This is a genomic window from Enterococcus sp. DIV1937, from assembly GCF_050535975.1.
Taxonomy (GTDB): domain Bacteria; phylum Bacillota; class Bacilli; order Lactobacillales; family Enterococcaceae; genus Enterococcus; species Enterococcus faecalis.
The window spans coordinates 708873-766543 of record NZ_CP172909.1 but is presented as its reverse complement, the minus strand read 5'-3'; the positions used below and the strand labels follow the sequence as shown (position 1 = coordinate 766543).

Genomic DNA, 57671 nt, shown 5'->3' with positions numbered 1-57671 from the left:
TTACTATGTTTTTTATAAAATAACCCCACAAATAACAAAAAAACCCCACGGAGTGGGGAGTTGTGGGGGACATTTTCCCACAGCGTATTTCCCCTATTGTCTCCACGCTTTATTACAGTAGATAATGACTGATATTTAGCAAGATAAGCAACACATACAACACAAACGTTAGTAAAAACGTCAACCGCCAAAACATCTTGAAATATCGTCTATATAAAATCTCTCCATAATAATAAGCTTGAAACAGGGCAACAGCGACTCCTAATAACAAAATAGAAATCACAAAATACGGCATAATCGATTCATCGTAACTATCTTTGGATAACTCATGGATCCCTATGAATAAAAACGGAATGGCCAAATCCGGTGCTTTTATTTTCCAACGTTCCGTTAGGGAAAAAGTGGACACGAGAAAATTGCACGCAAAGAGCACAATTACCGGAAAAATATACCAAAATAACATTATTGCCGAAAACGACACCATTCTCTCAACAAATCCTTTCATTCCACCTGCTATAACTATACTTCATCAACGTTACACAGATGTTTCATTTCGTTTAAATATATGTGCTAAAAGCCCTTTTTGCTTGCTTTTTCATATAAAAAACGGATTACTTATCAAACCATTTTCAAAACGAGGCCTCACCTATCGCGGCCACTTATTTTTGAATGTTTTTTATAAGCTTTTCTTCTCGTATTGTGTCATACTTCTATTATAATGGATTTAGAACAAAAAATGTTGATTCGGGGTGAATCTTTTGATTAATTATTTATTATTGAAAAATGACTATTTTGAACCTTGTTCACCAGACGATGAAGCCCTAAGTTGGATTTCGGTAGAATCTCCTACAGAAGAAGAAATCGAGCGTCTCGTCAATCAATACCACTTACCAACAGATTATCTTACCGGCGTTTTAGATGATGAAGAAAATGCTCGAGTGGAAGGCTTCCGCCACGAAAAATTACAAACGCCTACGTTACTTTTATTTCGTTATCCCAAAGCTAGTATCAGTCCTAGTGGCTATCTGCAAGTAGAAACGGTGCCGATTGCTTTAATCGCAACCGTCGATAACAAACTAATTACTGTTAGCAATGGGCCTAACGACATCGTTCATGGGATCCAAAAAGAGGCGTTCACCCATCAAGATCTTTCTATTGAGAAGGCCTTAATTTTAGCCCTTTCATGGAAGATGGCCCTTTCCTTCAATAAAAACTTACAAGCACTTATCCAACAAACCAACAAACTTGAAGGAGAGCTCCAAGTAGCCACAGAAAATAGTCAATTGTATCAGATTATGGACATTCAAAAAAGTCTAGTTTATTTCGAAGCAGCTTTAACGGATAATTTAAAAGTATTAAAACGTTTATATAGCGCTGAAATTTTTAATCATCCAGAAAAACATTTGCCATTTTTAAGGGATATTTTGATTGAACTAGAACAAGGACTGAATACGACTAAAATACAACTAAAATTAGTTGATAACATTAGTAATACTTTTTCAGCAATCGTCTCAAATAACTTAAATAATGTCATGAAAATTTTAACATCCTTAACAATTGTCCTAACCATCCCGACCATCATCGGGGGAATCTACGGCATGAATGTGAAACTCCCTTTTGCAGAGCATGAATATTCTTTTTGGATTATTTTTGCTATCACTACCTTAATCTGCGTAATTAGTATTCGAATTTTAAAGAAAAAGAATCTCTTATAACTTTAGGTTGCTGTTTTCAGGAAAAGGTTGTACACTATTAGCAGAAATTAAAAAGGACGTGTCATTTATGAACGACAAAGAACAAAGTCGCTTTTCAAAAATCACGAAAGTCGTGGTTTGGCTAATGCTGATCGCAATTGTAGGTTCAACTGTTTTAACAGCGATTCTTAGTCTTTAAACTGGAGAACTTTTTCACACATTAAAAGTAAAAAAACAGCCCCTTCTATCAATTGAAGGGGCTGTTTTTTTACTTGCTCAAATAGAGCGGCTATTTTTTCGCCATCGCCAACAGCTCTTGTGCATGTTCAATGGTTAATTTCGTAATTTCACTTCCTGCGAGCATACGCGCAATTTCGTTTACTCGCTCTTTTTCAGATAAAATTCGGACGCTTGTTTCTGTCCTCCCCGCCACAATTTCTTTTTCAATAAAATAATGTTCATCGGCAACGGCCGCCACTTGTGGCAAGTGCGTGATACACAACACCTGCGAATTTTCTGAAATTTGATAAATTTTATCGGCAATCGCCTGTGCTACACGGCCACTGACTCCTGTATCCACTTCATCAAAAACAATACTAGTGATCCCTTGCGTTTGAGAAAAGATTGTTTTCATAGCTAGCATCACTCGCGAAAGTTCTCCGCCAGAAGCCACCCGAACTAACGGTTTTAATGGTTCCCCCGGGTTAGTAGTAATATAAAATTCTACTCCGTCTAAGCCATTTTCTTGTAAATGCTCAAGTTCTGTAAAGCGGACTTCAAATTCCGTTCGCTCCAAATATAGTTCTTTTAATTCGGTTAAAATTTGTTGTTCAAGCTCTTTGGCTAGGCGCTTTCGTTCTTTTCGTAAAGTCAACGCTTGTTGATGAGCCGCCTGTTGTTTCTCTGCAAGCAACGCTTCTAAGTCACCTGTACCACCTTCCAAAAAATCAGCCTCTGCTAACTCTTTGGTGATTTCTTCATAGTAAGATAAAATCGTTTCGATCGAATCACCATATTTACGTTTCATTTGACGGATTAATTCCAAACGATTTTCTACTTCATTCAAGCGGCCTTCATCTAGTTCTAAGCCATCAATCAACCTGGAAAGATCTCCACTAGCTTCTTGTAGTAAGTAGTAGGCATTTTGAACAGTATCTGACAATGTTTTATATTCTGAATCAAGGGATTCAATCGAAGCGAGTTCATTCATACTTGTTCCGATTTTATCCAAACTACTATCGTCTTCACCATTTAGCGCGGCATAACTAATCGTCAGTGCATCAGCAATCTTTTGAAAATTGTTCAGTTTATTGCGTTCTTCTAACAATTGTTCTTCTTCGCCAGCGACTAACTGTGCACTAGCAATTTCATCACTTTGAAAATGAAGCATGTCCATTCTTTGGGCAAATTCTTTTTCATTTTTTTGTCGCTTTCTGACTTTGGCTTCGAGTGCGCGATACTCTTGATATGCCCGTGTATATTTTTCTTTGACTGCTAAAAGTTTTTTCCCACCAAATTCATCTAACATATCAATATGGCGTTCACTTTGCATCAATTCTTGATGTTCATTTTGGCCATGAATATCTACTAAATATTCCCCAATTCTTTTTAAATTAGTAATGTTGACAATTCGTCCGTTGACACGGCAAACATTTTTACCAGAAGCGGAAATATCTCGTTGAATCACTAAAGAATCTTCTTCTGTTTCAATACCTAATTCTTCTAATAATTGCTTTAATTCTTGACTTTTCGGCATTGAAAAAAGTCCTTCTAAGGTGCATTTATTTGCTCCTTGACGAATATAATCACTGGAGCCGCGTCCGCCTGTGAGTAATCCCATTGCATCAATAATGATGGATTTCCCCGCACCCGTTTCTCCCGTTAAAACGGTCATACCCATTTGAAACTCTAATTGTAACGAAGAGATAATCGCAAAATTTTTCACGGAAAGTTCTTGTAACATCTTGTTCACCTCATTCTTTATAGATAGCTTAACAGCTCTTTATGAAGTTTTTCTGCTGCTTCCTCAGTTCGCGCAATCATGAGAACACTATCATCATCGTTGATGACGGCAAAAAGTTTCTCTTGGTAATTCTTTTCGATTAAACTACCACACGCCGCCGCATTGCCAGGAATGGTTCGTAATACGACATATTTTTCCATTTGTTCTGCAGCTACAAAGGCATCTTTTAAAAGCTTTGCAAGTTTAGCACTCGTATTAGCTTGTGTTTCTAATGGAAGGCTATACCGATAACCCCCTTCTGCAGATGGAACTTTGATCAGTTTCATATCTTTAATGTCGCGAGAAATTGTTGCTTGTGTTACAGCTACGCCCTTTTCTTGTAAGTAGTTGACAAAATCTTCTTGCTTTTGAATATTTTTTTCAGTCAATAAACGTGTAATTAAACGGTGTCTATCTTGCTTTCTCATGGCGCCGCTCTCCTTTTCAGTTTACTCTTGCCCTCATCATAGCTTATTTTTATGCATTTTAAAAGATGAATTACTAGATTTATACAAAAAAGAAGCTTTCACCTATAGGCGTCCACTTCTTTCTTCTAACTTTTCTCATCATTCCGCTAATTTTTGATGCGCATGCGCGACAACTTCTTCAATGGATTCTGGCGCTTGATAGGATCCTTCCCCTTCAACAGAAACTAAATGTGCCAAAAATTCAATGTTTCCTTCGCCACCAGTGATTGGTGAAAAATCTAAGTTTTTCACATCATAACCGTTATTCATGGCAAAGCGTGTAATTTCCTCCACAACCATTTGATGGGTTTCTGGATCACGCACGATTCCTTTTTTCCCAACAAACTCTTTGCCAGCTTCGAATTGTGGCTTAATTAACGCCACCACACTACCGCCTTTTTTCAAAATATCATGAAGAGGTGGCAAAATTAAGCGTAATGAAATAAAGGAAACATCAATCGTTGCAATATCCGGCACCCCTTCAGTGAAATCTTCAGGTTTACTATAGCGAAAATTGGTACGTTCCATTACCACCACGCGTTCATCTTGCCGAATTTTCCATGCTAGTTGGTTATAGCCAACATCTAAAGCGTAACTCAAACGAGCCCCATTTTGTAAAGCAACATCGGTAAAACCACCTGTGGAGGAACCAATATCTAACATTGTTTTGCCTTGAACGTTGATTGCAAAAACATTTAGTGCCTTCTCTAGTTTTAAGCCCCCACGAGAAACATAAGGCATTACTTGGCCCTTAGTATGTAAGGGTGTCTCCACAGAAATTTTTTCCCCTGGTTTATCTAAACGTTCATTTTTATCATTGTAAACCAAACCAGCCATCACACTACGTTTGGCTTTTTCTCGTGTTTCAAATAGTCCTTGATTAAACGCCAAGACATCGACGCGTTCTTTTTTCATAAGTGCCTTCTTTCTATCTCAATTGTAACTGAGTTAACAAGTTTGCTAAATGTTCTTCTGAAAAGTTGGGAACATTTGCTTTGATTTTTTCTAAAACAGCGCTACCTTCTGCTAATTGATGTGTTAGCGCATCTTTCGCGCCAGCAATCCCTAGAAGAGCTGGATACGTACTTTTATTCAACGCTTCATCTCGGCCTACTTTTTTACCTAAATCTGCTTCTGTACTTGTGGCATCTAATAAGTCATCACGAATTTGAAAAGCCAAGCCATAGTGATGCGCAAACTGTGTCAGTAAACCAATGACTTCTTCTGTTTGATTGGCTAATACGCCCCCAGCAATTAAGGCGAATTCAATTAGCGCTCCGGTTTTCTTTTCATGAACAGCCGCTAACTCTTCTAAAGTCAAGCTGACTTTTTCTCCTTCAATATCACCCATTTGGCCGGCAACCATGCCTTGATTCCCCGCTGCCTTTGCCAGTTTTTGCATCAGTAAAACTTTTTCACTTAAGCCTAATTGGCTCAAAGAAAGTAACTGAAACGCGCCTGTTAATAAGCCGTCCCCTGCTAAAATGGCAGTCGCTTCACCAAACACTTTATGATTGGTTGGTTTGCCACGACGTAAATCATCATCGTCCATTGCTGGTAAATCATCATGAATTAATGAATACGTATGAATCATCTCTAAAGAGGCAGCCACTTGATAGTCTTGTGTTTCCATCTCTTTTTGAAAAGCGGCCACTGTTGTTAACACTAATAATGGGCGTAATCGTTTGCCACCTGCGTGTATTGAGTAGAGCATTGCTTCTTTCAAACGCTCATTTTCAGTATATTCTGCGATAAAATCGACCATGACTTTTTCAACCAACGGTAAATGCTGTTGACTAAAATTCGTCATTACGCTTCCTCGCTCTCTTCAAAAACAATTTCTTCATTGTTTTCTGTCATCATTTTCGTTAAAGTTTTTTCCGCTTTTTCCAATGTATCTTGACATTGTTTACTTAATGCCATGCCCTCTTGAAAGGCAGCTAAGGCTTCTTCCAAAGGAACATCTCCTCGTTCTAAGCGCTGAACGATTTCTTCTAAGGCATTTAATGATTCTTCAAACGTTTTTTCTTTTGCTGGCATGTTAAAACTCCTCTTTTTTCGCTGTTATTGTTTCGACGTTTGCTTGAACTGCACCGTCAGCATAATGAATCGTTAATTGATCTGCTGGCTGTAACTCGGTAACAGTTTTAACGACACGGTCCTCTTTTGTAGTATAACTATATCCTCGACCCATAATTTTGAGTGGGCTGAGTAAGTCTAGTTGTTGAACAGCAGACGTGAATTGCTTTTGTTTGTTTAGGAACAATTGTGTCATTTGTGTTTGCAAGTTTCGTTGTAAAAATGCCAATTGTTGCTGACTTTCTCTTAATTGTCCCTTTGGTGTCTGTTGTTGCAATTGAGCGGTAATTCCTTGGGCTTGACGTTGTTTTTGGTGATGAATTGTTGTCATTGCTTGGAAAAGACGTTGCGTCATTCGATCTAATTTAATCGTTTGACCTTCATAAAGCCGCTCAGGTTGCTTAAACACATAAGAGTTTTGTAGTCGTTGGAAACGTTCTGTTCGTTGTTGCAAGAGATATAAAAAGCTTTGTTCTAAACGACTACGCCGTTCACTAATTCTTAATAGTTCTTCATTTAAAACTGGTACCGCTAGTTCCGCTGCTGCCGTTGGGGTTGCTGCACGAACATCTGCTACCATATCGGCAATTGTCACATCTGTTTCGTGACCAACCGATGAAATAATCGGTGTGGTGGCAGCATGAATGGCCCGAGCCACTTTTTCTTCATTAAATGGCCATAAATCCTCGATTGAACCACCGCCACGGCCGATGATCATCGTATCAAAATCGCCTTGCGCATCGGCTCGCTGAATGTTCCGCACAATGTCATCCGCCGCCTGCTCGCCTTGAACCAAGGTTGGAAAAAGGACCAGTTGTGCAATCGGATACCGTCTTTTGACTGTCGTAATGATATCCCGAATAACAGCACCACTAGGACTTGTAACCACAGCGATTCGTTTGGGATAACGAGGCAACTGTTGTTTAGGCCCTTCAAAAAGTCCTTCTTTTCCTAGTTTTTCTCTTAATTCTGCCAATGCTTGATAAAGTGCACCTACACCATCTGGTTCCATATGTTCAATATAAATTTGATAGGAGCCGCTGTTTTCATAAAGCGAAATACGCCCCACCACCATGACTTTCATGCCTTCTTTTGGTTGAAACTTCAATTTTTGAAAGGCTGATTTAAACATAATTGCAGAAATCTTCGCATGATCATCTTTTAAACTGAAGTACTGATGCGCGTTCGCTCGGAAGCGAAAGTTCGAAATTTCACCTGTTAAATAGACACGTCCTAAGTAAGGGTCTGCATCAAATTTACGTTTTAAATACTTCGTTAAGGCTGTTACTGTTAAATACTGTTGCGTCATTTTTTCACCTTACTTTTGTTTTTTTGCTGCCTCGACTGTTTGATACATTAACATGGTAATCGTCATTGGGCCAACACCTTTGGGAACTGGTGTGATATAGCTTGCAATTTCAGAAACTTCATCGAATGCTACATCACCAATCAGTTTTCCTTCTTGATTGCGATTCATACCCACATCAATCACTACCGCACCTGGTTTCACGAACTCTTTGGTGACAAAATGCCCGCGTCCAATTGCTACAACTAAAATATCCGCTTCTTTTGCAACTTCTGCTAAATGTTCAGTTTTAGAATGGGCAATCGTCACGGTCGCATTTTTCATTAACAATAATTGTGCCATTGGCTTGCCAACAATATTACTTCGACCAATAACCACCGCACGTTTACCTGTTAAATCAATATCATAAGCTTCAAACATCTTCATAATTCCATACGGCGTGCAAGGAATCATTTCAGGTTTGCCTACAAACAAACGGCCTAAATTCATTGGATGGAACCCATCTACATCTTTTTTGGGATCAATCGCTAATAAAATCTTTTCTTCATCAATATGTTTTGGCAAAGGTAGTTGTACAAGAATGCCATGAAAGCGTGAATCTTGATTATATTTGTCAATCTCAGCCAATAATTCTTCTTCTGAAATAGTTTCTGGTAGTTTTTCGACCTTTGACAGAATGCCAATTTTGGCTGCTGCACGTTCTTTATTTCTCACATACGTTTGGCTGGCAGGATTTTCCCCAACTAATAAAACAACTAATCCTGGTTGGATGCCTTGTTGTGTCATCTTTTCTACATCTTTTTGAATCTCTGCTTGCATTTGATCTGCTAATTCACGACCGTTAATTACTGTACTCATTCCTTCGCTCCCTCTATTGTTTCTTTACTTCTTTAATAGTATTTATTTTAGCATATAACCCAGTATCTTAACACCAGTTAGATAGTAAAAAAAGATTCAGAGCTTACGCCTCTGAATCAATTTCTTTCATTACATTTGATAACACACCATTAACAAATTTACGTGAACGGTCGTCGCTGTATTTTTTACTTAACTCAACGGCTTCATTTAATGCCACAATGTTTGGCACATCTGAAACGTATAGCATTTCAAAAATAGCTAAACGTAAAATAACAATATCTATTTTTGCTAAGCGTTGCATAGACCAGTTATTACCTAAATGGTTCGTAATCACTTCGTCTAGTTCTGCTTTGCGGCTACACACACCGCCGACAAGTAAATCTAAATACGTAGGGACTAGGTCTTCGCCATCTTCACTGACGATTTCCCGATTATCATAAGCCAATGCATAATCAATGGCATCTTGTTTGGTTAAATCAGCATTAAAATCTAAAGGAAAAAGGGCTTGGAGCGCTTTTTCACGAATCTCGTGACGGGTTAATTCTGTTTTACTCATTCTCTTCTCCATCTTCATCTTCTGGGAATAATTCATTTAAGTCTGGTTGAGGGATTTTTTCAGGTACTACCGCTACAACATGAATATTCACTTCAACTAAATCAATATCTGTCATAAATAAGACTTGTTGTTTCACACGGTCTTGCATTTCTAATGCAACTTTTGGTACAGAAACACCGTAGTTCAAGTAACAATAGATATCGACTTTTAAGCCTTCTTCTTCTGTTCGTAAATATACACCTTTGCCGTGTGCTGCACGGCCTAATAATTCATTCACATTATTGGCAAACGTGCCGCGCATCCCATAAACGCCCTCTACTTTTGAAGCAGCGATTCCGATAATTACTTCAATGACTTCAGGAGCGATCACGATTTCTCCTAAAGAATCGTTTGCATTGATTACAAGATTTTTTTCTTCTGACATTTGGTTGTCCTCCTTATCTATTACGCACAAAATCGTTAAATAAACGATTTATTTGATGAATCACTAAGTCTCTTAAGGATTCTCTTTTAAGCAACGGATGATTCTTAAAAATTAAAACAACACTGGTTTCTTCAGTTAGTTGTGAAAGAACGTCCAAATTTTGCTTATCAATACTCGTTCTTAGTTTATCATTAATTAGCCTATTTCGCTACCAGAAAAGCTAAGTTCTAACTAAAAGAACAGATAATTTCTTGTCATAAATTTCTAATTCAAGCCTTTAGACGTAAAAATAAGAAAGACCAAGTAATTTTGGCTTTCTTATTTTTACGTCTTTATTCTTCAGGATAACGTTCCATTAGTTTCGTCCGATGCTTTTGCATAATCATTTCTAAAGAGATGTCATATTTATCGGCTAAAATAAATAAATTATCCAACACATCGCCTAACTCTTCCGTTAAGTTTTCCAGATTCTCTTCATCCGCCAAAACTGTTTCATCCGGTCGATCGCGGCCAATTTCAATTGTCCGAATGGCTCGACACACTTCGCCGACTTCTTCTGTTAAAAAGTTGGAACGAATAAACGGGTCATATTGATACCAGTTACGTTTTTTATAAAACGCGCTAATAAACCGCTGATACTCTTGGATATCCATGTTCTCCCAACCTTTATAAAATGATTAATTCTTTTGGCGCATGTGTTAATACACGATTACCTTCAGCAGTAATTAATAAATCGTCCTCAATACGCACGCCACCAATTCCTGGCAAATAAATTCCAGGTTCGTCCGTAATCACATTCCCTGGTACAAACTGTTTATCTGCTCGGAATGAAACATTTGGTCCTTCATGAATTTCTAACCCAATGCCATGACCAGTGCTGTGACCAAACGCATCGCCATAGCCATAGGAAGCAATATGATCCCGTGCAATCGCATCTAATTGAATGCCCGTCAACCCAGGTTTAGCTTCTGCTAACACTTTTAATTGTGCTTCTAAAACAATATCATAAATTTCTTTTAGTTTTGGCTGAATACTACCAATAGCGAATGTCCGTGTCATATCAGAAACATAGCCTTCATAATAACAGCCGAAATCCAAAGTGATTAAATCACCTTTTTCGATGACTTTATGGCTAGCAACGCCATGTGGCATCGCTGAACGTAGACCGCTGGCCACAATTGTCTCAAAAGAAACACCACTGGCTCCTTTTGACCGCATGAAGAAATCTAATTGATTAGCCACTTCAATCTCTGTCATTCCAGGTTTAATCATCTCTAAGACAAAGGCAAATCCTTGATCCGCGATGGCACACGCTTTTTCAATAATCGCTACTTCTTCTTCATCTTTCACTTCTCTTAATTCTTCAATCAAACCCATTACAGGAACTAATTCACATGGTAAAATTTCTTCCAATAAGCTATAATCAGCGAAACTAACTTGCGTTTCTTCAAAAGCTAAATTATCTAATTGCAAACGTTCAGCTAAATCTGCTACTTCGTCAAAAATATGTCCTGTGTTTTTAACGATAGTAAAACCAGTTGCTTGTTCCGCAGCTTGTTCCGTATAACGAAAATCCGTTACAAAAAAAGCTTTATCTAATGTAATCATTGCCAAGCCTGTTGTCCCAGTAAAATTGGTTAAATAACGTAAATTATACGGACTTGTCACTAAAAATCCTTGTAAATTATTTTCTTTCATTAACTCCCGTAGCTTTTCGACTCTTGCCATCATTGGTTCGACCTTCTTTCTTTTTTCTCATTTTTCATTATAGCAAATTTACTTCAGAAAAGCATGAATCACCAAAAAACTTCATCGAGAAAGTTTACTGAAAATTTTACCTTTCCTTATTTTTTGCTTAACACTTTTGTAGTAAACTACTTTAGCGACTTCAAGGAGGAAATTATGAACGTTTATTTATTTCTGGCACTATTTTTCATTACTATCGGCATTTTAAGCTATAGTTTTTTTATTGAACCTAAATGCTTAGTCATACACAAAAATCAAATTAAAGTAACAGAATCAGGGAAAACCTTACGGATTGTTCAACTCTCTGATATTCATTTAAAAAAGAATTATTCTGTGAAGGCCTTAAAACAGATTGTTGAAAAAACAAATACATTACAACCAGACATAGTCGTTTTTACAGGAGACTTATTTGATGATTATGCCCGTTTCGGTATCGAAATTCAGGATGAAGTGAGTCAACTTTTCCGTAAAATTAACGCCCCATATGGCAAATTCGCTATTTATGGCAACCACGAGTATAGCGGGTTAGATACCAATTTTTACGAAACAATCTTAGAAGCTGCCGACTTTACCGTACTAAAAAACACGGGCAAATTACTGCCTGTCTCACACCGCATCTCCTTGTACGTCGCTGGTTTAGAAGATTCGTTATATGGACAAACCGACTTAGCTGCAGCTTTAGTCAACCGCCCTACTGGAACGCCCACTCTGCTACTAACCCATGAGCCAGATGTCGCAGACTCAGCAGTCAACAAAAACATTGACCTCATTTTAGCAGGACATAGTCACGGCGGACAGATTCGCTTGCCTTTTTTCACTTACAAAAATCAGCTTGCTAAAAAATATACACATGGGCTTTATCATTTAGAAGATGAAACGCCGCTAATTGTTCACCCAGGAATCGGAACCACTAAAATCAGCGCACGCTTTGGTGTCTTACCAACAATTGAACTGATTGAGTTAACTATTTAACTATGCATTAAAAAGACCGCCCCACGTTAGAGAAAAATTCTCACGTTGGACGGTCTTTGATTATGTTCGATTAATGATGAAAATCTTGCTCGTGATCTTCTTCTACTTTCGCTTTTCCTAGCGTATAAAATTTGCTGCCATTTAACCCGAGAATAAATAGCACAACCACTAGTAAAAGAATTGATAAAGATAACAATAAAGTCTGCAAGCCATCGCCATGTGCAACCATTAATTGACGTAAAATTGCGGTTAAACAAATTAAAATCAAATAACGAATCGGAATATGGTGTCCTTCTTGAATATAGCGAAGAATCATCATAATAAACTCAAATAACATAAAGAATGAAATAATTTCTTGCATGATAACTGAAAAATTATCCGGCGTCATTGGCTTCATGAGATATGTAGCGAGGTCAACTAAATAACTAGCCATAAATACTAATAAGAAAACTCCTAAAATCCCTAATACAATATCCAAAATCAAATTCACGTACTTCTTTACTACACTAAAATTCTTCTGCATAATACCCTTCTTTCTTTTGACTCAATTATTTTATAACATGCTTGTTATTACATTAAATATATCATCAATTAACCTTGTCAGACAAGCAGTTAAACCCAATGTGAGATTTTTTTTATTTTGAGATGTTTCTTTATTTTCCGGCTAACCCTTTATGCAAGACAAAAAAAGCTGAATCCGCAGATTCAGCTTTTTAATCATATTAGTTAGCTACTGGATAAACTGATACTTGTTTTTTGTCGCGGCCTTTACGTTCGAAACGTACCACACCGTCAACTTTTGCAAATAACGTATCGTCGCCACCGATTCCAACGTTCACACCTGGATAAATTTTAGTTCCGCGTTGACGGTATAAAATTGAACCACCTGTAACTGTTTGGCCATCAGCACTTTTAGCGCCTAATCGTTTAGATTCAGAGTCACGGCCGTTTGATGTAGAACCGCCACCTTTTTTATGGGCAAATAATTGTAAATTCATAGTCAATAACATAGTCTGCACCTCCTATTTCTCAGTGATTGTTTTTATTTGAATAAATTCAGTATTTTCGTTCTCTATTGATTGTAAACCTAATAAAAGATTTTCTAATAGAATTTGGGCAATATTTTTTTGTTCCTGATTGACAGTTGTTAACATCTCGACATAAAGGTAGCCACCTTCTACATCGTCAACTTCGACAATCGGTTCAAAACCTGCTAAGGCATCAATCCCATTGACTGTGCTAATTGCTAAGGCAGAAACTGCCGCGCAAACCACATCGCTGCCATAAGGACCTGCTTCAGCATGCCCGGTTAATTCGAATGAAACGATTCGGCCGGAGCCTGTTCGTTTAAAAGAACCTTTAATCATTGATAGGCCTTCTTTCCTGTCAACAAGAGAGATTAAGCGTTGATTGCTTCGATCATAACTTTTGTATACGGTTGACGGTGACCTTGTTTACGGTGAGAGTGTTTTTTAGGTTTGTATTGGAAAGTCACGACTTTCTTTTGTTTGCCGTGTTTTTCAACAGTTCCTTCAACAGTTGCGCCTGCAACAGTTGGCGCACCAACTTTTGTAGATTCGCCACCTACTAAGATAACTTCGTCAAAAACAACTTTCTCGCCAGCCTCAACGTTTAATTTTTCAACGTAGATTGCTTGACCTACTTCAACTTTCACTTGTTTACCACCAGTTTTGATAATTGCGTACATGCTATACAGCACCTCCTTCTTCTAGACTTAGACTCGCCATCCCAAGTGATGATTGCTCATGCTTAAAAACTTGTTCTGTGCGGTTGTAGCTGTGGAGACCACAATTACAACACTAACTATAATAACAGAACCAGAAACCCTCGTCAATATAAACTCTCTATTTTCTTCACTTTCTCTCTCCAAAAAAACTTCTTCTGTTATTTAAATTTCCGATTGACTTTCTAACACTACTTCCATTATAATTAGCTTTGTTGTGTTACAACTATTGTCATAGTAGCTCAGCAGGATAGAGCATCCGCCTTCTAAGCGGACGGTCGGGGGTTCGAATCCCTCCTGTGACGTAACGATAACAAAAGCGCCTCTTAGAAACCTTGGTTTCTAAGAGGCGCTTTTGTTATCCCAAGTTCATCCTAACCTAGTTTAACTTTCTACCAACTTGAAGTACCTCCACCTCCGCCAAAACTCCCACCTCCGAAACTGTCACCGGAGCCATCATCAGAAGAACCCTCGTTGCTTGTAACCCACCAATCATGACGATTCGCATACATACTGGTCTTTTTTAGTTGCCTGTCAGAACGTGAACTTGCTAGAAATTTAGCAATAGACACATTTCCATAAGCAAAACGCATATCATAGTATTCAGGATACGTAGTCTTAATAAATCTTATCGGGTAGAAGGATTTTGAAGCTTTTTTGTTGGTAATCTTTTTTTCTCTAATTTTTTTCCGCAATAATTTTTTTTCAATTTTATATTGCTGGTTGTCTAAATCGTTTGCTAATTGTTTTAATGATTTTGATTTTTCTGAACTTACTTGCTGGATATCTTTTAAAAACCTACGGATCATAGAATCCAGGTGCAATCTATTTTGTAAGCCAACACCTATTGATTTTATATAACCAAATAAGAAAAAGACCGGAATCAAAAAATAGACCAGACTAACCATGGGTACTAAAGAGTCTTCGTCTTCTAAAAATGTCAGAATCTCTGTGATTAGTGTGAAAACTGTCGAAGGAAACGACTGCTCTGATAAACTAACTTGAACATAAATAATCAGAGTCACCGATACCAAAAAAGGATGTTTTAATAAAATCGAAAGAGGAAACAAAATAATTTTTAGATAAGCAGGTATTAAGTTATCATTAATTCCACTAATCCGACACGCAGGCAATTTCGTTTCTGGAACTTTTTCCCAATACACTTCACCTATCCAAAAACGCGGTAAATAGATCCATGGTTGATTCACCTTCCAAAAACAAGCACACATAGAAGAGCTTCTTAAATCTTTCCACTGTGCAACATAATTATAAATAAATTTCTTTGGTGTCACCTCGCCAAATGCAAAATCCATATCATAGTATGCGGGAATTATTATCTCTTTTTTCGAATTTTCAGGATATAAAATATTTTTCTCCAAACGCGCCTTGGCAGCTTTAAATTCAACTGATTGTTCTCCTAAAACAATTGCCTTAGAGGAAATACCGCCATTATAAAACATAGCTACATCTTCCTTATAGCGATTTGCCATGTCAACTAGAGCCAAGCGGGCACTAAGTTCTTTCCCCGCATTACGTAATTCCCATAAAAAATACAACATAACAATAATAAAAACTATAATTAGCCAAGGCTTTAACGACCTTCCTATTCCTAATAAATATAACCAAATTTTCTGCAAAAAACTAACCTTAGGTAGCGAGGTCGTTTTGGACATAGTATCAGTAGTAAGTAGTTCCTTAATCCGAGTGGTGACAATATGTATTCCTGCATTAAAATCCTTTAATTTATAAAAATCTTTCACGGTACTATCTGTTATTTCATCGGTTAAACTATCTGGGATTATCTCTTCAAGCCCATAGCCTACTTCAAGTCTTGCTTGCCTGTCTTTGACAGCTACTAAGTAAATCACTCCATTATTATAAAGTTTATTTCCGATACCTAATTTATTACCTATTTGATTGGTAAAGCTTTCAATCGTTTCGTTTTCAGGAACTTGCTCAACTGTGATAACCATTAGTTGTGGTTTCGTTTCCGTCTTACTAAGTTCTTGATTAATTTTTTGTACATTATTAATGACTTCTTCGTTCAAAATTTGTGCATTATCTGAAACAAAAAGATGATTTTGATTAATTTTTACTACGACATCGTCTGTTGGAGCTGAATAAGTCCTTTCAAATCGTTTTAAGAAACTCATTCCCAAATAGATCCCTATTAAAAGAACAGCTAGATAAACTAAATTCTTCATTACAATACTTTTTACTTTTATTTTTCGATACTCCCCCACGCTCATTTGTAATTCTATCCCTACTTTATTTTTCCCATACACTGATTTTTTCTCCCTTCCACTCCTACCGAATGTTCTAGCTCTGATTTTCCACAGAGCTAAATAAATTTTTTTGTATTAAAAATTTATTTTCTTAATAGTTAGTATACCGAATATAGACGTTCAAATCTCTATCTTTTTAACTAATTTCTGTTAACACGCATAAAAAGAACGTAACGCTTAGTTGATAAGCGTTACGTTCTTTTCAGATAACTAGTTAAACACACACAAGAATATTGATTTTTACAGCTCGTTTTCTAAAATCTCAATCCGCTCATCAAAACTCAACTCTTGATAGATTTGGTGGAGCATCCACATGTACCCATACGGATCAATAAACAATGAATTTTTGAGCGCTCCTTCCATCATTTCAGTAATAGGCTGTACTTCTTGACAACCGTTTTCCATTGCCAGTTGATGTGTCTCTTCAATATTTTCTACTGTTATATTAAACCAGATAGTATTGGGATGTTCTTGGGTTGGTGATTTTAAACCATATTCTTCATTGGCATCTAACATGTGAAACCTCGTGCCATAAAGTTGAAAAACCGCTTCATTCATTCCGATAGGGTATTCGGTTGCTTCCACTACCTCTATTTCAAACACCTTTTTATATAAGGCAAGCGCCTTAAGGCTATCACTAACAATAAAATCGATTTCTGTCCCTTTAATCATTTGTTTTTCCTCCTTCAAAGCTACTAACTGTTGATTAATTTTTTTAATCTTTTGCTCCTCCATTTGAATTAAATGTCGCGATTGATCTCGTTTTCTTAACAAAATAGTTTCCAAAAAAGAAGCATCCTTAAGTTTTCTCAAAGTTTCTGCCATCTCTTCAACTTTAAACCCTGAATCTCTTAACAGTAAAATTTGTTTCAATAAAGGAATTTGATGTGCGCTATAATAGCGATATCCTGTTTTTTTATCAATTTCATTTGGAACAAAAATTCCTGCTTTTTCATAATGACGCAGCATCCGTGGGGAAATATCCATTAACTTGGCAAATTGCCCAATTTGATACATAGAGTCTCCTTTTCATTCAATTGATATTCTTATCATAAACCTTGACACCATGTGAAAGTCAATGAAAAAGTTTCTATACCATATATTCTATATATTTACACTAGCTATAACCGTAAATTAAACAAACTTATCATTATGGAGCTAAGATATTTGAAGTCTTCTTTTAAGCATTAATTTCTACTTCACCACTTATTATATTTTAATATCATTTTATATTTATGTTTTTTATATGAATTAAAAAATATAAACTAAAAATATATAAATTAATAAATATGTTTTTTAGAAAAACGGTTTAATCTCTATTTTAAAAGCAAATTCACCTTTACATATCAAAAAAAATTTGCTAACATTTAAATACCGCTTATGTGTAATAATTATAAAGGAGATATTATTATGAAAGAATTGGAAATGAAAGAATTGGTTGAAAAATCTGAAAAATTAGCAAAAATCAATGACTTATGGTATTTTGTGAAATCCAAAGGTGGCGCTTGGATTGCTGGTTCAGGAAAATAAATCCAGTGAGTGCATTAACAAAATAAAACTGAACAGCTTTCTAAGTGAAAGCTGTTCAGTTTTATTAGATATTAATGAAAGAAGGTGTGAATCTTTTGTATGAAAGTGTTGTTGTGAATTTAGGTGCAAGATGTAATGCTTCTTGCGAGCATTGCTGTTTCTCTTGTTCACCTACAAAAAAAGAAGCATTAGATAAAAACGAAGTGATCAACTTAGTAGAGAATTTTTCAAACAATCCAAAAATAAAAACTATCTCTTTTACTGGTGGAGAAATATTTTTAAATTATCCCTTTTTATATAGCCTATTAAAAATAGTTAATTCCTCTGGAAAAATCAGTACTTTAATTTCTAACGGTTTTTGGGGAAGAGAAATTGAAACAGTAAAAAAATATTTTTTAGATATGAATAGAATGGGAGTTACGAACCTTTCAATAAGCCATGATGATTTTCACTCAAAATTTATTAAAACTGACTACATAAGAAATATTTTAATAGAAAGTAGAAAATATCCCGATATTCAAATCACTGTAAATATAGCTGTTAGTAAAAATAGTACAGGAGATAAAATAATCCACGATTTAGGAGAAGCTATTTTAGGAATACCTGTGACTAAATTCCCTTTAATTCCTGTAGGAGAAGCCAAAAATATAAATGATGATGAATTTCAAAATATTTATTCACTAAGTCATCCTAATCAACTAAAATGTCCAGGTTTTGAACCAGTCTATCATTTTAATGGTAATGTTTACCCTTGCTGTTCACCTGCTATTTTTGATACTGCACTAATTTTGAACGATGAATTATATCAGGATTTTGATAAAACAATAACAAAAATGAACTCAAATTTGTTATTATATATCATGAGAAGAGAAGGTTTCAGTTGGTTCATCAATATAGTTTCAAATAATAATGAATTTTCTCATATAAAAATTAATAAAGAATTTTCATCTATCTGTAGTATTTGTCGTCAATTGTTTAAAACAGAAAATAACATTAAATTACTTACGCCATATATGAGGAAATATTATGAGCAAATGTTATAAATATACAGATGAAAAATATGAGGTTTTTGTTGAAAATTCCGTATTTATTAAAGATAAAGAAAAGAATGTATATTTAAAAAGCGAATTGAAAAATTTACCAAAAAGTATACAAGAATCACTAAACGAATATACTCCTAAGGTGACTGTAATCAAGTTCGCATCAATCATCACGTTCTTTATTTTTCTTCTTTTTATAAATGTGATTCTTTTAAACCATTCTGATACAAAAATACAATCAATATCTGCTAATCTACACCTTGCCTATATCTTCCTATTTTTCTATCTTTCTTTGAATATTTTTATACATGAATTAGGGCATATAAAATCTTTAAACTACATTGGAAAAAAACATCAAAAAATTGGATTTAAGATGAATTATTATATTTTTCCAGCAATCTATGTTGAAATGAATGAAATTTATCTTATTTCAAAAAATGAAAAAATAATAGTTCATTTAGCTGGATTAATTACAAATTATCTAACCATTAACTTTATTCAGGTCATCAATCTCTTATTTTTGAAAAATAAAATACTCGACAGTTCATTCATTTTTTTTCATATGCGTTGTTATGGAATCTAGTTCCTGTGTTAAACTCTGATGGTTATAAAGTTTTAATCACGTTATTCAGTGTAGATGAATTAGAAAATAAAAGAAAAAATCACTTGATTGTAAAGCTAATACAAGCAATTAGTTTGTTATTGGTCATTGAAACAGTCATTAGTTGGTTTGTGTGAGGTGACTAAGTTGTTAGAACTAAATGATTACACATTGAAAATAAATAATAAATTACTTTTAGAACATACAAAAGTTTCATTTAGAAAAGGGGTGATTAATCATATCTTAGGGAAAAACGGTGTAGGGAAATCACAATTTGCTAAGGATTTATTGTTAAACCGGAGTGGTTTAATCCCTTCTGAAATAAGTAAAAATGTTACGATTATTTCAAGCTTTTCTAATGTCCCTAATGATTTAAAAGTCTGCGAATTATTTATTCTTCTAGAGAAAAGATTTGGTTTAGATTCAGTCGCACACTTGGCTCATTCTTTGCACGCTACAAATATTTCTAAAACTTCCTTAATTGGACAATTAAGTGATGGACAAAAACAAAAACTAAAATTACTTTCTTTTTTTCTGGAAGATAAATCAATTATTGTATTAGATGAAATTACCAACGCCTTAGATAAACAGACAATTAATGAAATCTATCTATTTCTACTTGCATATATAAAAAATCATCCTAAAAAAATTATTCTAAACATCACACACAATTTATCAGATTTAAAAAATTTAAAAGGCAACTATTACTTAATTGAAGATTTCAAAATGATTCGTTTTACTAATCAAACTGAAGTTATTCAGAAGTATATTGAGGGGTGAAATTTTGGAATTAAAAAAAACGATTTCCAACAAAATAATGATTATTTTAATTGCAATTATCGTTGCAATCTTTGCAATGGGATGGATTCTACCTATTGGCATCGATAAAGTAACTAGGTTAAGTTACCGAGAATACTTATTTAGTACATATACTGTATTTACACAATTTGGCTTTCTAATGTTTTCGTTTCTAGTATCTTTCTTTATTAATAAAGAGTACTCAGGAAAAACAATTTTATTTTATCGTATGATGAATACCAATAGCCTTACTTTTTATATAAAAAAAGTTTTGACACTTACGGTAGAGACCCTAGGCAGTATTCTAGTTCTGTTATTTATCGTTTCCTTTATTTTTATGGATTTTTCTGTAATTCTGCAAATGTTTTTTTTATTATCGATGATTTCAATTCAGTATATTTTAATTGTTGCGTTGATCAGTTTTTTATCTGCTAACGTTCTTTTATCTATCGGTTTTAGCATACTCTATTGGATTACAACAGTACTTTTTGTTGCAATTGGTGGATTTTTACGTTTTTTTGCAATATTTGATGCTTCAAACGAATTATATCTAAACGTCCAGAATTTTTTAGAAGGCTCAGAAAACTCAATTAGTTTTGACCACAATTTATTAATTATCTTGTATATTATAGTTCTAACAGTCATCGCGCTGGCTATTGCAAGGGTAAATAATAAACGTTGGCTAAGACTAGGAGTATAAACGACACCCACTTCGCAGATAGGATTCATCTACTTATTCGAGACAATAGATTAAATCAAATAAAATACAACTAGTTGAAACTAAAAAAGCATCAATTTTGATACGCCCCAAACTGATATTTTTCTAAACTTTGGGGCGTGTAATCAAAATACAAGCTTCTTAGTGTGGCACTGGATATTTCAACGCATTTTTCTTCAACTTTTCTTCGATAATTTCGTCCAAATCAAACCCTAAATTATCAGCCATCATGTAGGAGTAAATGAGAACATCAGCCAATTCTTCTTTGATTCGTTCTTCTTGTTTGATGCCTTCTTCTGCTGTTTTCCATTGAAAAAGTTCTAACAATTCTGCTGCTTCTAAACAAATTGAGAGCGCCAAATCTTTTTCATTATGGTGGGGGCGCCAATTTCTTTCATCACGAAATTGATTAATTTTTGCCATTGTATCCATCTGTTCCCCTGCTTTCTTATTCATTTGATGGCAACTGAAACCCATCGAACGTTTCACCATCATAGTATTTTAATAACTGTTCTGTAGACAATAATGAGGAGGTTATTTCTTCCTCTTCAACAACTGCTTGATTCTCTTCTCTATACAACAAATAAGCCTGTAAAAGCTGTTGGTAGAGTTTTTTTCGTGAAGAGGCTTCCGCTGAAAGAAACGTTAATTCTTTTAAGTGTCCGCGATAGACAGGCAAATCATCAACGAATTCGATTGGTAATTCTACTACAGTTAACTGAAATTCTTCAAAGACTTCTTCGTACATCTGCCATTCCCTCTTTCTGTCGATATTGTTTTGGGGTCATGCCCATTTCTTCTTTAAAACGTTTATAAAAAAAAGCTTTGTCTTGATAGCCGATTCGTTCAACAATTGTTTGAATCGATAAATCTGTTTGCTTCAAGTAGTTTTTCGCCAATTGGATTCGGTAGGCTAAGACAATTTCCGTAAACGTTTTGTTTGTTTTTTCTTTTAAAAAATTCGATAAGTAATTCGGATGAAAATGAAATTTAGCGGCGACTTCTGCTAAAGTGACATGCGCAATCTGTTGCTCAATATACGCTAAAATCACCTCAACACGTTGATGATTCGACAAATAATTATCTTGCATCTTTAAAGCTTCTCTAGGCAGTTGACCTAGTTCCACCACTAGCAAAACAAAGGCCGCTTTGGTCACTTTATTATTAAAATAGGCCATTTTCACAATTTGTTTCAGCAATAATAGCGAATAGACATGAACATCCGAATTTGGCTGGCTGGCAAAAACGAAATATCGAGGAATGTTTTCAAATTCACTGCTAGCAATTTCTGTAAAAAAACGATACATGACTGGTTCTTCCGCCAGCTGATTTAAGAGCGTATCAAGAAAATAGTGCTTTTTAAAATAAAATATAATCATAGACATTCCTTGCCCCTGATAGCTAACAGAGGTGGCCTCATTGACAATCATGACTTGGCCAGCCGAAACCGAACACCTTTGTTGATCCAAATAAGCATTGCCATCTTGCTCTAAACAATAGAGCATCCGAATAAATCCTTTCGGAACGTCAATTGTTTCCGAAGATGCCAGCATAAAGCCCGCAATTTCTCGATGCGGATTTTCCTTAAATTGCGCTACTTCATTCTCAAGAGCATTGGTAGTGGTTAAATAACAATCTAAGGTCTCTAAAAACTGATAAAATGCTGCATATTGCTCTTCTTTGCTTGCCAATTAATCACCTCATAATCCAACACTTTTTACTTTACTCCCTCTATTTTTTTCTTTGGCGTTTCCTTCTATACTAGATACATGGTAACACGAAAAAAGAGATTCAACAGTTTTTAGGAGGAATTTTTTATGAAAATTAGTTTTATCGGTGCTGGAAATATGGCATCCGCTATTGCCAAAGGTGCGCTAAAAAAGCAATTTATTGCCGCAGAAAACCTTTATTTTTATGATATTCAAGTCGAAAAAACCGCCGCTTTCGCACAAGAAATTGGTGCACACGCGGTTGCTTCACCACAAGAAGCCATTGCAGTAGCTGACTTAGTTATTTTAGCGGTGAAACCGCAATTCGTTCAAGCAGCTTTACTTGAAGCAAAAGAAGCAATTTTAGACAAGCAACCGTTAATTGTTTCCATTGCAGCAGGTACGACTATTGCAGAATTGTATCAACTGTTTGAGACTACCCAACCGCTCCGTCTCGTTCGTGTGATGCCCAATATGAATGCATTGATTGGCGCAGGTGCAGCAGCTGTTTGTGGCAACGCTTTTGCATCCCCTGAAGACATCCAGACTGTTTTATCGTTGTTTCGAGCAGTTGGCCAAGCCTGGGAATTAGAGGAACAGTATTTTTCGATTTTTACTGCTATTGCAGGTAGCACTCCTGCGTATGCTTTCTTATTTATTGATTCGATTGCCCGAGCAGCCGTTAAAAATGGTATGAACAAAGAGTTGGCCTTAGAAATTGCCACACAAGCTGTACTAGGCAGCGCTCAAACTTTGGCAAATAGCACAGAGAATCCTTGGACTTTAATCGACCAAGTCAGTTCTCCTGGTGGAACCACGGTTGCTGGGATTGTCGAATTAGAAAACAATGCGTTTATTTCAACAGTCATCAAAGGGATTGAGGCCACCATCCTTCGGGATCAAGAATTAGCCAAACAAGACTGATAAGAATAATTACATGAGCGAATAAATAAGAAAAAGCGCTGAAAATTCAGCGCTTTTTCTTATTTTAGTTGAATGAGTAAGCCAAAATGATCACTGACTATCGGTGTTTTCCTACCATCAAAAATTACTTCATATTTTCGTACGTGCCACTGTTTTGGAACAAATGCGTAGTCAATCCGCAAGGCTGCTTCATTTTCTTCCCAGCCATCTATTTTTTTCTCTACTGTCGCTTCACCGCTTGTCTCTTCCGCTACAACAAATGCATCTTGAATCGGCAAGTAACTATTTTCCACTAATTGATAGCCAGTTGTACCAGCTGGGTTGTTTAAATCGCCTAAAATGACTAACGGTTGTTGCCCCATCGCTAAGTATTTCTCTAATTGTAGCCATTCATAGGCAAAACCTGTACAGGGTGTTTCCCACCAAGAAAAGTGACCAGAGACAACAGTAAGCGTACCTTTTGAACTCTCTGTCTCCGCTACTAAGATTTTTCTTGTTCGATAATTCGTTGGTTCTTGGCTTTCTGAAATAAGGAGAGCTTCACTAGTCAACGGACATTTCGAAAGTAGTGCGTTCCCTTCTTCATAAATAGCATAACCAATGTGGCTCATTTCCCAACTCCAATAATAGTGTTGGCCTTTTTCAGCTAGATATTGAACGATTAGATATGCAAAATTATCTTCATGGATTGGCGTTTGGGTCGCTATGGGACAAAAAGTAGTTAACTGTTCTAACGGCACTTTCTTGGAAGCGACTTTCTGATTCACTTCTTGTAAGGCAATTATTTCACTTTCAGAAGATAAAATCACCTTGGCAATCTCCTCTAATTTTTTTAATGGTTCTTCTTCTAACCAGCTATGAGTATTGATTGTTAAAAGATTCATCTTTTCCCCTTCTCTTACATGTTATTAGGTCGGGCACAATTATTGATTGTGCCCGACCTAATCATTTAAATTTCAATCTGTCCGATCACAGTTCCCGCAGTGGTGGTTCCTAGTTGGTTAATAACTACTTGTTCCACTTTGTCGCTGTTTGTAAAGGCGACAATAATCGTTGTTTCTTTGCCAGCTTGTTCAATCACATCCAAGTTCATTTTAGCTAGTTTCGTCCCAGCTTTCAATGATTGTCCTTCTTTAACAAAAGATTCAAAAGCAGGAGTTGCCATTTCAACTGTATCAATCCCCATATGGACAAGTACTTCGATGCCTTCTTCTGTTTGTAGCCCAATCGCATGTTTGCTTGGGAAAACACTTAGGACTTTCCCCGAAATTGGTGCCACCACCTCTCCTTCTAGAGGCTTAACTGCAAATCCATCCCCCATCATTTTTTGTGAAAAGACAGGATCATTGACTTGCGCCATTGGAATAACTTCCCCTGTTGCTACAGCCACGAAATCTTTTTTCTTACCTAAGAAATTCGTCGTTGGCGTTCCTGCTGTACTTTCTGCTATAACCGGTTCTGGAATGTCAACGCCGGAAGCTAATAAATCTTCAATATCGGATTTTAAAACATCGGCTTTTGGTCCATAAACGGCTTGAACGCCATTATCTTTCACAATCAAGCCCATTGCACCTGCCCGTTTCCACGCCTCTTCCGAACCAACTTTTTCTCGATCCTTTACACTGACACGTAAGCGTGTCATACACGCATCAACTTCTTTGATATTTTGTTTACCACCAAGTAAGTAGACAATTTGCGCGATTTGCTGATCGACGACACCTGAATCAGCCGCGCCAGATGCGATTTCTTCGCCGTTATCATTGTCGTAGTTTCCATTTCTTCCAGGTGTTGCGTAATTAAATTTTTTAATTAAGAAATTCGCTAAGAAATAAGTGACAACACCAAAAATGATGACCATTAAAACAAAATTGATTAAATCGCCACCTAAACCAGCTTTTATTGCTAGCGGTGTTCTTGTTAACAATTCAATATTTCCAAACGAATGCACACGCAATGGTAAAATATCAGCCATTGCAAAAGCAGCACCTTGGATCACCGCATAAATTACATAAAGCGGCACTGCAGCAAACATAAACATGAATTCTAACGGCTCTGTCACACCAGTTAAGAAAACAGCTAAAGCAGCAGAAAAATACATTGATTTATATTTAGCTTTTTTATCTGCATCGACATTACGATACATCGCCAAAGCCATCCCCATTAAAATCCCTGAAGAACCAATCATTTGGCCTACTTTGAATCGAGCTGGTGTCCAATTTTCTAAGACAAACTGATACTTGCTCATATCACCAGCGCCTTTAAGATTCACTAAGTCTGTTGCCCAAGCCAACCATAAAGGATCTTGACCAAAGACTTGGGTTCCAGCTTGTGCGCCAGATAAAATTTCATACGTTCCACCTAATTGTGTATAGTTGATTGGAATCGTCAACATATGATGTAACCCAAAAGGTAATAATAAACGTTCCAACGTTCCATATAAGAATGGCGCTAAAATAGGTGCACTATCTTGAGATTGCGCAATCCATAACCCAAAATTATTAATTCCCGCTTGAATATTTGGCCAAATAAGTGCTAATGCAATTGAGACAATTGTTGACCATAAAATAACGACAAATGGGACAAACCGTTTACCATTAAAAAATGATAGCGCATCTGGTAATTTCCGATAATTGTAATACTTGTTGTAAGCCATCGCACCGACAAAACCAGCAATAATCCCTACAAAAACACCCATATTTAATGCCGGGGCTTCTAAGACACTTGTAAAGAATCCCTTCACCATAATCTTGGTGCCAAATAAGGTATGCGTGAAAGCTTGTTCATCTGCCAACATTTCATTTGTTACACCAAAAATGGCTCCAGTAATACGGTTGATTAAAACAAAAGAAATCCCCGCTGCAAATGCTCCACCTGCACGATCTTTGGCCCAACTGCCACCTATTGCTAACGCAAATAGTAAATGTAAGTTGCCAATAATTGCCCAACCGATACTCTCTAGAACTCCGCCTGTTGTTACTAACAAGCCTAAATTAGGATCGATTAAAGGAAGCGATTTCCCAATACTAATCATTAAACCCGCTGCGGGCATTACTGCCACAACGACCATTAAAGCTTTCCCGAATTTTTGCCAAAACTCAAAACTAAACATTTTTTTCATTCCTGCCACTCCTTACGCAATCGGTTTCGTTATGTTGCCATTATATACTCCTGTTTCCTTTTTGTAAATGCTTTAATTTCAAAAATATTGTGGAAAACAACTCCCTACTACTTAATCCTTTTTTATTTTGTCTTTTAATAAAGCAAATAAAGCTCCTTCTAACCTACCTTTGTTTCAGCTTTTATTCATAAGATTACACTTTTTAAGCATTGACTATTGACTAATGCAATCGGTTGCGTTTATGATAGACCTATCAATAAAATCACTGAGGGGGATTCTCATGAAACAAATCAAACGTTTATTCCAAATTGATCCTTGGAAAATCCGTACTACACACTTAGATAAAGAAAATTTACGTTTACAAGAATCATTAACGAGCATTGGCAATGGCTATATGGGGATGCGGGGAAATTTTGAAGAACACTATTCTGGCGACCACCATCAAGGAACCTATTTAGCAGGTGTTTGGTATCCAGACAAAACACGTGTTGGTTGGTGGAAAAATGGTTATCCTGAATATTTTGGTAAAGTGATTAACGCAATTAATTTCATCGCAATGGACTTACAAATTGATGGACAAACAATTGATTTAGCCACTACACCTTACGAAGATTTTTCTTTAGAATTAGACATGCAAAATGGGGTCCTTTCTCGGCAATTCACCATCCAAACACCGAAGAACAAAGTGCGCTTCTCTTTTGAACGTTTTTTAAGCTTAGAAAAAAAAGAAGCGGCTTACATCCACTTAACAATTGAAATGCTGGAAGGTACAGGCACAATCACTCTTCACTCAAAATTGGATGGCGATGTTCAAAATGAAGACAGCAATTATGAAGAACATTTTTGGGAAGAAAGAGCTATTGAAACACAAGAAACACTTGGCTTTGTTACAACTAAGACCATTCCTAACAACTTTGAAATAGAGCGTTTTACAGTGACTGCAGGCATGCGCCATTTCATCGATGGAGCCTCTGTTGTGCCTACATATACACAACAGCCCTTGGCTTTAACCGCAGAATTGACGGTGTCTTTAAACGAAGGCGAAACGACCGCTATCACAAAAGAAGTGCTTGTCGTTACCAGTCGTGATGTGCCAGAAACGCAACAAATCACACGAGTAAACAAATTATTTGCAGAAATGACTACCTTGTACCCTGAAGCAAAAGCTGGGCAAGCTGCCGCTTGGGCAAAACGTTGGCAATTAGCTGATGTTGTTATTGAAGGAGATGACGAAGCCCAACAAGGCATTCGTTTTAATCTGTTCCAACTTTTCTCAACCTACTATGGCGAAGACGATCGTTTAAATATCGGACCAAAAGGCTTTACTGGCGAAAAATATGGTGGTGCCACATATTGGGATACTGAAGCATATGCTGTCCCACTTTACTTGGCGTTGGCTAAGCCCGAAGTTACTAAAAATCTACTGAAATATCGCCACAATCAATTGCCTCAAGCCATTCATAATGCCCAACAACAAGGGTTAAAGGGTGCGCTTTACCCAATGGTTACTTTTACTGGTGTGGAATGTCACAACGAATGGGAAATCACTTTTGAAGAGATTCACAGAAATGGTGCGATTGCTTATGCGATTTATAATTATGTCAACTATACAGGAGACGAAGACTATCTAAAAGATGCTGGTCTAGAAGTACTTGTGGCAATCGCTCGTTTTTGGGCAGATCGGGTCCACTTCTCCCAACGTCATAAACAATATATGATTCATGGCGTAACGGGGCCAAATGAATATGAAAATAATATCAACAATAACTGGTATACCAATACCATCGCTGCGTGGGTTCTACGTTACACCCGTGAGTCTTATTTAAAATTCCAAGAAGAAACAATGCTCAAAATTGCAGACGACGAATTAGCTAAATGGGCAGACATTGTAGAAAATATGTACTTCCCAGTGGATAATGAATTAGGCATTTTTGTACAACATGACACTTTCTTAGATAAAGATTTAATGCCTGTTTCTGATTTACCACTTAGCGAGCTGCCTTTAAATCAACATTGGTCATGGGATAAAATTTTGCGGTCTTGTTTCATTAAACAAGCCGATGTTCTTCAAGGAATTTATTTCTTCAATGACGCCTTTTCTTTAGAAGAAAAACGCCGGAACTTTAACTTTTACGAACCAATGACTGTCCATGAATCTTCTCTTTCACCAAGCATTCATGCTGTGTTAGCTGCTGAATTAGGCATGGAAGAAAAAGCAGTGGAAATGTATCAACGAACAGCGCGCCTTGACTTAGATAATTACAATAATGATACAGAAGATGGCTTACACATTACCTCAATGACTGGTAGTTGGCTAGCGATTGTTCAAGGTTTTGCCCAAATGAAAACGGACCATCAACAACTAAAATTTGCACCCTTTTTACCAGCGACATGGACAGCCTACTCATTCCACATTAATTACCGGAATCGTTTACTATTTGTTGAAGTTGCAGCAGACCAAGTGGCCTTCACTTTACTCGACGGCCCTGCAATTCCATTAACTGTTTACGATCAAAAATACACATTAAAAGATCGATTAGTTTTACCGATCAGAAAGGAAGAAGTTCATGTTTAAAGGCGTTTTGTTTGATTTAGATGGCGTTATTACTGATACAGCAGAATTTCATTACCACGCTTGGAAAAAATTAGGGAACGAAATTGGAATTTCCATTGACCGTGTTTTCAACGAACAATTGAAAGGTGTAAGCCGTGAAGATTCTCTGCAGTTACTGTTAAAATACGGAAAAAAAGAAGGCACGTTTTCTTCTGAAGAATTTGCCCAGTTAGCGCAACGGAAAAACGATTATTACTTGGAAATGATCCAAGCGATTACGCCTGAAGATGTCTACCCAGGAATTCTTTCTTTATTAACGGAATTACGTGAAGCCAATATTAAAATCGCCTTGGCTTCTGCAAGTAAAAATGGGCCTTTCCTTTTAGAAAAAATGCAATTGACGCCCCTTTTTGATGCCATTGCTAATCCAGCAGACGTTCAGGCAGGCAAACCCGCTCCAGATATTTTCATTTTAGCTGCGAAAGAAATTGATTTGACACCAGCAGAATGTCTTGGCATTGAAGATGCCAAAGCTGGGATTCAAGCGATTCTTGCTAGTGGAGCGCAACCTGTTGGCGTTGGCCGCAAAGAAGAGTTAGGCGAAGGGTTGCCCATCGTGCCAGAGACGAGCGCTTTAACGTTTGATTACTTAAAAAAAGTGTGGCTTGATCATGAAGGATAATCGTATCACCGTAACCGATATTCCAAACACAAACTTAAAGAAAATTACTTTGAAGAACGACTTTTTAGAAGTCGTTCTTCTCAATTATGGCGCGCGCCTCCATCAACTTTTGATGCCAAACAAAAATAATCATTGGGAAAATATCCTTTTATCGTATGATTCGTATCAAGATGTATTAAAGGATCAAAGCTTTTTTGGCGCCACTGTTGGACCAGTTGCTGGACGTATTCGTAATGGCCATTGGCAAAATGGAATATTAGAACAAAATAGCGACGGTCATCATATCCATGGTGGCTCAAAGGGGTGGTCTTTTCAATATTGGACAGTCGAGCCCTTTGAAAAAAAGGATATCATTGGCGTTGCTTTTCATTTAACCGACACCATTTCTGGCTATCCTGGACCAATTGAGGCCACCATCACTTATCAGCTAGAGGATAATCATTTACGAATGATCAGTACTGGACGGAGTAAACAGGAAACACTTTTTAATCCTACGAACCACGCCTACTTTAATTTATCTGGCGATGGAAAGTTAGACATTCTGTCACATTTGCTATCTTTGAACTGTCAAGGTATGTTAGAATTAGACGATAATAAGCTGCCTACTGGACGGATTTTACCAGCTTCTGAACTATCCATACGTTTTAATGAACTGACACCTATCGAAACAATCCTCCAACGCTATCCAACCGGGTTAGATGATGTTTTCCCCTTAGTTGGCTCTGACTTAAGACAGCCACAATTATGCTTACAAGAACCTACTTCTGGAAGAAAAATGACGATAGCAACAACGAACCAAAGTATGGTATTATTTTCTACGACTGGTTTTGAGGCTCCATTTTCTATTAATGGACAAGCGATGCATTCAAACTATGGCTTAGCAATTGAACCACAAGAGTATCCAGACATTGTTCATCATCCTCAGTGGGGCTCTATTTTATTACCAGCTAATAAAAAGCAAACCTACCAAACGGTTTATCAATTTAACCTTCTATAATCACTAAGAAAGGCGTGGCAAAAATGGCAATTACAGTAAAAGATGTCGCTAAGAAAGCGGGGGTTGCAACCTCAACCGTTTCGCGTGTCATTAACGATCATCCAAGTATTTCTGAATCGACAAAAAAGAAAGTGCGAAAAGTCATGGATGACTTAGGCTATGTGCCAAATATGACGGCACGGAATTTGGGTAAACGAATTTCAAGTGCCATTGGCGTAATTTTACCTCCTTTAGATTCGAAAGAACGGTTAGGGAATCCATTTTATTTAGAAATTATGGAAGCCATCAACGAGGAAGCCCGTCTTTATGATATGACTACTGCTATTGCAACTGCCAAAAGTTTTGATGTACTATTGGAAAACGTTAAAAGAATGCATCTTCAAAAACAAGTGGACGGTTTTATTCTTGTGTATTCAGATAGTAAGGACCCCGTCATTGATTACTTATACGAAAACAACATTCCCTTTACTTTAATTGGTCAACCTTATCAACATGAAACGGAAATAGTTTACGTGGATAATGATAATCAATTATTAGGGAAACAAGCGACGGAATTTTTAATTGAAAACGGCCATAAAAATATTTTATTTGTGACCAATACAACGCATGAAAGTTTGTACTTTGAACGTTACTTTGGTTATCAAAAAGCAATGATGATGCAAGGATTAACTGTTTTACCAAGCGTTGCGTTAGAAAAACCTGAAGATTACATGGCTTTCGATGATATTCTTCATCAAAATAATGCCACGGCGTTGGTGGTGATTGATGATATCTTTGCTTTGCGGACGATGCAACTTGCGCAAATCTATGGTTATCAAGTTCCTGAAACGTTATCCATTATTAGTTTTAACAACTCAATCTTTTCAACATTGACACATCCTTATCTAACAAGTATTGACATCGACACGTCAGAATTAGGGCGAATGGCGATGAAAAAATTATATGAATTAATCCATGAAGAATTGACGAATGGTGTCCGTCTCGTTATTCCTCACAAATTAATTAAGCGTGAAACAGTTATTCCTATTCATTAAAAAAGAAGCGTAAGCAGTTTAACACTGCTTACGCTTCTTTCTATGTGTACGCTCTTATTCGTATGTATTACTTTTATAAAATAACTTTTTGCGAAATTTTTTTCCAAAACGTTTCTTCTTTTGCATCAAATTGAGCTGGTTCCCCGTCAGACAATTTTTCATTTAATAATGATAATTTTTCTTGATGTTTTGCATACTCATCTTTTTTTATTAGCTCTAAACGATACGCACGATCCAAGATCGACTCTCGATAGTTAACATTCATCTTCGTTGCCTTCGCCATTTCTTACATTCCTTCCCAAAATAAATTTTCATTTTTTCGTTAAATTCTTCTATAATTATAACAAAAATATCAGAAAAATAAATATGAAACAAACGATAATTGCGAAAATTTTGTTTTTTCATGCAATTATCGTTCGATTATTTAAGAAATTAAAATTATTAACCAATAATTAATCAATCAGCAAACGCATTAAATGAACATCTAAAAATTCACCTTGGTCTGTTTTGGCGCCCCGAGGCATAATTGCCTCTGTTTCAAAACCTAATTTTTTATAGACATGAATCGCTCGTTGATTACGATCCTGTACCGTTAATTCCAAGCGACGAATAACATGACTTTCATGCGCCCAGCGAATAAGTTCTTCCATCAAGATACTGCCCAGTCCATAGCCCCAGTACTGTTTTAAAATACTAATGCCAATTTCACCAATATGCTCCATCCGCTTTTTAGAAGAAGCAGACACAGATGCGGTCCCAATGATCGCTTCTCCCGCTAATGCCACCAATAAAACATTATTTGGCGATTCATAGAGTGTTGCTAGATTTTCAGCCAATTCTGCTGTCGACATAGCCATTCCTCGCTCATCCATTACCAAATAGGGCGTTTCACTCCCAATTTTTGACATCACAGATAGTAATTGATCCGCATCAGTAGGCACTGCTTCTCGAATAGAAAATGTTTGTTCAGTCATATTCGCGAGCCTCCCACGTTTTCAGAATCTCTGCTATTCTTTCTTCTGCCAATGGACCAGTTCCGCGGAATTCAAGAACTCTCTTGTCCACTTCTTGAGAATCTTTATTTAAAATAATTTCTAAATAATCTTCTGGCAATTCTTCTTCAATCAAGCTGCCCCATTCTACAACGGATAGCCCATCTCCTTCAAAATACTCATCTAACCCTAACTCATCCGCACCCTCTTCAACACGATAGACATCCATATGGTATAACGGAAGTCGTCCTTGTGGATATTCGCGGATAATCGTATAGGTGGGACTTTTAATCATTTGGGAAATGCCTAATCCTAAAGCAATCCCTTTCGTCATTGTCGTCTTACCGGCCCCTAAATCACCAGTCAGGACAATTACATCACCAGCTTGTGCCTTTTGTCCAATGATTTGAGCAATTGCTTCTGTTTCCAATGGATTGTTCAGGACAATGTTCATTTTTTTGCCTCCCATCTGCAAGAATCTATGTATGAAAGTATACCGAAAATTCAATAAGTTGACTAGTGGCAGCTTCAAAAAAATAAAGTTGAGGCCCAAGTGTCCTGGGAACCTCAACTTCTACTTTGCTTATTTATCATGCTTCAACATAGTTAATTAGTCGTTCATTAATGTTTGAGCAGCTGTAATGATTGATAATTTATAAACATCTTCTTCGTTTGCACCACGTGATAAATCAGAAACTGGTTTGTTCAATCCTTGTAAGATTGGGCCAATTGCTTCAAAGTTACCTAAACGTTGAGCAATTTTGTAGCCAATATTTCCTGATTGTAAATCTGGGAATACAAAGACTGTTGCTTCTCCAGCCACTTTTGAGTTGGGCGCTTTTAATTGTGCGACAGAAGATACGTAAGAAGCATCAAATTGTAATTCACCATCAATCGCATATTCAGGTGCTAATTCTTGCGCAATTTTTGTAGCTTCAGCAACTTTTGTTACTTCTGGTGCTTTTGCAGAACCTTTTGTTGAAAAACTTAACAATGAAACTTTTGGTTCAATGTCAAATAATTCAGCTGTTTTGGCACTATCAACAGCAATTTCAGCTAATTCTTGTGCAGTTGGGTTCACGTTAATCGCGCAGTCTGAGAATAAATATCTTTCTTGGTCACGACCACGAATCATTAAGAAGGCACCACTTGTACGGCTTACGCCTGGTTTTGTTTTAATGATTTGTAACGCAGGACGAACTGTATCACCTGTTGAGTGGATAGCACCACTAACCATACCATCAGCAATACCCATGTAAGTTAACATAGTACCGAAATAGTTGACATCTTTTAAGATTTTTTCAGCATCTTCTTTAGTAGCTTTTCCATTACGGCGTTCAACAAATGCTTCGACCATTTCATCCCATTTTTCATAATCATTTGGGTTGATAATAATAAAGTTTGATGTGTTGATTCCACGAGCCATAGCAGCATTTGCAATATCTGTTGGATCACCAATTAAGATTGGTTCTACTAATTCATCAGATTTTAAGCGGGCAGCAGCACCTAAGATTCTAGGATCTGTTGCTTCAGGGAAAACAATTTTGATATTACGGCGTACGACTTTAAATTTTAAGCTATCGAATAATTCCACGATAAACCCTCCAGTTTTATATTTACAAAATCCATCATACACTATTCTCAAAGAAAATAACAGTTTTTTCTAGCTGTATTAGTCAAAAAAACCAATAATCCGATAAACTTTTCACAAACTAACTCTTCTACACTATAACAGCTTGCGCTGTTACATTACACTGTTTCAGGAAGTTGCCAATCAATCGGCGTTTCCCCTAAACGTTCTAGAGCGGCATTCGCTTGAGAAAACGGACGTGAGCCAAAAAAACCACGATGCGCTGACAATGGACTTGGATGTGGCGATTTGATAATCACATGCCGAGTCGTATCAATCATTTTAATTTTTTCTTGAGCTGGACGTCCCCATAAAATGAAAACAACGGGTTTTTCACGCTCATTCAACTTTTCGATAATGACATCTGTCAGTTGCTCCCACCCTTTACCTCGATGGGAATAGGCTTGACCTGCCCGAACGGTCAACACAGTATTTAATAACAACACGCCTTGTTTGGCCCAGCTTTCTAAAAAGCCATGGTTGACGGGTTGGTACCCTAAATCAGCTTGTAATTCTTTGTAAATATTCACAAGAGATGGCGGCACTTTCACACCTGGCTGGACAGAGAAACTTAATCCGTGTGCTTGATTGGGTCCATGATATGGGTCTTGTCCCAAAATTACTACTTTTACTTCTTCAAAAGGGGTTAGTTCTAACGCTGAAAATAAATGATACATATCTGGATAAATCGTTTGTGTCTGATATTCTTTTTTCAAAAATTCCCGCAATTCTTGATAATATGGTTTTTCAAATTCAGCAGATAAAACGGTTTGCCAACTATTGTGAATAATTTCTTTCATAATGCTCACTCCTTCGCTCTCTAAGCATAACGAATTTCTCCAAACCTGACAAGAAATTTCTGGGTACTTTCTCTTGGAAAAACGTGGTAAACTATAGGTAAGCTTTAAATAGATAATGAGGTGTAGAGAATCGATGATTAAATTAATTGCTTCAGATATGGATGGAACACTTTTAGATGCAAAAATGAGCATCACAAATGATAACGCTTCAGCAATTCGCGAAGCGGAACGTTTAGGAATCGAATTTATGGTTGCTACTGGCCGCGCATATACCGAAGCGAAACCCGCGTTAGAAGAAGCTGGAATTGACTGTGCCATGATTACTTTAAACGGCGCCCAAGTGTTCGACAAAGATGGACACTCACTTTTCACGGCTGGGATCGAAAAAGAAACAGTAACAGAAGTACTAACTATTTTGAGTCAACACAATGTTTACTATGAAATCTCTACAAATAAAGGTATTTTTTCTGAACATCAAGAAAAAAGAATTGAAAACTTTGCCGCTCATATTGCAGAATCCATGCCCCATTTAACTTATAAAGTGGCGATCGCCATGGCTTCAGCACACCTATCTTTATTGCATATTACCTATGTTGATCGTTTAGACGACATTTTAAAAGATGATTCGATTGAAGTCCTTAAAATTATTGGCTTCAGTATGGATGGGCCGAAAGTATTAGGTCCTGCTGGGATGGAAGTAGAAGAACTAGATGATTTGGTTGTTACCTCTTCTGCGCTTAATAATATTGAAATTAACCACCGCCTAGCACAAAAAGGGATTGCGGTTGCGCGCGTCGCTAAAGAACGTGGGATTCCCGCTGAACAAGTCATGACTATTGGTGATAATTTAAATGACGTCAGCATGATTCAATGGGCTGGGGTAAGTTTTGCAATGGGCAATGCCGAACTGGAATTAAAAGAATACGCTAAATATGAAACAGCCACTAATTTAGAAAATGGTGTTGGCGAAGCCATCCTGCGTGCAATAAGAGAAGATTTGTAATAAGCACTACCAGTTACAGCACTCATTTATATATAGAAAGGAGATCGTGTCGTGTCTGAATTTTTTATTCAAGAACAACAGTTAGGAAAAGTTACGCGAACCATCGTGAAAGACCAAGCAGGCCGTTCACTTTTTCTATTGGTGGGGCGCTGGGGCACACGAGGAGATGCGCTTTCTTTATATGCAATGAACGGAGAAATTTTAGCCAGTATTAAACAAGTTTCTTGGACTTTTGGTACACGATTTGAGTTATATCAGCGTTTTGAAAAAGTGGGTACTCTACGAAAACTGTTCAATTTGAATGCTGATTTCTATTATGTTCAAGGCCTTCACTGGGCAGTTGTTGGGGATATCAAAGCGCACCAATATTCAATTTATCAAGTCCATAAAAAAATCATGTCAATGGATAAAACCATGCTTTGTACAGGCGACTATTTTGTTTTAACTGTTGCCAATGATGAGGACGCACCGTTGTGCATCTGTATAGCAGCTGTCCTTGACTACTGGTTATATAATAAGAAAAAACAAAAAACTTCCGATGATTTTGGATTAGATTTTGATCCTTTAACGGATTAATGAAAAAAGAGTGGCGCAAACAATCATATGGGCGGTTAGCCTTTATGGTTGTTTGCACCACTCTTTTCAAAATAATCGATTGTAACTCGATTCCCAAGGAAAACTTCGTCCCTTATTGTTTTAAGCAGAAGTGTTTAACTCCCAGAAATAAGAAGGAATTGCTTCTGTTCCCGTCATTTATCAATTTTTCCCAGGCTCAATAACTCCAAATAATTAACATTTTAAGAATTATGAATCTTTACACGCTTTTTTAAGACCTGGTTGTGTATAAAAAGTTTTTAATACATTTGAAAATTCTTTAATATCAATAGCTTAAGCAATACCCCAATAGACAACTTGTACCTCAAGACATACCAAAAAATACATGTGAATTAGATTGAGTCTATCATAATAATAAAGCTATTCTAACTCTCATTTTCGTTCAAATATACAACCTGTGTTTGAAAAACAAAACCTAATTTCTCATACATTATTTTAGCAGTTATGTTGCTATCTTCGACAGCTATTTGAAAACGTTTATTATTCTCTTTTATCATTTGATTAATGATTTCTTTAACAAGATAAGAACCGATTCCTTGTCTTTGATACTTCTTAAGAACTGCTAGCCCATACAGATAGTTATTTTCTGAACTATAGTCTACTATACAAATAGAGACTATTGTATTGCCTATTAATAGTGCATAAAGCGAGCTATTATCACTCGCAATAGCTTCATCAACATATTTTTTGCTCACCTCTAAAGATGTCGAAAATATTTCTGACACGAACTCTACAATCTGCAAACTACACTCTTTAGTAGCTTCTTTAACTAAGTATTTTTCTTGAATCAATTGAGTAAAAGGATATCTATCTCGAATAAACCAAGTCTCAGTTTCATCTTTAATATTGAGATTCCGTTTACTGATAAAATCCGGATTATTTTCTAAAAAAATAGCTTCCGTTTGAAACCTTGTTGTATTAAGTTTGTATTTTTCAGTTTCTTTTAAAAATCGTTGATATATATCAGTCGCATATCCTCGTCTTCTATATTCTGGGTGTATAAATATGCTGACCTCCACATCTTTTGTATCTGCGTATACATATAGTAATCCAATAATCTTTTCTTCTTCATATCCGAGAAAAAACGAAGGCATCCTTTTATCAAAGTTTAGTGTATTTAATAGGTATGGCTCTTTGTGTGTACCATCAAACATTTGACACTCTTTAATAAGCTGCTTTACTAAATGTATCTGAACCTCATTCAATGAAGATAGTTGGGTAATTTTCATTTTTTCTCCTTTATATCTAAAAAATATCCAATACTTAATTAGATATTTTTTTATTTATTGTTTTTAAAAATAGAATATAAAATATACTAGTAAACATTACCAAAACAATTCCTACAGAAGCAAAAACAACAGATATATTATATTTAGCAAATAATGCTGAAATAATAGAGGTTTCTACAAACATTATACCTGCAGTTAAAGTATTTATCCCCGAAATCAAAGTTGTCCTAATTTTATCACTAGATAATTCTTGAACCACTGTGTTTAAAGAAGTATCTATAAACTCAAAGCTAAAATTTATTAACAGAAAAGATATGATCACTAACAATGTTTCTGATGATGAAAAAAGAAAGAAAGCGGCCGCTAAAACGATCAAAAACACTCCTGTCGAGACATTTTGTCCTATTTTAATTGATATTTTCTCAATCGAAAGTGAGGAAACTGCAGAACAAACAAGCGCTAAAGAAATCAAAATTGATGTATTAAAAGTATTAATATTTTTATCTAATAATACTAGTTGACTAAAATTTAAAAGCACTGATATAGTACTTTGAAAAATCGAGATAGTTATTAATAAATATTTCATGTGCTTCTGACTTGTAATACTTTTTAAGCTAATAAGCAACCTTATGAATGATACTTTCTCTCTTTTTTTTAAATCAAATTTTCTATAACCTAACTTTATACCCATTAAAATAACGATTGATATTAATTGAGTAATGATTCCAATTAAAAATATACTTGTCCACGAAATTGTGCTCAAATATCCTCCAATAAAAGAACTTACTGTAAGTCCAACAATAGAAATAGCCATATATTTACCTATTTTCTTTTGATAGCTCTGTTCGGGTTTGTATTGATAAATCAGAGTTTGATCACTACCAGATATTAATGCTAGACCTATGCCATAGAACATAAAACCTAATGTAATAAAAGCTATATTTATATTCAACATCATAAAAAATAAATATAGGCAAATTAGAAAGTGCCCTACATACATAATTTTTTTTGCACCAAATTTATCCGTCAACAGCCCCGAGGGTAATTCTGATAAGAACATGGTTAAGGTCAATAATGTTTGTAAAAAACCTATTTCTACTATTGAATAATGATTATATTTTAAATAATTTATCCAAACAGAACGTTCAAAAAATAATGTTGCCCAAAATCCGTATATGTAAATATTATTTTTACACTTCATATTCACTGACAATAATTCCTCCAATTACGCTTTATATCTTGTATGAAATTTTCTAAATCCACATTTAAAAAATTTGAAATAATCTTTTCATCACTATGTTGTGAGCCAATTTCAGAAACAGCCGTGAGCTGATTAAATGATCCTGGTTTTTTTTTTATATATTTAGCTAAAAAATATGTCACAACATAATTACTTTCGTAAAACGGATTAAATACATGAGCTTGTTTTACCCAATTCACATTATTTTTTTTATTTGAATAAAAACCGTCACATGCTTCATAAATTGATTTTGAAACTCTCTCATAAATTTTAGACAACGTTATAGAATCAATTGATTCTGAATGATGAATAGAAAAACTTTTTCTTTCAAATTCTGTATTTATAATTGTTTTAATGACATTATCTTTAAATCTAATTAATTCTCTTTCTCGAACAACACTCCTTATTGATACATTATCTGAATAATTCTGTAACAAATACTCCTTTACCTCATTTTCCATAATTTGAGAGTATAGTTCAGTTAAGAATATACTATGTTGCACATTCAGAAAATTTACATTGCGAGATTGATAGTTTAAAATAGCTCCCATGCTTTCATGAGCCAATGCAAATAACCCATTCAAATCATCTGTCCAATTCAAAAGAATATAAGGATGTACTTCATATACATTAATAGAAAAGCCTCCAGGTCTTTTCCCAGGCTTTGAATCCCAATCAATCCAACTTTCAGTGATAATTTTTTTAAATATAGATGACCAACTATTATTAAAACTGTCGAAAATCGCTCCAACTATTCATGTTTTATATTTCTAAAACAAAAATATAATACAAATCATTTATAAAAATATACATAAATAATATATCGAATTTTCAGATAATTGTCAATACTTATTTTTTTATAAAAACACATAAAGAATTTCATCTTAAAACTAGCATAAGCAAAAAATTATTCTTCATAAAAAAGAAAGTAGCTATGATAATATATTACTATCAGAACTATTTTTTATTTGTTTTTAAAATAAATAAAAAATAGTTACAGAGTAACACCCCTACTCTATACTAGACAACATCAAGAAACCTTTTTCTTTTCTTGTATCTGTGCAGTGTAAAGAAACAATTAAACGTTTATTCATAAAAGGAAAAGTTTATTATATGAAATAAAAAATTAGTGATTTAATTTCAAATGACTACGAGTAAGTTGCTTTTAGCTCACTCGCAGTTGTAACGTATTCAAAAACATACTAAGCTTGGAGTGTCTAAATAATCATATCAAAGTGTTAAAGCGGAATGCCTATGGTTTTCGTAACTTTTATAATTTCAAATTGTGTATTCTCGTCCAACAAAGACAAGCCCTACATACCAAATAAAAAAATCCAGAGGATTATCTCCTTTGGACTCGACATGATTCTACAATTTCTCTTTACCTTCGTTATTTTTACACTTCTTTTTGCATATGATTGTATAAGTGACCACTAATAGTCATTGTTGTGACATCTTTAAAGCCTTTGCTTGCGTATAACTTTCTCGCCCCTGGATTGTCAAAATCAACATTTAGACCCAAGGCTTGCTTCCCGCTAGCTTTGGCTACTTCAGGTAAAGCATCTAATAACTTAGAACCAATTCCCATTCCACGGAAACGTTCATCCACAGAGATCGTGTCTAAATACCATTCATTAGGCAAAGTTTCTTCTTCAATAAATAGCCGAACATCTTCTGCTAAGCCATGTTTTTTAAAGACTTCTCTTAAAGGTTCATCAATAATCTTTTCATCTTCCGCAGGATAGCCGACAGCAATCCCTGCAACTTCACCTGCATGTTCATAAACTAAAATTCGTTGATAGCCATAGCGATAGGTTGGATACGCCGTTGCCTCTGCTAACAGGTCAATCATTTGTTCTTCTGAGACTTCTTCTAAAATTGGTAACTCCATATCTTTTAAAATAACTAAGACCAGCCGAGCAATCGCTTGACCGTCTTCTTTTGTTGCCGAGCGAATCATTGTAATTCTCCTTTACATTTAACTAAAAAAGAACTGGCTACTATCATTACTGACTTAGCCAATTCCTTTTATCTTGTCTTTAGTATAACAAATTTATTATTGAATTTCTACTGTAACCTGACGTCGTCCCCAAGCAGTACATTGCTCTACTGAATCAAAATGAACATCAACAATATTTCCTTGAATAGCGCCACCTGTATCTCCAGCAATAGCAAAGCCATAACCAGAGACTTTCACTAATGACCCCAGAGGAATTACGCTTGGATCAACTGCAACTACATTGCTTTGTTTACTTAAGTCAATACCAGTAGCACTTAGATTACTTGCACCTGGCTCACGCCAAGAATAAGCGGTTGATTCCATCTGAAGCACACGACCAGAGCCAGTTCCTGGTGTTGATGATTCGCCTGTCGATGATTCTGTCGTTGATGACGATTCGGATGAACTAGCTGAACTTGAAGATTCAGTGCTACTGCTTTCCGTACTTGTAGAAGAGCTTGATGCTTGACTGCTTGACTCTTCAGCAGCTTCGGCTTCTAGTTTAGCCGCCGCATCTGCTTGCGCTTGTTTGTCGGCAGCTGCTTGTTTCTTCGCTGCTTCTGCTTTGGCAGTTTCTGCCGCACGTTTTTTCTGTGCCTCAGCTGCTGCTTTTTCGCTGACTAAGCGTTGTTGCTCTTTCTGTTTGTCTGTCGAAATTTGAGCCAATAATTCTTCATTATCCGCCATTTTTTCTTTTAACTCAGAGACTTTATTATTCATTGAAGAAGCTTCAACTTGTAATTTCTCTTCATTTTGTTTTAAAGTTGTTTGCGTATTTTCAACTTTTTCTTGTAATGCAGCTAACTTTTCTTTTTCGCTAGTTAAGCTTTCAATCTTTTCCCGTTCAAAGTTTTGTAAAACGGTCATGGCGTAGGCCCGATTAAAGAAATCTGATAAATTTTCTGCATCTAATAAGGCTTGCCAAGTACGTTGGTCGCCATTTAATTGAATATCCTTCATACGATCGCCAACAGCTTCTTTACGACGAGAAATATTTTTTTCTGTTTTTTCTATTTCCTCTTTCGAAGTTTTCAACGTATCTTCCGCTTTTGAAATTTGCGTTTTTAAACGTTCGATTTCCGCATATTTAGCATTTACATCGTCTAAGGCTGAATTGATTTCTTTACTAATTAACTCCCCAGATTGTTTCGCTTGCGCTTCTTTTTCTTGCAACGAATCAAGTGATTCTGCTGCCGCAGCGACTGGAAGTCCAAAATTGATAAGCATCATTGTTGTTAAAAATGGTATCAACTTTTTAACCTTCACTAAATCCAACACCTTTCCTAACTTATCTAAAACACCTACTCATTATACTAGTCAGGAGGGCTTGTTTTATTTCAATCATGTTACAATTTATTACAATTTAAATGCAACTCTTTTTTTATCCTGCGTTTATTCATTAGTCCATTTCTATCTCAATTCTTTAAGAATTTCTTAAGACGGCTTAAAAACTAGCTTTTGACGATTTTTCTTTTTTTCATCCCATTAGACCATTGATTGAAATATTTTGTAATATTTTTTGTTAATTATTGGCCCTTTTTCTTCAAATCTTCTAAGAGATGCCGAACTTCTTTGGAATTTTTAATGTTTTTTAAAGTTAGTTTTGGGTAATTGTTAATAAAACGACGTTGTTGGAAATTTAACCGATTTTGGAAATGCTCTTTTTTGGTTCGTTCTTTTAACTTCTGCCAATCAGCTGTAGCGATTTCCATTTTTGTGTTCAACCGTTGCTTAAATTCTTGTTGGTTCGTTTCCAACGTTTGGCCCATCTCGGTAATAAGTTTTTTGAAACCTTGCATGTTCAGCAACGTATAAATTAAGTCAAGCCCCATTACAATCACTATGCAAAGTGCTAAGTAGTTGCCAAAGGTTGCTTGTAAAAAGCTGACAACTTTGGCGATTTCTGGTTGAATAACTTTGACAATCAAGACACACCCCAATCCCCAAAAAAGAGAAACCGGTAAAGCCACGCGACCGTTTAAATTAAAAGGTACATCATGATAATCCCACCAAGAGGCATGGAACAATTTTTCCAAGCCATAACTAGTGACATATTCTAAAATCGTCACTAAAACAGCCGATCCGACATATAATACCAAGAGATTGTTCTCAAAGGGTTCCACAAAATAGAGAACGCTTAAGACCCCAAATCCATAAATAGGACAATAAGGCCCTACCAAAAATCCTCGATAAACAAATTTTTTGGCTTTTAATGAACAATACACCGTTTCCCATAACCAGCCGATAAAGGAATAAATAAAAAATAACAAAATAACCTGACTCATTTTTTCCACGTTTCTGTCACACTCCACTTCTTTGCGCTTTTCTTCTATTTTAACAGAAGTTGAGAAAATGTAGCGAACAACTTTCTTTCATTGAAAGATTAGGCTACAATGAGAGCAGCAAAGGGAGGAATCTTATGTTTGGTTTATTGAAATACGCAAAAAATTATCGAAAACAAATTATCCTCGGTCCAGTCTTCAAATTTTTAGAAGCTTGTTTCGAGTTAGTCTTGCCCTTATTCATGGCTCACTTAGTCGATGTCGGTATTCGTCAAAACGACCGACAGACTGTCATAGAAATGGCCCTCTGGATGCTTGTTATGTCGTTAGTTGGTTTATTTTTTGTCATGATTTGTCAATATTATGCTTCAGTCGCTTCGCAAGGTTTTGGGACGGAGCTAAGAAATCAATTAATGAAGAAAATTAATCAGCTTTCACACAAAGAATTGAATAGTTTTGGTACAGATACCCTCATCACCCGGATCACAAACGATATCAACCAGCTTCAATTGGCTTTAGCGATGTTTATTCGGTTGGTCATTCGGACACCTTTTTTAAGTATCGGTTCTGTGGTCATGGCTTTTTACATTGACGTGCAGATGGGCTTTCTTTTCCTATTACTTTTACCAATTTTTAGCCTTATTCTCTTTATTATCATTAAAGTGACTGTGCCTTTATATCAAAAAGTCCAAGAATATTTGGATCGGTTAAACCGTCAAATTAGTCAAAATTTAAGCGGTGTCCGTGTGATCCGTGCGTTTGCTAGAAAGGAAACAGAGCAACGACATGTTGATAAAGCTTCAGATGATTTAGGCGATATTTACATTCGTGTATCGAATGTCTCTGCTTTATTAACGCCTTTAACCACTTTGATTATGAATGTTGGAATTTTATTTTTACTTTATTTTAGTGGCTTAAAAGTTTCTTTCGGTTCCCTGCAACAAGGGGAAGTTTTAGCATTGATCAATTATATGAATCAAATGATGCTCGCTTTAATTGTTGCTTCTAATCTCGTGGTAATTTTTACGCGAGCTGCCGCTTCCGCAAACCGTGTCAATGAGGTTTTAACTGTAGAAAGCCAGTTAACAGATACACCAGAATCAGCAAAAACATCTCCACAATTTGGTGATATTACCTTTGACCATGTAGATTTTCGCTATGAACCAGAGGCCGGTTTGGCTTTGGAAAATATCAATTTTACGATTCCTAAAGGCTCAATTCTCGGCATCACAGGACCTACCGGCAGCGGGAAAAGTACCTTAACCCAACTCATTCCCAGATTTTATGATGTGAGTGCAGGAAACCTTTTTATTAATGGTATAAATGTGCGCGATTGGCCGCTCTTTACTTTACGCCAACAAGTGGCAAGTGTCCCACAAACTGCCGTCTTATTTACAGGGACTATTCGAGAAAACTTACAATGGGGAAAACCAAATGCAACTGATGAAGACTGTTGGGAAGCATTAGCTATCGCCCAATGTAAAGAATTTGTTGAACAATTAGACCAAGGGTTAGACACGCCTGTTAACGAAGGCGGAAAAAACTTTTCTGGTGGACAAAGACAACGGTTGACCATTGCCCGTGCCTTGATTAGGAAACCACATTTACTTATTTTAGATGATTCCTTGAGTGCACTTGACTATCAAACAGATTTGAATCTGCGTCGTGCTTTACAAAAAGAACGAGCAGAGACAACCGTTATTTTAATTTCACAACGCGTGAGTTCGATTGCTACGGCGAATCAAATTTTAGTCCTAGATAGTGGAAAAGTCGCTGGCCTTGGCACCCACGAAGAATTACTTACTTCTTCTAAAGAGTATCAAGAAATCGTTGCGTCACAGGAGGAGGATACCCATGCAAACTAAAAAAATTCATTTTGGCGCCTTCTCACGTTTTAAGCCGTATTTACTACACTATCCAAAAGAAATTATCGGCGCCTTAATCCTAGGAATTCTCAGTGGTTTTTCGACTGTCCTCATGACTTATTATATAGGTAAATCCGTTGATACAATGGTTGGTAAAGGACAAGTCAATGCTGCGCAACTCATCAAAATTTTAGGTTTATTAGCAGGAATTTTACTCGTAACCGTTCTAAGTCAATGGCTGATTCAACGTCTCGGTAATCGCGTGTCTTATTTATCGACCACACAGCTGAGAAAAGATGCCTTTGCCCATTTAAATCAATTACCGTTAAGTTATTATGACCAAACGTCACACGGAAATATCGTCAGTCGCTTTACCAACGATATTGACAATATTTCAATGGCTTGCTCGGCTGTCTTCAACCAATTATTTTCTGGCATGGCCACCGTCGTTGTTGCTTTGCTCTTTATGATTCGGCTAAGTCCCCTGCTCACATTAGTGGTTCTTATCAGTACGCCGATTATTTTTATTGTAAACTGGCTTGTTGCAAAAGCTTCACAAAAAAACTTTGCTGCACAACAAACGATTGTTGGTGAAATTTCCGGTTTCGTTTCAGAAATGGTTGGCAACCAAAAAATTGTTAAAGCCTTTCAACAAGAACAAGCTACGCAAGAAACATTTGAAGCATTGAATCAAACGTTGTATGAAAAAGGACAGAAGGCTCAGTTTTCTTCTTCCTTAACCAACCCACTTTCTCGATTTATCGACCATTTATCTTACTTATCGATTGGATTAGTCGGTGGCTTGTTAGTTTTAAGTGGCAATCCTTTAGTCACAGTTGGTGTTATTTCCAGTTTCACCATTTACTCTAGTCAGTTTTCTAAACCTTTTATTGAACTCTCAGGAATCACCAACCAAATCCAAGCAGCCTTAGCTGGATTGGAACGTACCTTTGATATGATGGATCAACCAGTTGAACGTCCTGATGCCCCGAACGCAATTGTTTTGAAAGAAGCGCGAGGCCGTGTTGAATTTAAAGACGTTGATTTTTCTTACACGCCGACGCGACCTTTAATCGAAAACTTTAATTTAATTGCTGAACCAGGAGAAACAATTGCCATTGTTGGGCGAACTGGTGCGGGTAAATCAACATTAGTGAATTTGTTAATGCGCTTTTACGAGGTCGACCATGGTCAAATTACGGTTGATACTCACGACATTACTCAAATTACTCGGGACAGCTTACGAAAAAGTTTTGGTATGGTTCTCCAAGATACTTGGCTATTCGATAGCTCCATTCGGGAAAATTTAACGTACGGAAATCCTGAAGCCTCTGACGAAGAAATTATAGAAGCCATGAAAAAAGCCCATATTTTTGATTTCGTCATGCGTTTACCTCAAGGACTAGATACCGAGATTGGTTCCCAAGGCGTTAAAATTTCTGAAGGACAACGACAATTAATGACCATTGCACGCACGATGATTAGTAATCCGCCGATGCTTATTTTAGATGAAGCGACCAGTTCAGTTGATACATTGACCGAGCAAAAAATTCAGGATGCTTTTTTACAAATGATGACTGGCCGGACCAGTTTTGTTATTGCCCATCGCTTAGCAACAGTCAAAAGTGCTGAAAAAATTCTAGTTATGGACAATGGTCAAGTAGTTGAAATTGGCACCCATGACGAATTATTGCAAAAAGAACAGGGTTATTATCGTGACCTTTACGAAGCACAGTTTAATCAAAAAGCACAATAAAAAAGAGTCACTTTTCTGGGATGATGAAAAGTGACTCTTTTAATTTTAAATTTATTGATCTAATTCAGATAATGGCTTTCCAAATAAACGTTTAAAGGGAATTTTATTGCCTAAATAATAAGTGGCAATTACTTGAATAGGAAAGAAAATAACTGTTTTAATTAAGCGTGGCACCCACCAAGCAAAATTTGCTAGATTGACGCCATACATTAAACTTAACCACAAAGGAGTTAAAATGATATTAATTAAAACGGTGACCAACAATGTCGCCAAAATCACTCGTTGCCATGTCATTTCTTTCTTATAATAGAAATAACCATAAATAGCACCAGCCAAAAAGGCATTTAAAGTAAACCCAGGAAAATAGCCTGCCTTTGGAAAAAGCAACATTCCTACCACATCAGCCACCGCCGTGCCGATTCCAGCCCAAAAAGGTCCGAAAATCATCCCAATCAATGATTCTGGGATAAACGTGAAACTGATTTTTAAAAACGTTGTTTCATACGCAAAAAAGCGTGAAAAGACAACGACCACCGCAATGAGTACGCCCATTAACGCAATGGATTTTGTGCCAAATTTTTTCTTTGTCATTTTTAGCATCTCCTCTAAGAGCTGCTACATGACGAACCATGCAGCGAATGCGAAAACAAAACCGCGAACATTAAAAAGCTGAACGTGTTGTTCTGATGATAAGCAAAGTAAGAACCTTTGCTTTCTAGCAACACACTGTTTATGTTCTTCGTCCAAAAGGCAACATCCCATCCTTTTAGCACTTAACGCTTTGTCTCCTACTCTGTTATTTTATTTGGACAAAAGTCCTCATAAAATATACCACAAAATAGTCAAAATAACCATTAAGGTTCTCTAAAAAGCTAACGGTCGACGATCCCCTTCATGGATAACCTCACGGAAGTCCGCAAACCCCGCCTCGACACCTCTCAAAAGAATTTCAGCACTGCCGATATTGGTCGCTAAAGGAATTTCATAGACATCACTTAGACGAATCAAAGCCGTCACGTCTGGTTCATGCGGTTGCGCGGAAAGAGGATCTCTTAAAAAAATAACTAAATCAATGTTGTCTTCCGATATCATTGCGCCAATCTGTTGATCCCCACCTAATGGCCCCGATTTAAAGCAATGCACGGGTAAGCCAGTTGCTTCCATCACTTTCATGCCTGTCGTTCCCGTTGCATACAATTCATGTTTTTCTAAAATATGTTTATAAGCGGTTGCTAGTTTGATCATTAATGTTTTTTTACGATCATGAGCGATTAAAGCGATTTTCATGTTATCCAACTCCTGTCTTTGTTATATTATAACAAAAGTTTATCGATAAATCCGCTGAGAGTGTTTGCCCTTTGTCACCTTGACGAAAAAGTCTTCTTTTTCTTGTGCAACTCTCCCTTGCCGAAAGATAGCGTTTTCATTTAAACTATGAGTAACAAATCAAAAAGAAAAGAGTGACGTATCAAATGGTGGAAATGGCGCTTAGAAATGTGTATAAAAAATATGACAATGCAGAACATTATTCTGTTACAGATTTTAACTTAGAAATTACAGACCGTGAATTTATCGTCTTTGTCGGACCTTCTGGTTGCGGTAAATCAACAACATTGCGCATGATTGCTGGCTTAGAAGATATTACTGAAGGTGAATTATCAATTGGGGACAAAGTCATGAATGACGTTGCACCGAAAGATCGTGATATTGCCATGGTTTTCCAAAACTATGCGCTTTATCCGCATATGACTGTTTTTGATAACATGGCTTTTGGTTTAAAACTAAGAAAATATGATAAAGCTGAAATTAAAAAACGGGTGGAAAATGCTGCGGATATTCTTGGCTTAACAGAGTACTTACAACGTAAACCTGCGGCGCTTTCTGGTGGACAACGCCAACGTGTTGCACTTGGCCGGGCAATTGTCCGTGATGCCAAAGTCTTTTTAATGGATGAACCTTTATCAAACTTGGATGCAAAATTACGTGTAGCCATGCGTGCTGAAATCGCTAAACTACACCAACGTTTAGAAACTACGACAATTTATGTGACACATGACCAAACCGAAGCGATGACCATGGCTGACCGAATCGTAATTATGAAAGATGGCTTTATTCAACAAATTGGTTCACCAAAAGAAGTTTACAATACACCTAAAAATATGTTCGTAGCTGGGTTCATCGGCTCACCTGCCATGAATTTCTTCAAAGTTACCTTAAACAATGGGGTTATTTCTAACCAACATGGCTTAAAACTAGCAATTCCTGAAGGAAGAAACAAAGAGCTTGTTGAACATGGTTATGAAGGCAAAGAATTAATTTTCGGTATTCGTCCAGAAGATATTCATAGCGAACAAGTGGCTTTAACAGCAATGAAAGATGCGGTGATTAAATCTGAAGTCGTTGTTTCTGAATTATTAGGGGCTGAATCCATGCTTTATACAAAAATTGGTGATACAGAGTTTATCTCAAAAGTAGATGCTCGTGACTTCCACCATCCTGGTGAAATGATTGACTTAGCTTTTGATATTAACAAAGGACATTTCTTCGACCCTCAAACAGAAGAAGTCATTAAATAAAAATTCTCGAGGCATCCGTCACAATGACGGATGCCTCGATTGCTTCTCTCTATGCTAATTTAACCTTCTTCTTTATCACTTTGGGTTGTTTCGCTTCTGTAAAAGTTGGAATATCTACATGTTTACTTAAGGTACTTGCTAAAAAGTAGGCAATACTGAAATCCACCAAACTATGAATTAATCCACCAACGCCCATCAAAAGAAAAATAGAATACATGAAGCCGGCTGTATAATAGGTTCCTGGCAAGTTGCCCATTGTGTAAAATACAGAAACAACCACTAGCTCGGCAGCGGAATGAATCACTCCAATTCCCACGTTAAACAACTGTAATTTCCCATTTAATAAAGTGAATTTCCCCTCTTTATTGATTAAAATTTCTGGATGCTTTTGTAAAATCACTGCGCCAATGACTGCAAAAATCAAATGAGATAAGGCCCGCAAAGCAATAATCGGTGTTGCGGATAAGAAAAAACCAAAACCTGTTCCTAGACTAACCGCAATTGCCACCACTGGAGAAATAAACATGGCAATAAAAACTGGGACGTGACTTGCTAACGTAAAACTGGCTGGACCAATGGTAATTCTTGGCATAACCATTGGAATGATAATCCCCATTGCAATTAAAAGTGCTGAAATTGTTAAACGTTTTACTGAGTTTGTTTTCATTAAAACTGCCTCCTAAAGGTGTCATGACACCTTTTGTTTTTCTCAAGTGTAGCTGAACAGCCGCAATGTGTCAAGACACATAAAAGAACTTTCTGTTATTTCTCATAAATAACAGAAAGTTCTTTTTTATACTGGTTTATTTTTTTCTAAAGCATTACTTAAACGAGCGAATTCTTCTAAAGACAATGTTTCACCACGTCTAGAAGGATCAATTTCTGCTTCAGCTAGGCTCTCTTTTAGCCAAGCCACCGTTTGTTCATCTTTCCCATAAAAATGCGTTAAGTTATTCCACAATGTTTTACGTCTTAATTGGAAACTGGCTTTGGTTAATTTGAAAAATTCTTTTTCATTGGTCACTGTCACTGCTGGTGTAGCACGGCGTGTCAATTTAATAATCGCCGAGTCAACATTGGGCTGCGGCACAAAAACTGTTTTTGGCACAATAAAGGCGACACTTGCTTCCATAAAATATTGGACAGCAATTGATAATGAACCATAAGCTTTCGTTCCTGGTTTAGCAGCAATTCGATCAGCGACCTCTTTTTGCATCATCACAACCATTTCAGCTACATCTAAAGAAGATTCTAAAAAATGCATCATAATTGGCGTAGTAATATAGTAAGGTAGGTTAGCCACCACTTTAATCGGATACTTCTCTTGAAAAACTTGGTTGGTTGTCTCGACCAAATCAGCTTTTAAAACATCTTGATGCACCACTGTTACATTATCATAGCGACTTAAGGTATCTGCTAAGACAGGAATCAAGCGATCATCAATCTCAAAAGCCACAACTTGTGCCGCGTTCATCGCTAATTGCTCTGTTAATGCACCAATTCCAGGCCCGACTTCGACAACATTTGTCTGCTGATTAATTCCCGCTGTTTCTACAATTTTTCTTAAAATATTAGGCTCTGTCAAAAAATTTTGACCTAAACTCTTTTTAAATGAAAATCCATGCTTTTTTAGTATTTCTTTGGTTCTGGATGGTGTGGCAATTTCTTTATAGTCCGTCACGCTTGTTCCTCCATGTAGTTATTCTTCGTTTGCAAGTTCTTTTAAAATACGTGTCATGCTTTCTTTCAATTCTGCTTCTGTAATCCGAAACATGCTTAACCGTTTGACTAACTGTTTGCTATTTGTATAGCCAATTCTTAGGTCATCTCCTAATAATTCACGGTATTTTTTGGCATTTGCTCCCGCTATTAAACCATATTCAACTAGTGTTTGTCTAGGAATTTCTTGATAGTCTTCACCAGCTTGAACAGGTGTTACGACTTTTTTTAAGGCTTCAATAATTGCTTCATCACTAGCATGTTCAACCCCTAGGCTACCACCATTTTTTTTAGGCACTGCAACTTTTCTTGATAAAAAAGCATGCTTTGCATCAGGAACGACTTCCATTATTGTTTTACGAATTTTTTCGCCCGAATAGTCTGGATCTGTAAAAATAATCACGCCTCTCGTTTCTTGTGCGTGTTCAATTTGTGTCAAAATTTCATCATTGATAGCAGAACCAATCGTTTCAATCGTATCCGCTTCAACTACCTCTTGAATGCGGCGTGTGTCGTCTTTCCCTTCAACGACAATGATTTCTGCAACTTTCATTTTTTCTTTCATTTATCTATCCGAAACAAGCGATGAGCGTTGACTCTCGTTTGTTCTGCCACTTCTTCAAAGGTTAGTTGTCGTAATTCAGCAATTTTTTCCACTACGTATCGTGTATAGCCTGGTTCATTCCGTTTACCACGATAAGGAACAGGGGCTAAATAGGGTGCATCTGTTTCCACCAACATTCGTTCAAGTGGTACCGCCATCGCCGCTTCTTGAACATCCAACGCCTTTTTAAACGTTACGACGCCACTAAAAGAAATATGCAAACCTAAATCTAAAAATTTCTTCATCCACTCGGCATCGCCACTGAAACTATGCATGATTCCACCAATATCTGAAATTTTTTCATCTTTTAAAATTCGATAGGTATCTTCTAATGCCTCTCTCGTATGCACACTAAACGGTAAATTCATTTCCCGAGCAATCGCAATTTGACGGCGAAAGACTTTTTCTTGCACCTCTTTAGGATCCTCCATCCAGTAATAATCAAGACCGATTTCACCTAATGCGACAATTTTTGGCAACGTTAATTGTTCTTGTAATCGTCGTTCAACCTCTGGCGTATAGCTACCCGCTTCTGTTGGATGCCAACCAATGATACTATAAATATTGGCATATTCCTGACTAAGTAAAAGAGATTTTTCAATCGTTGGTTCATCAAAACCGACCACGGCCATCTCTGTAACACCCAATTCTTGGGCATGTGCAATCGTTTCTGGAATATCATCATTAAATTGTTCTGCATTCAAATGTGTATGTGTATCAAAAATCATTATGATTGCCTCCTTTATCTCCTCTCTACTTTATCATATTTCTTGAAAAATCTGAATGACTAGGCGACAAGATTCGCCATTTCCTCATAAACAGCGCTTGCATTTATGCTAAAAGTAACGTATACTATTCAGTCATGTTATTAAAAGGAGGAATCTCCATGACCGATGAAAAAATTTATGAACAACAGCATTTAACAACGGTTTATCATGAGCTGCAAGCGGCTAAAAAAGTTTACGAAGAGCAATTGGCGAACACAATGAAAGATGGCAAACATATGCTAGAGGAATTTGGTCGCGATTCTAAGCTGAATTTTGATAGTTATGCCGATAATCTAGAAACGTTTGCCATGTTGGAAATGAAGAACCGTGAAATTGATCAGTGGAACTTAAAAAATGAAGCAACGGCTAAAAATTTAGACAAAGTGAAACGCCTATTACAAGTTCCTTATTTTGGCAAAATTGGCGTGACTTTTGAAGACAGCCCTGAAGAGCCAGAAAACTTTTATATTGGCGTAAACGATTTTACTTCTTTAGAAGAAGAAACGCGCATTCACGATTGGCGCTCACCGATTGCTTCGTTATTTTATGACAATGTTTTAGGAAAAACAGCCTACATGGCACATCAACAAACCATTCCTGTACAACTTGATTTGAAAAGACAGTTAATTATTGAAAAAGATCAATTAATCAACTATTTTGACACAACCATTGCGATTCAAGATGATGTGTTATTGCATTCTTTAGAAGAAGATGCTTCTCCTTATATGAAGGACATTACGACAACCATTCAACAAGAACAAAATCAAATAATTCGTGACGAAACGCAGCCACTCCTACTAGTCAACGGGATTGCTGGTAGTGGGAAAACGTCTGCGATTATGCAACGGATTGCTTATTTACTTTATCAACATCGAGCAGAAATTACAGCGGATAATATTTTATTACTTTCACCAAATTCAACATTTATTGATTATATTTCTCAAGTTTTACCGAATTTAGGCGAACGAAATCCCTTGAATTTGACTCTTTTACAATTTTTGCGCTTCACTACCAAAGAAGCATGGCCAATGGAAGAAGAAACGGACTATTTCGAACGCATTACTCGCTCTGAGGCAACGGAGCAAGAGCACGTTATTCGTTCAAAAGAATTTGCAACGTTTCTTTTAAGCAATCCTGAAAAAGCGGTTGTGCAGCCACATTTTTTCCGTCCTTTAACTTTTAAAAAGCAGACCTTATTTACTTCAGAAACAATTTTTAAACTTTATCAAGAAACACCAGCTGACTTGAGTATTCGCCAACGAATTTCAGCCACAAAAGAAAAATTAACCAGTCTTTGGACACGGTACTTATTAAAACAAGCCCATTCTAAAAAAATGTTGGATCAATTCCAAGATTTAACAGAAGCTGAACAAGTTCGTTATTTTGGCACAGTGATTACCGAAGATAATGAAAAACATCTGGCTGATTTTGCTTTAAAACGTTTGAAGAAAAAATATCGCTCCATCACTGCCGCTATCAAAAATGATGCTTGGCTAGATCAATGGGCCTTTTTTGAAACGTTTTATTCTTTATTCACTGAAAAATCGTATCAAAAAGAGACAGCTGTTTTCACAGCCGATGAAATTGTGGCCCTTATTTTGGTGAAACATGCATTTATTGAAAATCTCGCCAACCAGCAAATGGCTTTTATCCTAGTCGATGAAGTCCAAGATTATACAGAAGCCCAATTATTATTACTGCTGACACTTTTCCCTAAAGCTAGTTTTACTTTAGCTGGTGATGAAAATCAAGCCATTTTTAATACAGCCATTGAATTTTCTGAAGCTCATGATTTATTGGTTAACGAAACCAGCCGTTCTGTTGGAACGTATCAATTATTAAACAGTTACCGTTCAAGTAAAGAAATTACACGACTCTTCCAAACATTAGGCACTCAACCAGAGCAATTAACCATTGTGCCCATCCGGCATGATGGAGAAAAGCCGACATTTATTCCTTGTGACTCTGCGTCTGACTATCTTAAAGCAATCGTCACTTCCATTGCAACTTTTGATCCGAAAGAAAGCACCGCCATTATTACTAAAACATTTGCAGAAAAAGAACAATTAACAAAAGAACTTAGTGCTTCTCTTTCATTGGAAGAACATCCGTCACTGCAAGTTTTATCAATTGATATGGCAAAAGGTCTAGAATTTGATAATGTAATTCTTCATAACCCAAATGTTAATCGTTATTCCGACAATAAACGAGATAAAAAAATCCTGTATACTGCTATTTCTCGTGGAATGAAACGGGTCGTTTTACCTTATACCGGCACACTTTCTAAATGGTTTACACCTTACTTGGCAGCCCAGTAACTGAGACTTAAGGCGGATTTTATTTTTAGAAAAACCACTTATAATAGACGAGTAGGCACTGCTTTTTAATTAGCAGACCTACTCGTTTGTTGTCTCTTAAGTTGAGAGGAGCGTGAGAAGGTGAAACAATCACCTGATTTAGAAAATTTTTTAAAAACCTCTATCCAAAAAAATGTAACTATTGAGCGAAAACAACAAAACCAAACCATTTGGCACTGGCTACTGCTTATTTTATTTGGCTTGCTAACCTTTGGCTCACTGACACAGCAGTTACTCCTAATTGGCTTGTTTACACTTATTGCCGCTATTGTTAAAGGTCCCTTAATGCTCGTCTGGGGAACCATCTATTCGGCGTTAGTGGCTTTGTTTCCACCTTTTGCTTTAGTCCTATCTTTACTTTTTTTTATAATTAATTTAGGCACTGTTATGAAAAGTTGGCGTATTACTTTAACAAGTGCTTACTTTTATCTAATTCCTTTAGGTTTTAGTCTCTTGAAAACGACCGACTGGGTATCAACGCCTTATTTCCTGACAGGCTTGGCTTTGTTAAGTATTTTAGGGCTGCATTTTATATTAGAGTGGCTCTATAAAAATAATAGCTTAGGCCGTTTACTCACGTGGCAAATTATTAGTGTCCCTTTTTCACTCTTACTGATCATTTTACCAAGTCGCCTAACGAAAGGCCGTTTTGGTAAAAAACGAATACCTAAAAAAGTGAAACTCTAAAATAGAAAAGCCTAGGAAAAATCGCAAATGATTTTTTCTAGGCTTTTCTTCGATTCTTTTAATTTAAAAATTCGTTGATTTTCGATTTTAGGACGTCGATAAAACTGGAGAAAGAGAGTTCATTTGTTTGTGAATATGTCCAATGAGCCAATAACAGAAAAACTAAAATAACCAGTATCGCAACCACTAAAAAGGTTCTAATTCTTGCCCTTCTTTTTCTACGTTGAACTGTTAGCCGTGCTTGTTCCCTTACTCTCATAGCTTCTAAATAATACGGACGCCATCTAGGATCATTTTTTCGTTGCTCATAAATTTATGATAAGCCCTCAAACTTCCCCCACATCAAATCACTTTTCTTCTAGTATACAAAAAAGTAGTAAAGATAAAAGGTTACAATTCACCTTTTATCTTTACCACTTATGCTTTTATGCGATTCCTGCACCATTTGGCATTTCTTTTGGTGCTTCAACAATTTGAAGTTTCCCTTCTGGTGATTCAGCTGAAAGAATCATTCCTTGGCTAATTTGACCACGCATTTTTCTTGGTTTTAAGTTAGCCACAATGACTACTTTTTTGCCAATTAGCGCAGCTGGATCTGGATAAAATTCAGCAATACCTGAAAGAATTTGACGATGGTTTTCATCTCCAGCATCTAAACGAAATTGCAATAATTTATCTGCTCCTTTGACTTTTTTACAGTCAATAACTTCGGCAACTTTTAATTCCACTTTATCGAAATCATCGTACTTAATTTGTTTTTCTTTCGTTGAAACCAACGTTGTTTCTTCTGGATTCCATTTAATATCCTCTTCTGTAGCACTTTCGCTTTGGGACATTTTCTTTTGAATATACGTTACTTCTGTTTCAATTTCTAAACGTGGGAAAATAGGTGTTCCTTTACTTGTTACTGTTACATCTGTTGGAAACTCACCAAAATGAATATTTTCCATGTTCATTGTTTCTGGATCTAAGCCTAATTGTTCGAAAATTTTCCCTGGTGTTTCTGTCATGACTGGTTGCAATAAGATTGCCACAATTCGTAAGCTTTCCGCTAAATGGATCATGACACTTTCTAATTCATTGCGTTTCTCTTCTTCTTTAGCCAATACCCAAGGCGCTGTTTCATCAATATATTTATTTGCACGAGAAACTAGCGTCCAGATTTCTGCAATGGCCGTATTAAATTCCATTTTTTCCATTGCTTCATGATATTTTCCAATAACATTCGCCGCAGTTGTCGATAGTTCACTATCAAATGGGGTAACTTTTGAAGCATAGGCTGGTACTTTGCCATCACAATATTTATTAATCATCGCAATTGTTCGATTCAACAAGTTTCCTAAGTCATTAGCTAAATCATAATTTAAGCGAGAAACGAAATCTTCTGGTGTAAAGACGCCATCACTACCAAATGGAATTGCTCGTAATAAATAATAACGTAACGCATCTAGACCGTAGCGTTCTACTAACATTTCAGGGTAAACAACATTTCCTTTAGATTTAGACATTTTTCCGTCTTTCATCAATAACCAACCATGTCCAAAGACTTTTTTCGGTAATGGTAAATCCAAGGCCATTAACATAATTGGCCAATAAATCGTATGGAAACGCACGATTTCTTTCCCAACCATTTGCACGTTCGCAGGCCAATATTTTTGGAATAATGAATCATCTTCTGAGCCATAACCTAGTGCTGTAATATAGTTTGATAA

General features: G+C 36.4%; 61 protein-coding genes, 1 tRNA gene, 2 pseudogenes, 1 riboswitch and 1 other annotated feature (1 of these 66 only partly in view). Of the genes and pseudogenes, 22 read left to right on the top strand and 42 right to left on the bottom strand.

The annotated features are described in order from the left end of the window. Nucleotides 1-112: 112 nt before the first annotated feature. A complete protein-coding gene (locus IGL13_RS03755; RefSeq protein ID WP_002383401.1) occupies nt 113-505 on the bottom strand; it encodes a DUF3397 domain-containing protein in 393 nt (130 codons plus the stop codon). Nucleotides 506-749: 244 nt separating this feature from the next. Between IGL13_RS03755 and IGL13_RS03750 the strand changes: the two genes are divergently transcribed. Continuing rightward, the gene (locus tag IGL13_RS03750) at nt 750-1715 is read left to right on the top strand and encodes a magnesium transporter CorA family protein (protein WP_002383400.1); all 966 of its coding nucleotides are present in this window, start codon (nt 750-752) and stop codon (nt 1713-1715) included. Nucleotides 1716-1782: 67 nt separating this feature from the next. After that, a complete protein-coding gene (locus tag IGL13_RS03745) occupies nt 1783-1893 on the top strand; it encodes a DUF4044 domain-containing protein (protein WP_002383399.1) in 111 nt (36 codons plus the stop codon). Between the two features lie 90 nt (nt 1894-1983). Here IGL13_RS03745 and recN read toward each other — a convergent pair whose 3' ends face one another. The 11 genes from recN to IGL13_RS03690 all read right to left on the bottom strand — a co-directional run bounded on the left by recN (nt 1984) and on the right by IGL13_RS03690 (nt 11117). After that, entirely contained in the window at nt 1984-3657 is a 1674-nt protein-coding gene (gene recN / locus IGL13_RS03740; protein WP_002401558.1) for a DNA repair protein RecN, read from the bottom strand. Between the two features lie 17 nt (nt 3658-3674). Further along, nucleotides 3675-4124 carry an arginine repressor gene (locus IGL13_RS03735; RefSeq protein ID WP_002358881.1) on the bottom strand — a complete coding sequence of 150 codons (450 nt, stop codon included), beginning with the start codon at nt 4122-4124 and terminating at the stop codon, nt 3675-3677. Between the two features lie 138 nt (nt 4125-4262). Next, the gene (locus IGL13_RS03730; protein WP_002364633.1) at nt 4263-5078 is read right to left on the bottom strand and encodes a TlyA family rRNA (cytidine-2'-O)-methyltransferase; all 816 of its coding nucleotides are present in this window, start codon (nt 5076-5078) and stop codon (nt 4263-4265) included. A 13-nt stretch (nt 5079-5091) separates the two neighbouring features. Further along, the gene (locus tag IGL13_RS03725) at nt 5092-5973 is read right to left on the bottom strand and encodes a polyprenyl synthetase family protein (RefSeq protein ID WP_002369880.1); all 882 of its coding nucleotides are present in this window, start codon (nt 5971-5973) and stop codon (nt 5092-5094) included. Next, the gene (locus IGL13_RS03720) at nt 5973-6203 is read right to left on the bottom strand and encodes an exodeoxyribonuclease VII small subunit (protein ID WP_002355878.1); all 231 of its coding nucleotides are present in this window, start codon (nt 6201-6203) and stop codon (nt 5973-5975) included. The genes IGL13_RS03725 and IGL13_RS03720 overlap by 1 nt, the downstream gene beginning before the upstream one ends. 1 nt (nt 6204) lies before the next feature. Continuing rightward, nucleotides 6205-7551: an exodeoxyribonuclease VII large subunit gene (gene xseA / locus IGL13_RS03715; RefSeq protein WP_002378127.1), complete on the bottom strand. Its 1347-nt coding sequence runs from the start codon at nt 7549-7551 to the stop codon at nt 6205-6207. Nucleotides 7552-7560: 9 nt separating this feature from the next. Then, a complete protein-coding gene (locus IGL13_RS03710) occupies nt 7561-8406 on the bottom strand; it encodes a bifunctional methylenetetrahydrofolate dehydrogenase/methenyltetrahydrofolate cyclohydrolase (protein WP_002355876.1) in 846 nt (281 codons plus the stop codon). Between the two features lie 103 nt (nt 8407-8509). After that, a complete protein-coding gene (nusB, locus tag IGL13_RS03705) occupies nt 8510-8962 on the bottom strand; it encodes a transcription antitermination factor NusB (RefSeq protein ID WP_002355875.1) in 453 nt (150 codons plus the stop codon). Next, nucleotides 8955-9386 (bottom strand): Asp23/Gls24 family envelope stress response protein, encoded by a 432-nt coding sequence (locus IGL13_RS03700; RefSeq protein ID WP_002355874.1) that lies wholly within the window; start codon nt 9384-9386, stop codon nt 8955-8957. The genes nusB and IGL13_RS03700 overlap by 8 nt, the downstream gene beginning before the upstream one ends. A 332-nt stretch (nt 9387-9718) precedes the next feature. Beyond that, nucleotides 9719-10039, bottom strand: coding sequence for a MazG nucleotide pyrophosphohydrolase domain-containing protein (locus IGL13_RS03695; protein ID WP_002355872.1), 321 nt, complete (start codon nt 10037-10039; stop codon nt 9719-9721). 13 nt (nt 10040-10052) lie between these two features. Then, nucleotides 10053-11117 (bottom strand): M24 family metallopeptidase, encoded by a 1065-nt coding sequence (locus IGL13_RS03690; protein ID WP_002390179.1) that lies wholly within the window; start codon nt 11115-11117, stop codon nt 10053-10055. Between the two features lie 171 nt (nt 11118-11288). On the opposite strand from IGL13_RS03690, the gene IGL13_RS03685 reads away from it, so the two are divergent. Then, nucleotides 11289-12104 (top strand): metallophosphoesterase, encoded by an 816-nt coding sequence (locus IGL13_RS03685; protein WP_002378126.1) that lies wholly within the window; start codon nt 11289-11291, stop codon nt 12102-12104. A gap of 70 nt (nt 12105-12174) precedes the next feature. Here IGL13_RS03685 and psiE read toward each other — a convergent pair whose 3' ends face one another. The 4 genes from psiE to rplU form a co-directional block, all read right to left on the bottom strand. Continuing rightward, nucleotides 12175-12627, bottom strand: a complete 453-nt coding sequence (gene psiE, locus IGL13_RS03680; RefSeq protein ID WP_002355869.1) for a phosphate-starvation-inducible protein PsiE — start codon at nt 12625-12627, stop codon at nt 12175-12177. Between the two features lie 199 nt (nt 12628-12826). After that, entirely contained in the window at nt 12827-13114 is a 288-nt protein-coding gene (gene rpmA, locus IGL13_RS03675; RefSeq protein ID WP_002355868.1) for a 50S ribosomal protein L27, read from the bottom strand. Between the two features lie 12 nt (nt 13115-13126). Further along, a complete protein-coding gene (locus IGL13_RS03670) occupies nt 13127-13471 on the bottom strand; it encodes a ribosomal-processing cysteine protease Prp (protein ID WP_002355867.1) in 345 nt (114 codons plus the stop codon). Nucleotides 13472-13503: 32 nt separating this feature from the next. Continuing rightward, nucleotides 13504-13812: a 50S ribosomal protein L21 gene (gene rplU / locus IGL13_RS03665; protein ID WP_002355866.1), complete on the bottom strand. Its 309-nt coding sequence runs from the start codon at nt 13810-13812 to the stop codon at nt 13504-13506. Nucleotides 13813-13831: 19 nt separating this feature from the next. Then, nucleotides 13832-13907: a sequence feature (ribosomal protein L21 leader region), on the bottom strand. 172 nt (nt 13908-14079) lie between these two features. Here rplU and IGL13_RS03660 point away from each other — a divergent pair. Continuing rightward, nucleotides 14080-14153 (top strand) — tRNA-Arg (locus tag IGL13_RS03660). 87 nt (nt 14154-14240) lie between these two features. Here the strand turns inward: IGL13_RS03660 and IGL13_RS03655 are convergent. From IGL13_RS03655 to IGL13_RS03645, 3 genes and pseudogenes are all read right to left on the bottom strand, one after another. After that, on the bottom strand, nt 14241-16133 hold the full coding sequence (locus IGL13_RS03655) for a TPM domain-containing protein (protein ID WP_002378125.1): 1893 nt from the start codon (nt 16131-16133) through the stop codon (nt 14241-14243). Between the two features lie 240 nt (nt 16134-16373). Next, nucleotides 16374-16805 (bottom strand): VOC family protein, encoded by a 432-nt coding sequence (locus IGL13_RS03650; protein ID WP_002370677.1) that lies wholly within the window; start codon nt 16803-16805, stop codon nt 16374-16376. A gap of 144 nt (nt 16806-16949) precedes the next feature. Beyond that, a pseudogene (locus tag IGL13_RS03645) lies at nt 16950-17150 on the bottom strand (MerR family transcriptional regulator); the annotation flags it as partial. 363 nt (nt 17151-17513) lie between these two features. Here IGL13_RS03645 and IGL13_RS03640 point away from each other — a divergent pair. The 5 genes from IGL13_RS03640 (at nt 17514) to IGL13_RS03620 (ending at nt 20802) form a co-directional block, all read left to right on the top strand. Continuing rightward, nucleotides 17514-17663 carry an epipeptide YydF family RiPP gene (locus tag IGL13_RS03640; RefSeq protein WP_002401555.1) on the top strand — a complete coding sequence of 50 codons (150 nt, stop codon included), beginning with the start codon at nt 17514-17516 and terminating at the stop codon, nt 17661-17663. Nucleotides 17664-17749: 86 nt separating this feature from the next. After that, nucleotides 17750-18706 carry a YydG family radical SAM peptide epimerase gene (locus IGL13_RS03635; RefSeq protein WP_002378121.1) on the top strand — a complete coding sequence of 319 codons (957 nt, stop codon included), beginning with the start codon at nt 17750-17752 and terminating at the stop codon, nt 18704-18706. Continuing rightward, entirely contained in the window at nt 18690-19286 is a 597-nt protein-coding gene (locus IGL13_RS03630) for a hypothetical protein (RefSeq protein WP_002383385.1), read from the top strand. Before IGL13_RS03635 ends, IGL13_RS03630 begins: the two co-directional genes overlap by 17 nt. A gap of 156 nt (nt 19287-19442) precedes the next feature. Next, a complete protein-coding gene (locus tag IGL13_RS03625; protein ID WP_002385078.1) occupies nt 19443-20084 on the top strand; it encodes an ATP-binding cassette domain-containing protein in 642 nt (213 codons plus the stop codon). Nucleotides 20085-20121: 37 nt separating this feature from the next. Beyond that, nucleotides 20122-20802: a peptide ABC transporter permease gene (locus IGL13_RS03620; protein WP_002401553.1), complete on the top strand. Its 681-nt coding sequence runs from the start codon at nt 20122-20124 to the stop codon at nt 20800-20802. A gap of 159 nt (nt 20803-20961) precedes the next feature. Here IGL13_RS03620 and IGL13_RS03615 read toward each other — a convergent pair whose 3' ends face one another. Genes IGL13_RS03615 through IGL13_RS03605 form a run of 3 tightly spaced genes read right to left on the bottom strand, consistent with a single transcriptional unit; the run spans nt 20962 to nt 22511 of the window. Further along, nucleotides 20962-21276 (bottom strand): nucleotide pyrophosphohydrolase, encoded by a 315-nt coding sequence (locus IGL13_RS03615; RefSeq protein WP_002370682.1) that lies wholly within the window; start codon nt 21274-21276, stop codon nt 20962-20964. Next, complete coding sequence (locus tag IGL13_RS03610) at nt 21269-21568, bottom strand: hypothetical protein (RefSeq protein ID WP_002358867.1); 300 nt, start codon at nt 21566-21568, stop codon at nt 21269-21271. The genes IGL13_RS03615 and IGL13_RS03610 overlap by 8 nt, the downstream gene beginning before the upstream one ends. Beyond that, nucleotides 21549-22511: a helix-turn-helix domain-containing protein gene (locus IGL13_RS03605; RefSeq protein ID WP_002378118.1), complete on the bottom strand. Its 963-nt coding sequence runs from the start codon at nt 22509-22511 to the stop codon at nt 21549-21551. Before IGL13_RS03605 ends, IGL13_RS03610 begins: the two co-directional genes overlap by 20 nt. Nucleotides 22512-22637: 126 nt before the next feature. On the opposite strand from IGL13_RS03605, the gene proC reads away from it, so the two are divergent. Then, complete coding sequence (gene proC, locus IGL13_RS03600; RefSeq protein ID WP_002355848.1) at nt 22638-23453, top strand: pyrroline-5-carboxylate reductase; 816 nt, start codon at nt 22638-22640, stop codon at nt 23451-23453. Nucleotides 23454-23512: 59 nt separating this feature from the next. Here the strand turns inward: proC and mapP are convergent, their stop codons facing one another. Next, complete coding sequence (gene mapP, locus IGL13_RS03595) at nt 23513-24337, bottom strand: maltose 6'-phosphate phosphatase (protein ID WP_002358863.1); 825 nt, start codon at nt 24335-24337, stop codon at nt 23513-23515. 65 nt (nt 24338-24402) lie between these two features. Beyond that, complete coding sequence (locus tag IGL13_RS03590) at nt 24403-26571, bottom strand: PTS transporter subunit IIBC (RefSeq protein ID WP_002378117.1); 2169 nt, start codon at nt 26569-26571, stop codon at nt 24403-24405. Between the two features lie 280 nt (nt 26572-26851). On the opposite strand from IGL13_RS03590, the gene IGL13_RS03585 reads away from it, so the two are divergent. From IGL13_RS03585 to bopD, 4 genes are read left to right on the top strand one after another with little or no spacing between them, the layout of a single operon-like run. Then, complete coding sequence (locus IGL13_RS03585; RefSeq protein ID WP_002378116.1) at nt 26852-29146, top strand: glycoside hydrolase family 65 protein; 2295 nt, start codon at nt 26852-26854, stop codon at nt 29144-29146. Then, nucleotides 29139-29807, top strand: a complete 669-nt coding sequence (gene pgmB / locus IGL13_RS03580; RefSeq protein WP_002355844.1) for a beta-phosphoglucomutase — start codon at nt 29139-29141, stop codon at nt 29805-29807. Before IGL13_RS03585 ends, pgmB begins: the two co-directional genes overlap by 8 nt. Beyond that, on the top strand, nt 29797-30804 hold the full coding sequence (locus IGL13_RS03575) for an aldose epimerase family protein (RefSeq protein ID WP_002378115.1): 1008 nt from the start codon (nt 29797-29799) through the stop codon (nt 30802-30804). The genes pgmB and IGL13_RS03575 overlap by 11 nt, the downstream gene beginning before the upstream one ends. Nucleotides 30805-30827: 23 nt before the next feature. Further along, on the top strand, nt 30828-31838 hold the full coding sequence (gene bopD, locus IGL13_RS03570; protein ID WP_002358859.1) for a LacI family transcriptional regulator BopD: 1011 nt from the start codon (nt 30828-30830) through the stop codon (nt 31836-31838). A 73-nt stretch (nt 31839-31911) separates the two neighbouring features. Here the strand turns inward: bopD and IGL13_RS03565 are convergent, their stop codons facing one another. From IGL13_RS03565 to IGL13_RS03545, 5 genes are all read right to left on the bottom strand, one after another. Further along, the gene (locus tag IGL13_RS03565) at nt 31912-32121 is read right to left on the bottom strand and encodes a hypothetical protein (protein ID WP_002355840.1); all 210 of its coding nucleotides are present in this window, start codon (nt 32119-32121) and stop codon (nt 31912-31914) included. 169 nt (nt 32122-32290) lie between these two features. Continuing rightward, nucleotides 32291-32812, bottom strand: a complete 522-nt coding sequence (locus tag IGL13_RS03560; RefSeq protein WP_002355839.1) for a GNAT family N-acetyltransferase — start codon at nt 32810-32812, stop codon at nt 32291-32293. Then, a complete protein-coding gene (gene tsaE / locus IGL13_RS03555) occupies nt 32805-33299 on the bottom strand; it encodes a tRNA (adenosine(37)-N6)-threonylcarbamoyltransferase complex ATPase subunit type 1 TsaE (protein ID WP_002401551.1) in 495 nt (164 codons plus the stop codon). Before tsaE ends, IGL13_RS03560 begins: the two co-directional genes overlap by 8 nt. 141 nt (nt 33300-33440) lie before the next feature. Further along, nucleotides 33441-34424: a phosphate acetyltransferase gene (pta, locus tag IGL13_RS03550; RefSeq protein ID WP_002355836.1), complete on the bottom strand. Its 984-nt coding sequence runs from the start codon at nt 34422-34424 to the stop codon at nt 33441-33443. Nucleotides 34425-34579: 155 nt separating this feature from the next. After that, entirely contained in the window at nt 34580-35260 is a 681-nt protein-coding gene (locus IGL13_RS03545; RefSeq protein WP_002378112.1) for a uracil-DNA glycosylase, read from the bottom strand. A gap of 133 nt (nt 35261-35393) precedes the next feature. Here IGL13_RS03545 and IGL13_RS03540 point away from each other — a divergent pair, with 133 nt between their 5' ends. Both IGL13_RS03540 and IGL13_RS03535 read left to right on the top strand, forming a co-directional pair. Continuing rightward, nucleotides 35394-36263, top strand: coding sequence for a Cof-type HAD-IIB family hydrolase (locus IGL13_RS03540; RefSeq protein WP_002383369.1), 870 nt, complete (start codon nt 35394-35396; stop codon nt 36261-36263). A 51-nt stretch (nt 36264-36314) separates the two neighbouring features. Continuing rightward, nucleotides 36315-36839: an LURP-one-related/scramblase family protein gene (locus tag IGL13_RS03535; protein ID WP_002355833.1), complete on the top strand. Its 525-nt coding sequence runs from the start codon at nt 36315-36317 to the stop codon at nt 36837-36839. Nucleotides 36840-37243: 404 nt separating this feature from the next. On the opposite strand, the gene IGL13_RS03530 is transcribed toward IGL13_RS03535, so the two are convergent. Genes IGL13_RS03530 through IGL13_RS03520 form a run of 3 tightly spaced genes read right to left on the bottom strand, consistent with a single transcriptional unit; the run spans nt 37244 to nt 40027 of the window. Continuing rightward, nucleotides 37244-38107: a GNAT family N-acetyltransferase gene (locus IGL13_RS03530; protein ID WP_002378110.1), complete on the bottom strand. Its 864-nt coding sequence runs from the start codon at nt 38105-38107 to the stop codon at nt 37244-37246. Between the two features lie 34 nt (nt 38108-38141). Beyond that, nucleotides 38142-39314 carry an MFS transporter gene (locus IGL13_RS03525; RefSeq protein WP_224561155.1) on the bottom strand — a complete coding sequence of 391 codons (1173 nt, stop codon included), beginning with the start codon at nt 39312-39314 and terminating at the stop codon, nt 38142-38144. Next, nucleotides 39311-40027: a M3 family metallopeptidase gene (locus IGL13_RS03520; protein WP_229017900.1), complete on the bottom strand. Its 717-nt coding sequence runs from the start codon at nt 40025-40027 to the stop codon at nt 39311-39313. Before IGL13_RS03520 ends, IGL13_RS03525 begins: the two co-directional genes overlap by 4 nt. 528 nt (nt 40028-40555) lie before the next feature. Between IGL13_RS03520 and IGL13_RS03515 the strand changes: the two are divergent. Further along, a pseudogene (locus IGL13_RS03515) lies at nt 40556-40675 on the top strand (transposase); the annotation flags it as partial. A gap of 68 nt (nt 40676-40743) precedes the next feature. Here the strand turns inward: IGL13_RS03515 and IGL13_RS03510 are convergent. The 3 genes from IGL13_RS03510 to IGL13_RS03500 all read right to left on the bottom strand — a co-directional run bounded on the left by IGL13_RS03510 (nt 40744) and on the right by IGL13_RS03500 (nt 43640). Next, entirely contained in the window at nt 40744-41307 is a 564-nt protein-coding gene (locus IGL13_RS03510; protein WP_002355832.1) for a GNAT family N-acetyltransferase, read from the bottom strand. A gap of 96 nt (nt 41308-41403) precedes the next feature. Beyond that, nucleotides 41404-42624, bottom strand: a complete 1221-nt coding sequence (locus IGL13_RS03505) for a 3D domain-containing protein (RefSeq protein WP_002393466.1) — start codon at nt 42622-42624, stop codon at nt 41404-41406. A gap of 248 nt (nt 42625-42872) precedes the next feature. Then, a complete protein-coding gene (locus IGL13_RS03500) occupies nt 42873-43640 on the bottom strand; it encodes a putative ABC transporter permease (RefSeq protein WP_002387023.1) in 768 nt (255 codons plus the stop codon). A 125-nt stretch (nt 43641-43765) separates the two neighbouring features. Between IGL13_RS03500 and IGL13_RS03495 the strand changes: the two genes are divergently transcribed. Both IGL13_RS03495 and IGL13_RS03490 read left to right on the top strand, forming a co-directional pair. Then, the gene (locus IGL13_RS03495; RefSeq protein WP_002363303.1) at nt 43766-45493 is read left to right on the top strand and encodes an ABC transporter ATP-binding protein; all 1728 of its coding nucleotides are present in this window, start codon (nt 43766-43768) and stop codon (nt 45491-45493) included. Further along, nucleotides 45483-47249 (top strand): ABC transporter ATP-binding protein, encoded by a 1767-nt coding sequence (locus IGL13_RS03490; RefSeq protein ID WP_002378106.1) that lies wholly within the window; start codon nt 45483-45485, stop codon nt 47247-47249. The genes IGL13_RS03495 and IGL13_RS03490 overlap by 11 nt, the downstream gene beginning before the upstream one ends. Before the next feature lie 51 nt (nt 47250-47300). Here the strand turns inward: IGL13_RS03490 and IGL13_RS03485 are convergent, their stop codons facing one another. Further along, the gene (locus tag IGL13_RS03485) at nt 47301-47849 is read right to left on the bottom strand and encodes a folate family ECF transporter S component (protein WP_002385065.1); all 549 of its coding nucleotides are present in this window, start codon (nt 47847-47849) and stop codon (nt 47301-47303) included. Between the two features lie 30 nt (nt 47850-47879). Next, nucleotides 47880-48047, bottom strand: a riboswitch (THF riboswitch). Nucleotides 48048-48113: 66 nt separating this feature from the next. Next, nucleotides 48114-48536 (bottom strand): methylglyoxal synthase, encoded by a 423-nt coding sequence (mgsA, locus tag IGL13_RS03480; protein ID WP_002355823.1) that lies wholly within the window; start codon nt 48534-48536, stop codon nt 48114-48116. Nucleotides 48537-48721: 185 nt separating this feature from the next. Between mgsA and IGL13_RS03475 the strand changes: the two genes are divergently transcribed. Beyond that, the gene (locus IGL13_RS03475) at nt 48722-49825 is read left to right on the top strand and encodes an ABC transporter ATP-binding protein (RefSeq protein ID WP_002355822.1); all 1104 of its coding nucleotides are present in this window, start codon (nt 48722-48724) and stop codon (nt 49823-49825) included. A gap of 49 nt (nt 49826-49874) precedes the next feature. Here IGL13_RS03475 and IGL13_RS03470 read toward each other — a convergent pair whose 3' ends face one another. The 4 genes from IGL13_RS03470 to IGL13_RS03455 form a co-directional block, all read right to left on the bottom strand. Next, complete coding sequence (locus IGL13_RS03470) at nt 49875-50492, bottom strand: hypothetical protein (protein ID WP_002355821.1); 618 nt, start codon at nt 50490-50492, stop codon at nt 49875-49877. 126 nt (nt 50493-50618) lie between these two features. Continuing rightward, the gene (gene rsmA / locus IGL13_RS03465; protein ID WP_002358849.1) at nt 50619-51506 is read right to left on the bottom strand and encodes a 16S rRNA (adenine(1518)-N(6)/adenine(1519)-N(6))-dimethyltransferase RsmA; all 888 of its coding nucleotides are present in this window, start codon (nt 51504-51506) and stop codon (nt 50619-50621) included. Between the two features lie 18 nt (nt 51507-51524). Next, a complete protein-coding gene (gene rnmV / locus IGL13_RS03460) occupies nt 51525-52109 on the bottom strand; it encodes a ribonuclease M5 (protein WP_002378104.1) in 585 nt (194 codons plus the stop codon). Next, nucleotides 52106-52876, bottom strand: coding sequence for a TatD family hydrolase (locus IGL13_RS03455; RefSeq protein WP_002358846.1), 771 nt, complete (start codon nt 52874-52876; stop codon nt 52106-52108). Before IGL13_RS03455 ends, rnmV begins: the two co-directional genes overlap by 4 nt. Before the next feature lie 134 nt (nt 52877-53010). Here IGL13_RS03455 and IGL13_RS03450 point away from each other — a divergent pair, with 134 nt between their 5' ends. Both IGL13_RS03450 and IGL13_RS03445 read left to right on the top strand, forming a co-directional pair. Further along, nucleotides 53011-55233: a HelD family protein gene (locus IGL13_RS03450; protein ID WP_002378103.1), complete on the top strand. Its 2223-nt coding sequence runs from the start codon at nt 53011-53013 to the stop codon at nt 55231-55233. 120 nt (nt 55234-55353) lie between these two features. Then, complete coding sequence (locus IGL13_RS03445; RefSeq protein ID WP_002383359.1) at nt 55354-55959, top strand: hypothetical protein; 606 nt, start codon at nt 55354-55356, stop codon at nt 55957-55959. Nucleotides 55960-56384: 425 nt separating this feature from the next. Here IGL13_RS03445 and metG read toward each other — a convergent pair whose 3' ends face one another. After that, nucleotides 56385-57671 carry the 3' portion of a methionine--tRNA ligase gene (gene metG, locus IGL13_RS03440; RefSeq protein WP_002373542.1) on the bottom strand. 723 nt of this gene lie beyond the right edge of the window, so the window shows 1287 of its 2010 coding nt (coding positions 724-2010); its start codon lies beyond the right edge, outside the window — the gene reads right to left on this strand; the stop codon is at nt 56385-56387.

Bases quoted from the DNA above. Each gene is read 5' to 3' on its own strand.
- IGL13_RS03755 (WP_002383401.1), bottom strand. From the start codon at position 505: ATGAAAGGATTTGTTGAGAGAATGGTGTCGTTTTCGGCAATAATGTTA.
- IGL13_RS03745 (WP_002383399.1), top strand. From the start codon at position 1,783: ATGAACGACAAAGAACAAAGTCGCTTTTCAAAAATCACGAAAGTCGTG.
- recN (WP_002401558.1), bottom strand. From the start codon at position 3,657: ATGTTACAAGAACTTTCCGTGAAAAATTTTGCGATTATCTCTTCGTTA.
- IGL13_RS03735 (WP_002358881.1), bottom strand. From the start codon at position 4,124: ATGAGAAAGCAAGATAGACACCGTTTAATTACACGTTTATTGACTGAA.
- IGL13_RS03730 (WP_002364633.1), bottom strand. From the start codon at position 5,078: ATGAAAAAAGAACGCGTCGATGTCTTGGCGTTTAATCAAGGACTATTT.
- IGL13_RS03725 (WP_002369880.1), bottom strand. From the start codon at position 5,973: ATGACGAATTTTAGTCAACAGCATTTACCGTTGGTTGAAAAAGTCATG.
- IGL13_RS03720 (WP_002355878.1), bottom strand. From the start codon at position 6,203: ATGCCAGCAAAAGAAAAAACGTTTGAAGAATCATTAAATGCCTTAGAA.
- xseA (WP_002378127.1), bottom strand. From the start codon at position 7,551: ATGACGCAACAGTATTTAACAGTAACAGCCTTAACGAAGTATTTAAAA.
- IGL13_RS03710 (WP_002355876.1), bottom strand. From the start codon at position 8,406: ATGAGTACAGTAATTAACGGTCGTGAATTAGCAGATCAAATGCAAGCA.
- nusB (WP_002355875.1), bottom strand. From the start codon at position 8,962: ATGAGTAAAACAGAATTAACCCGTCACGAGATTCGTGAAAAAGCGCTC.
- IGL13_RS03700 (WP_002355874.1), bottom strand. From the start codon at position 9,386: ATGTCAGAAGAAAAAAATCTTGTAATCAATGCAAACGATTCTTTAGGA.
- IGL13_RS03695 (WP_002355872.1), bottom strand. From the start codon at position 10,039: ATGGATATCCAAGAGTATCAGCGGTTTATTAGCGCGTTTTATAAAAAA.
- IGL13_RS03690 (WP_002390179.1), bottom strand. From the start codon at position 11,117: ATGATGGCAAGAGTCGAAAAGCTACGGGAGTTAATGAAAGAAAATAAT.
- IGL13_RS03685 (WP_002378126.1), top strand. From the start codon at position 11,289: ATGAACGTTTATTTATTTCTGGCACTATTTTTCATTACTATCGGCATT.
- psiE (WP_002355869.1), bottom strand. From the start codon at position 12,627: ATGCAGAAGAATTTTAGTGTAGTAAAGAAGTACGTGAATTTGATTTTG.
- rpmA (WP_002355868.1), bottom strand. From the start codon at position 13,114: ATGTTATTGACTATGAATTTACAATTATTTGCCCATAAAAAAGGTGGC.
- IGL13_RS03670 (WP_002355867.1), bottom strand. From the start codon at position 13,471: ATGATTAAAGGTTCTTTTAAACGAACAGGCTCCGGCCGAATCGTTTCA.
- rplU (WP_002355866.1), bottom strand. From the start codon at position 13,812: ATGTACGCAATTATCAAAACTGGTGGTAAACAAGTGAAAGTTGAAGTA.
- IGL13_RS03650 (WP_002370677.1), bottom strand. From the start codon at position 16,805: ATGATTAAAGGGACAGAAATCGATTTTATTGTTAGTGATAGCCTTAAG.
- IGL13_RS03640 (WP_002401555.1), top strand. From the start codon at position 17,514: ATGTGTAATAATTATAAAGGAGATATTATTATGAAAGAATTGGAAATG.
- IGL13_RS03630 (WP_002383385.1), top strand. From the start codon at position 18,690: ATGAGCAAATGTTATAAATATACAGATGAAAAATATGAGGTTTTTGTT.
- IGL13_RS03620 (WP_002401553.1), top strand. From the start codon at position 20,122: ATGATTATTTTAATTGCAATTATCGTTGCAATCTTTGCAATGGGATGG.
- IGL13_RS03615 (WP_002370682.1), bottom strand. From the start codon at position 21,276: ATGAATAAGAAAGCAGGGGAACAGATGGATACAATGGCAAAAATTAAT.
- IGL13_RS03610 (WP_002358867.1), bottom strand. From the start codon at position 21,568: ATGTACGAAGAAGTCTTTGAAGAATTTCAGTTAACTGTAGTAGAATTA.
- proC (WP_002355848.1), top strand. From the start codon at position 22,638: ATGAAAATTAGTTTTATCGGTGCTGGAAATATGGCATCCGCTATTGCC.
- mapP (WP_002358863.1), bottom strand. From the start codon at position 24,337: ATGAATCTTTTAACAATCAATACTCATAGCTGGTTAGAAGAAGAACCA.
- IGL13_RS03590 (WP_002378117.1), bottom strand. From the start codon at position 26,571: ATGAAAAAAATGTTTAGTTTTGAGTTTTGGCAAAAATTCGGGAAAGCT.
- IGL13_RS03585 (WP_002378116.1), top strand. From the start codon at position 26,852: ATGAAACAAATCAAACGTTTATTCCAAATTGATCCTTGGAAAATCCGT.
- pgmB (WP_002355844.1), top strand. From the start codon at position 29,139: ATGTTTAAAGGCGTTTTGTTTGATTTAGATGGCGTTATTACTGATACA.
- IGL13_RS03575 (WP_002378115.1), top strand. From the start codon at position 29,797: ATGAAGGATAATCGTATCACCGTAACCGATATTCCAAACACAAACTTA.
- bopD (WP_002358859.1), top strand. From the start codon at position 30,828: ATGGCAATTACAGTAAAAGATGTCGCTAAGAAAGCGGGGGTTGCAACC.
- IGL13_RS03565 (WP_002355840.1), bottom strand. From the start codon at position 32,121: ATGGCGAAGGCAACGAAGATGAATGTTAACTATCGAGAGTCGATCTTG.
- IGL13_RS03560 (WP_002355839.1), bottom strand. From the start codon at position 32,812: ATGACTGAACAAACATTTTCTATTCGAGAAGCAGTGCCTACTGATGCG.
- tsaE (WP_002401551.1), bottom strand. From the start codon at position 33,299: ATGGGAGGCAAAAAAATGAACATTGTCCTGAACAATCCATTGGAAACA.
- IGL13_RS03545 (WP_002378112.1), bottom strand. From the start codon at position 35,260: ATGAAAGAAATTATTCACAATAGTTGGCAAACCGTTTTATCTGCTGAA.
- IGL13_RS03540 (WP_002383369.1), top strand. From the start codon at position 35,394: ATGATTAAATTAATTGCTTCAGATATGGATGGAACACTTTTAGATGCA.
- IGL13_RS03530 (WP_002378110.1), bottom strand. From the start codon at position 38,107: ATGAAAATTACCCAACTATCTTCATTGAATGAGGTTCAGATACATTTA.
- IGL13_RS03510 (WP_002355832.1), bottom strand. From the start codon at position 41,307: ATGATTCGCTCGGCAACAAAAGAAGACGGTCAAGCGATTGCTCGGCTG.
- IGL13_RS03495 (WP_002363303.1), top strand. From the start codon at position 43,766: ATGTTTGGTTTATTGAAATACGCAAAAAATTATCGAAAACAAATTATC.
- IGL13_RS03490 (WP_002378106.1), top strand. From the start codon at position 45,483: ATGCAAACTAAAAAAATTCATTTTGGCGCCTTCTCACGTTTTAAGCCG.
- IGL13_RS03485 (WP_002385065.1), bottom strand. From the start codon at position 47,849: ATGCTAAAAATGACAAAGAAAAAATTTGGCACAAAATCCATTGCGTTA.
- mgsA (WP_002355823.1), bottom strand. From the start codon at position 48,536: ATGAAAATCGCTTTAATCGCTCATGATCGTAAAAAAACATTAATGATC.
- IGL13_RS03475 (WP_002355822.1), top strand. From the start codon at position 48,722: ATGGTGGAAATGGCGCTTAGAAATGTGTATAAAAAATATGACAATGCA.
- IGL13_RS03470 (WP_002355821.1), bottom strand. From the start codon at position 50,492: ATGAAAACAAACTCAGTAAAACGTTTAACAATTTCAGCACTTTTAATT.
- rnmV (WP_002378104.1), bottom strand. From the start codon at position 52,109: ATGAAAGAAAAAATGAAAGTTGCAGAAATCATTGTCGTTGAAGGGAAA.
- IGL13_RS03455 (WP_002358846.1), bottom strand. From the start codon at position 52,876: ATGATTTTTGATACACATACACATTTGAATGCAGAACAATTTAATGAT.
- IGL13_RS03450 (WP_002378103.1), top strand. From the start codon at position 53,011: ATGTTATTAAAAGGAGGAATCTCCATGACCGATGAAAAAATTTATGAA.